This window comes from Mycobacterium sp. E3198 (assembly GCF_001667015.1).
Lineage (GTDB): Bacteria > Actinomycetota > Actinomycetes > Mycobacteriales > Mycobacteriaceae > Mycobacterium.
The window spans coordinates 1-56,862 of sequence record NZ_LZIS01000124.1 but is presented as its reverse complement, the minus strand read 5'-3'; the positions used below and the strand labels follow the sequence as shown (position 1 = coordinate 56,862).

The 56,862-nt window shown below is 64.5% G+C and carries 56 protein-coding genes; 18 read left to right on the top strand and 38 right to left on the bottom strand.

Annotation, left to right across the window (positions count from 1 at the left end; translation table 11 throughout):
• Nucleotides 1–400 precede the first annotated feature (400 nt).
• The 3 genes from A5673_RS29120 (at nt 401) to A5673_RS14390 (ending at nt 3,030) form a co-directional block, all read left to right on the top strand.
• Nucleotides 401–976: a hypothetical protein gene (locus A5673_RS29120; protein ID WP_156748222.1), complete on the top strand. Its 576-nt coding sequence runs from the start codon at nt 401–403 to the stop codon at nt 974–976.
• A gap of 504 nt (nt 977–1,480) precedes the next feature.
• A complete protein-coding gene (locus tag A5673_RS14395; RefSeq protein WP_156748220.1) occupies nt 1,481–2,413 on the top strand; it encodes a cutinase family protein in 933 nt (310 codons plus the stop codon).
• 59 nt (nt 2,414–2,472) lie between these two features.
• The gene (locus tag A5673_RS14390) at nt 2,473–3,030 is read left to right on the top strand and encodes a M15 family metallopeptidase (RefSeq protein ID WP_068233241.1); all 558 of its coding nucleotides are present in this window, start codon (nt 2,473–2,475) and stop codon (nt 3,028–3,030) included.
• 77 nt (nt 3,031–3,107) lie between these two features.
• Here A5673_RS14390 and A5673_RS14385 read toward each other — a convergent pair whose 3' ends face one another.
• The 13 genes from A5673_RS14385 to A5673_RS14325 all read right to left on the bottom strand — a co-directional run bounded on the left by A5673_RS14385 (nt 3,108) and on the right by A5673_RS14325 (nt 15,204).
• Nucleotides 3,108–3,878, bottom strand: a complete 771-nt coding sequence (locus A5673_RS14385; protein WP_068233237.1) for an SDR family oxidoreductase — start codon at nt 3,876–3,878, stop codon at nt 3,108–3,110.
• A gap of 28 nt (nt 3,879–3,906) precedes the next feature.
• On the bottom strand, nt 3,907–4,335 hold the full coding sequence (locus A5673_RS14380; protein WP_068233234.1) for a Rid family hydrolase: 429 nt from the start codon (nt 4,333–4,335) through the stop codon (nt 3,907–3,909).
• A gap of 349 nt (nt 4,336–4,684) precedes the next feature.
• Nucleotides 4,685–6,154, bottom strand: a complete 1,470-nt coding sequence (locus tag A5673_RS14375; RefSeq protein WP_231971105.1) for an MFS transporter — start codon at nt 6,152–6,154, stop codon at nt 4,685–4,687.
• A 241-nt stretch (nt 6,155–6,395) separates the two neighbouring features.
• Entirely contained in the window at nt 6,396–6,788 is a 393-nt protein-coding gene (locus A5673_RS14370) for a RidA family protein (protein ID WP_068233226.1), read from the bottom strand.
• A gap of 51 nt (nt 6,789–6,839) precedes the next feature.
• A complete protein-coding gene (locus A5673_RS14365) occupies nt 6,840–7,769 on the bottom strand; it encodes an NADP-dependent oxidoreductase (RefSeq protein ID WP_231971104.1) in 930 nt (309 codons plus the stop codon).
• 31 nt (nt 7,770–7,800) lie between these two features.
• Nucleotides 7,801–8,235: a cupin domain-containing protein gene (locus tag A5673_RS14360; RefSeq protein ID WP_068233218.1), complete on the bottom strand. Its 435-nt coding sequence runs from the start codon at nt 8,233–8,235 to the stop codon at nt 7,801–7,803.
• 19 nt (nt 8,236–8,254) lie between these two features.
• On the bottom strand, nt 8,255–9,175 hold the full coding sequence (locus A5673_RS14355) for an NADP-dependent oxidoreductase (protein ID WP_068233214.1): 921 nt from the start codon (nt 9,173–9,175) through the stop codon (nt 8,255–8,257).
• Nucleotides 9,175–9,411: a hypothetical protein gene (locus A5673_RS14350; RefSeq protein WP_068233277.1), complete on the bottom strand. Its 237-nt coding sequence runs from the start codon at nt 9,409–9,411 to the stop codon at nt 9,175–9,177. Before A5673_RS14350 ends, A5673_RS14355 begins: the two co-directional genes overlap by 1 nt.
• 195 nt (nt 9,412–9,606) lie before the next feature.
• Nucleotides 9,607–10,644: an alpha/beta hydrolase fold domain-containing protein gene (locus A5673_RS14345; protein WP_082958737.1), complete on the bottom strand. Its 1,038-nt coding sequence runs from the start codon at nt 10,642–10,644 to the stop codon at nt 9,607–9,609.
• A gap of 436 nt (nt 10,645–11,080) precedes the next feature.
• A complete protein-coding gene (locus A5673_RS14340) occupies nt 11,081–11,437 on the bottom strand; it encodes a phosphoenolpyruvate carboxylase (protein ID WP_231971102.1) in 357 nt (118 codons plus the stop codon).
• 466 nt (nt 11,438–11,903) lie between these two features.
• Complete coding sequence (gene usfY, locus A5673_RS14335) at nt 11,904–12,215, bottom strand: protein UsfY (RefSeq protein WP_068233207.1); 312 nt, start codon at nt 12,213–12,215, stop codon at nt 11,904–11,906.
• A 118-nt stretch (nt 12,216–12,333) separates the two neighbouring features.
• Complete coding sequence (locus tag A5673_RS30620; RefSeq protein ID WP_369806485.1) at nt 12,334–12,924, bottom strand: hypothetical protein; 591 nt, start codon at nt 12,922–12,924, stop codon at nt 12,334–12,336.
• Between the two features lie 513 nt (nt 12,925–13,437).
• Complete coding sequence (locus tag A5673_RS14325; protein WP_068233204.1) at nt 13,438–15,204, bottom strand: sigma-54-dependent Fis family transcriptional regulator; 1,767 nt, start codon at nt 15,202–15,204, stop codon at nt 13,438–13,440.
• Nucleotides 15,205–15,398: 194 nt separating this feature from the next.
• On the opposite strand from A5673_RS14325, the gene A5673_RS14320 reads away from it, so the two are divergent.
• The 4 genes from A5673_RS14320 to A5673_RS14305 all read left to right on the top strand — a co-directional run bounded on the left by A5673_RS14320 (nt 15,399) and on the right by A5673_RS14305 (nt 24,583).
• Nucleotides 15,399–15,659: a hypothetical protein gene (locus A5673_RS14320; protein ID WP_231971100.1), complete on the top strand. Its 261-nt coding sequence runs from the start codon at nt 15,399–15,401 to the stop codon at nt 15,657–15,659.
• Nucleotides 15,660–16,002: 343 nt separating this feature from the next.
• On the top strand, nt 16,003–18,783 hold the full coding sequence (locus tag A5673_RS14315) for a LuxR family transcriptional regulator (RefSeq protein ID WP_082958734.1): 2,781 nt from the start codon (nt 16,003–16,005) through the stop codon (nt 18,781–18,783).
• Nucleotides 18,784–18,873: 90 nt separating this feature from the next.
• The gene (locus A5673_RS14310) at nt 18,874–21,681 is read left to right on the top strand and encodes a helix-turn-helix transcriptional regulator (protein ID WP_068233198.1); all 2,808 of its coding nucleotides are present in this window, start codon (nt 18,874–18,876) and stop codon (nt 21,679–21,681) included.
• Nucleotides 21,682–21,769: 88 nt separating this feature from the next.
• Nucleotides 21,770–24,583 (top strand): LuxR family transcriptional regulator, encoded by a 2,814-nt coding sequence (locus A5673_RS14305; RefSeq protein ID WP_068233194.1) that lies wholly within the window; start codon nt 21,770–21,772, stop codon nt 24,581–24,583.
• Nucleotides 24,584–24,703: 120 nt separating this feature from the next.
• Here the strand turns inward: A5673_RS14305 and A5673_RS29115 are convergent, their stop codons facing one another.
• Complete coding sequence (locus A5673_RS29115; protein ID WP_156748214.1) at nt 24,704–25,075, bottom strand: hypothetical protein; 372 nt, start codon at nt 25,073–25,075, stop codon at nt 24,704–24,706.
• A gap of 288 nt (nt 25,076–25,363) precedes the next feature.
• Between A5673_RS29115 and A5673_RS14300 the strand changes: the two genes are divergently transcribed.
• From A5673_RS14300 to A5673_RS14270, 7 genes are all read left to right on the top strand, one after another.
• Nucleotides 25,364–26,446 (top strand): alpha/beta fold hydrolase, encoded by a 1,083-nt coding sequence (locus A5673_RS14300; RefSeq protein WP_082958733.1) that lies wholly within the window; start codon nt 25,364–25,366, stop codon nt 26,444–26,446.
• 1,005 nt (nt 26,447–27,451) lie between these two features.
• Nucleotides 27,452–29,728 (top strand): LuxR C-terminal-related transcriptional regulator, encoded by a 2,277-nt coding sequence (locus A5673_RS14295; RefSeq protein WP_068233187.1) that lies wholly within the window; start codon nt 27,452–27,454, stop codon nt 29,726–29,728.
• Nucleotides 29,729–30,119: 391 nt separating this feature from the next.
• A complete protein-coding gene (locus A5673_RS14290; RefSeq protein ID WP_068233185.1) occupies nt 30,120–30,635 on the top strand; it encodes a YkgB family protein in 516 nt (171 codons plus the stop codon).
• A gap of 80 nt (nt 30,636–30,715) precedes the next feature.
• A complete protein-coding gene (locus A5673_RS14285) occupies nt 30,716–30,913 on the top strand; it encodes a hypothetical protein (RefSeq protein WP_156748212.1) in 198 nt (65 codons plus the stop codon).
• Nucleotides 30,914–30,933: 20 nt separating this feature from the next.
• On the top strand, nt 30,934–31,308 hold the full coding sequence (locus tag A5673_RS14280) for a tryptophanase (RefSeq protein WP_231971096.1): 375 nt from the start codon (nt 30,934–30,936) through the stop codon (nt 31,306–31,308).
• Nucleotides 31,301–32,539: a thiolase family protein gene (locus A5673_RS14275; protein ID WP_068233179.1), complete on the top strand. Its 1,239-nt coding sequence runs from the start codon at nt 31,301–31,303 to the stop codon at nt 32,537–32,539. Before A5673_RS14280 ends, A5673_RS14275 begins: the two co-directional genes overlap by 8 nt.
• Before the next feature lie 97 nt (nt 32,540–32,636).
• Nucleotides 32,637–33,635, top strand: a complete 999-nt coding sequence (locus tag A5673_RS14270; RefSeq protein ID WP_068233176.1) for an NAD(P)/FAD-dependent oxidoreductase — start codon at nt 32,637–32,639, stop codon at nt 33,633–33,635.
• 75 nt (nt 33,636–33,710) lie between these two features.
• Here A5673_RS14270 and A5673_RS14265 read toward each other — a convergent pair whose 3' ends face one another.
• The 10 genes from A5673_RS14265 to A5673_RS30035 form a co-directional block, all read right to left on the bottom strand.
• Nucleotides 33,711–34,364, bottom strand: a complete 654-nt coding sequence (locus A5673_RS14265; RefSeq protein WP_068233173.1) for an RraA family protein — start codon at nt 34,362–34,364, stop codon at nt 33,711–33,713.
• On the bottom strand, nt 34,361–34,903 hold the full coding sequence (locus A5673_RS14260) for a DUF421 domain-containing protein (RefSeq protein WP_068233170.1): 543 nt from the start codon (nt 34,901–34,903) through the stop codon (nt 34,361–34,363). The genes A5673_RS14265 and A5673_RS14260 overlap by 4 nt, the downstream gene beginning before the upstream one ends.
• Before the next feature lie 138 nt (nt 34,904–35,041).
• Nucleotides 35,042–35,317, bottom strand: coding sequence for a DUF6510 family protein (locus tag A5673_RS14255; RefSeq protein WP_068233167.1), 276 nt, complete (start codon nt 35,315–35,317; stop codon nt 35,042–35,044).
• 14 nt (nt 35,318–35,331) lie between these two features.
• Nucleotides 35,332–36,060, bottom strand: a complete 729-nt coding sequence (locus tag A5673_RS14250; protein WP_231971095.1) for a ferredoxin reductase — start codon at nt 36,058–36,060, stop codon at nt 35,332–35,334.
• Nucleotides 36,061–36,076: 16 nt separating this feature from the next.
• The gene (locus A5673_RS14245) at nt 36,077–36,676 is read right to left on the bottom strand and encodes a molybdopterin-dependent oxidoreductase (RefSeq protein WP_068233161.1); all 600 of its coding nucleotides are present in this window, start codon (nt 36,674–36,676) and stop codon (nt 36,077–36,079) included.
• 87 nt (nt 36,677–36,763) lie between these two features.
• Complete coding sequence (locus tag A5673_RS14240; RefSeq protein WP_068233158.1) at nt 36,764–38,134, bottom strand: NAD(P)/FAD-dependent oxidoreductase; 1,371 nt, start codon at nt 38,132–38,134, stop codon at nt 36,764–36,766.
• Between the two features lie 157 nt (nt 38,135–38,291).
• Nucleotides 38,292–38,849, bottom strand: coding sequence for a DM13 domain-containing protein (locus A5673_RS28420; RefSeq protein ID WP_082958732.1), 558 nt, complete (start codon nt 38,847–38,849; stop codon nt 38,292–38,294).
• 49 nt (nt 38,850–38,898) lie between these two features.
• The gene (locus A5673_RS14235) at nt 38,899–40,314 is read right to left on the bottom strand and encodes an NAD(P)H-quinone dehydrogenase (RefSeq protein ID WP_068233155.1); all 1,416 of its coding nucleotides are present in this window, start codon (nt 40,312–40,314) and stop codon (nt 38,899–38,901) included.
• A 33-nt stretch (nt 40,315–40,347) separates the two neighbouring features.
• Nucleotides 40,348–40,803, bottom strand: coding sequence for a DUF5709 domain-containing protein (locus tag A5673_RS14230; protein WP_068233152.1), 456 nt, complete (start codon nt 40,801–40,803; stop codon nt 40,348–40,350).
• 27 nt (nt 40,804–40,830) lie between these two features.
• A complete protein-coding gene (locus A5673_RS30035) occupies nt 40,831–41,220 on the bottom strand; it encodes a four-helix bundle copper-binding protein (RefSeq protein WP_231971107.1) in 390 nt (129 codons plus the stop codon).
• Nucleotides 41,221–41,721: 501 nt separating this feature from the next.
• Here A5673_RS30035 and A5673_RS14220 point away from each other — a divergent pair.
• Complete coding sequence (locus A5673_RS14220) at nt 41,722–42,378, top strand: sigma-70 family RNA polymerase sigma factor (protein WP_068233149.1); 657 nt, start codon at nt 41,722–41,724, stop codon at nt 42,376–42,378.
• A 75-nt stretch (nt 42,379–42,453) separates the two neighbouring features.
• Nucleotides 42,454–42,690, top strand: a complete 237-nt coding sequence (locus A5673_RS29110; RefSeq protein WP_156748208.1) for a hypothetical protein — start codon at nt 42,454–42,456, stop codon at nt 42,688–42,690.
• 18 nt (nt 42,691–42,708) lie between these two features.
• On the opposite strand, the gene A5673_RS14215 is transcribed toward A5673_RS29110, so the two are convergent.
• The 6 genes from A5673_RS14215 to A5673_RS14190 form a co-directional block, all read right to left on the bottom strand.
• Nucleotides 42,709–43,152: a hypothetical protein gene (locus tag A5673_RS14215; RefSeq protein WP_156748206.1), complete on the bottom strand. Its 444-nt coding sequence runs from the start codon at nt 43,150–43,152 to the stop codon at nt 42,709–42,711.
• Between the two features lie 57 nt (nt 43,153–43,209).
• Nucleotides 43,210–44,916: a cytochrome c oxidase subunit I gene (gene ctaD / locus A5673_RS14210; protein ID WP_068233143.1), complete on the bottom strand. Its 1,707-nt coding sequence runs from the start codon at nt 44,914–44,916 to the stop codon at nt 43,210–43,212.
• Between the two features lie 45 nt (nt 44,917–44,961).
• Nucleotides 44,962–46,050: a transaldolase gene (gene tal, locus A5673_RS14205; RefSeq protein ID WP_068233140.1), complete on the bottom strand. Its 1,089-nt coding sequence runs from the start codon at nt 46,048–46,050 to the stop codon at nt 44,962–44,964.
• Between the two features lie 156 nt (nt 46,051–46,206).
• A complete protein-coding gene (gene msrA, locus A5673_RS14200; protein WP_068233137.1) occupies nt 46,207–46,764 on the bottom strand; it encodes a peptide-methionine (S)-S-oxide reductase MsrA in 558 nt (185 codons plus the stop codon).
• Complete coding sequence (msrB, locus tag A5673_RS14195; RefSeq protein WP_068233134.1) at nt 46,761–47,249, bottom strand: peptide-methionine (R)-S-oxide reductase MsrB; 489 nt, start codon at nt 47,247–47,249, stop codon at nt 46,761–46,763. The genes msrA and msrB overlap by 4 nt, the downstream gene beginning before the upstream one ends.
• 72 nt (nt 47,250–47,321) lie before the next feature.
• Nucleotides 47,322–48,092: an SDR family NAD(P)-dependent oxidoreductase gene (locus A5673_RS14190; protein WP_068233131.1), complete on the bottom strand. Its 771-nt coding sequence runs from the start codon at nt 48,090–48,092 to the stop codon at nt 47,322–47,324.
• Between the two features lie 559 nt (nt 48,093–48,651).
• On the opposite strand from A5673_RS14190, the gene A5673_RS28415 reads away from it, so the two are divergent.
• Nucleotides 48,652–48,963 (top strand): putative quinol monooxygenase, encoded by a 312-nt coding sequence (locus tag A5673_RS28415; protein WP_082958731.1) that lies wholly within the window; start codon nt 48,652–48,654, stop codon nt 48,961–48,963.
• 46 nt (nt 48,964–49,009) lie between these two features.
• On the opposite strand, the gene A5673_RS28410 is transcribed toward A5673_RS28415, so the two are convergent.
• The 6 genes from A5673_RS28410 to A5673_RS14155 all read right to left on the bottom strand — a co-directional run bounded on the left by A5673_RS28410 (nt 49,010) and on the right by A5673_RS14155 (nt 53,635).
• Nucleotides 49,010–49,615 carry a GNAT family N-acetyltransferase gene (locus A5673_RS28410; RefSeq protein ID WP_082958730.1) on the bottom strand — a complete coding sequence of 202 codons (606 nt, stop codon included), beginning with the start codon at nt 49,613–49,615 and terminating at the stop codon, nt 49,010–49,012.
• Nucleotides 49,616–49,882: 267 nt separating this feature from the next.
• Nucleotides 49,883–50,101: a hypothetical protein gene (locus tag A5673_RS30030; RefSeq protein ID WP_068233122.1), complete on the bottom strand. Its 219-nt coding sequence runs from the start codon at nt 50,099–50,101 to the stop codon at nt 49,883–49,885.
• A gap of 177 nt (nt 50,102–50,278) precedes the next feature.
• Entirely contained in the window at nt 50,279–51,151 is an 873-nt protein-coding gene (locus A5673_RS14170) for an NAD(P)-dependent oxidoreductase (RefSeq protein WP_082958729.1), read from the bottom strand.
• Between the two features lie 46 nt (nt 51,152–51,197).
• Nucleotides 51,198–52,373: a thiolase family protein gene (locus A5673_RS14165; protein ID WP_068233119.1), complete on the bottom strand. Its 1,176-nt coding sequence runs from the start codon at nt 52,371–52,373 to the stop codon at nt 51,198–51,200.
• Nucleotides 52,373–52,789 carry a Zn-ribbon domain-containing OB-fold protein gene (locus A5673_RS14160; protein WP_068233257.1) on the bottom strand — a complete coding sequence of 139 codons (417 nt, stop codon included), beginning with the start codon at nt 52,787–52,789 and terminating at the stop codon, nt 52,373–52,375. The genes A5673_RS14165 and A5673_RS14160 overlap by 1 nt, the downstream gene beginning before the upstream one ends.
• Nucleotides 52,790–52,819: 30 nt before the next feature.
• Complete coding sequence (locus tag A5673_RS14155) at nt 52,820–53,635, bottom strand: SDR family NAD(P)-dependent oxidoreductase (protein ID WP_068233254.1); 816 nt, start codon at nt 53,633–53,635, stop codon at nt 52,820–52,822.
• Nucleotides 53,636–53,960: 325 nt separating this feature from the next.
• Between A5673_RS14155 and A5673_RS14150 the strand changes: the two genes are divergently transcribed.
• Nucleotides 53,961–54,572 (top strand): TetR/AcrR family transcriptional regulator, encoded by a 612-nt coding sequence (locus A5673_RS14150; protein ID WP_068233116.1) that lies wholly within the window; start codon nt 53,961–53,963, stop codon nt 54,570–54,572.
• A gap of 28 nt (nt 54,573–54,600) precedes the next feature.
• On the opposite strand, the gene A5673_RS14145 is transcribed toward A5673_RS14150, so the two are convergent.
• Together A5673_RS14145 and A5673_RS14140 are read right to left on the bottom strand one after the other, a co-directional pair.
• A complete protein-coding gene (locus A5673_RS14145) occupies nt 54,601–55,881 on the bottom strand; it encodes a DUF427 domain-containing protein (protein ID WP_068233113.1) in 1,281 nt (426 codons plus the stop codon).
• Nucleotides 55,878–56,696, bottom strand: coding sequence for an SDR family oxidoreductase (locus A5673_RS14140; protein ID WP_231971093.1), 819 nt, complete (start codon nt 56,694–56,696; stop codon nt 55,878–55,880). Before A5673_RS14140 ends, A5673_RS14145 begins: the two co-directional genes overlap by 4 nt.
• Nucleotides 56,697–56,862: the final 166 nt, after the last annotated feature.

Below are 56,862 nucleotides of genomic sequence, written 5' to 3'. Positions count from 1 at the left end.
CGGGTCGGGTCACAATGGAGAGATGCACGATCGGGATGATTCGCTCCGAAGGGGAATGCAGCGTGTCACATTTCGCTACATCGATGTTGTGGAGGGTCATTACTTCGGCCGGCTCTACCCAAGCCTTCGTCCTGAACCTTCTTCCCCCGCGGCGCAAGATGTCGAAGTCTGCGATCAAGCACTGGCTGACGACTGGTGCCCCGAACCTGTCCAGCTCGCGCACGCCGCCGCCCAACTGCACATGCGCTCCGCTCAAGACCACCTATTTGGCGCGGGCGTCATTCTTGGCTCGAATGCCGAGAGTTCACTCATAACGGTAGCCCGAGGCGCAACCGAGTCTGCGGCTAGAGCGGCGTGGCTGCTCCAGGCGGAAGACTGTCGACACCGGGTAGCTCGATGCATGACCGAACGGCTGGCAGGGCTTCACCGGGAGAAAATGTCCAGCATCCGCCTGGGTCGCGAGCTTGACACAGCTGACCGTGCGCGCGCAATCGAGGAGTCTGCTTTGCGGCACGGGTTTCCCGTGAACACCCGTCATGGCAAGAAGTTCGTGGGGACCGAACCGTACCCAGGGGCCACACGAGCGATTGAGCTGCTCTTTCAGCATCTCGGCGACGGCTGGGGATTCAGGGCATACACGGACATGTCGGCTGTTGCGCACAGCACATTGGTCGCATTTGCGCAGAAACAGTCATCACTAGTTGTTGAACGAGACTGGGCCACCGGCCACATCGGTGAAAAGGTGCCCGCGCCGCCTCTTGAAAGCTTCGTTGTCGTCGCGCTAATCGCGTTCGATTGTGCTTTCCGATCGTTCCTCGTCTTATACGGCTGGAACCCTCACCCCTGGGACATATTCGTACGTCAGTCGCACGCGGCGATACGCGAGCTCTTTGGTGCTCCATTGAGTCCGGTTGACATTGCGAGGGTGCAGAACTGGTGGTCCCGTGATTGGGTGACAGAAGCGTCACTGATTTGACTACGTTTCGCCCTGCCGGAGACAGGTGCAGCTCTTGGACTTGCGTCTGACGCTCACAGATCGGAAATCTACGCCCACCCGCGACACCGACAAGCGAGCGCCGATCACCACCAACGCGGCGTGATACCTCTGCTCGGTCGCCGTTAAGTCCATCGTCCATGGAGTGCTAAGGATCAGCCGAAACACCTCATCAGGCATCACCCGAAGACAAAACGTCACCATCACCTGAGCTAAAACACCACTGAAGTGAGGGCAGGCGGCTCGAATCCGCGACCGATGTCATCTACCCCAGTTGTCGGTTGCCGACGGATCAATTAATACTTAGTTCTGTTGTGCGCGAGTGGAATACACTCGCTATACCGCGGGAAGGACACGCCTAGCCCTGCCGGGTAGTGTGGAAAGTGCCGGTCACTGCGTAAGGCACCGTGGTGATGCCCTGAACACGTTGGTTGCGATCAGCTCAACGAGTTTGAGATCCGCGGAAGGCCAAGCGCAGGGCCACTTTTGAGCGTTTTGGTTGATAGTTCGGTACAAGACAAGTGGAGGTGCATGATGCCACACATAGTGATGACCGTATCGGGGACCGGTGTCGACATGTGGAACACCGCCCCACCGCAACCCGCCGGCGTAGGCGCCGCACTGGCGGCCGCGTTTCCGGACCTGTTCTACTGGCAGCCGGTCGGCAACTATCCGGCCAGCGTGTTCCCCATGGGCCCAAGCGTGGACGCCGGTGTCGCCGAGCTGAATAGGCTTTGCACGCAAATCAATCCGCCCGGTGGCGCGCCGTCCTATCCGGACAATTCCATCATCCTGCTCGGCTACTCACAGGGTGCCATCGTCGTGTGTCAATTCCTGCATACGATAGCGTGGCTGAATCCGCAGATCGCGAACCGCATTGTCGCGGTCGGTGTTTGGGGAAATCCGCTCCGGTTGCCCGGATTCGCGTCGGGCAACCAGTTCGCCGGATGGCCGATGCCGGCCAACGTCGACGGCGTTGTCACCGGCGGCGTTGCGGGCCCGGCCTGCATGATGCCGGCGGACGTCGCACCCCACCTCCTCACGCCGGTCAGGCACTTCTGGGGCGACTTCGTCAACACCATCGGAGTCGGAAACGACATCTACGCGGACGCCCCCATCGGCCCCAACCCTTGGACAGCCGAGGCCGGCCCGGGCGTCATCGAGACGCAAATCTACAACATCGTCCAAAATGCAAACAGCCCAAATATTTTCGCGATCCTCCGTGACGCGTTGAGGCTGGTGAACCCGACCACATCGGTTGAGGAGATCATCTCCATCACCGAAGCGATCTACAACGGCGGAATGTTCTTGGCGGCCGGCCCCAACGCGTCGCACTACACCTACGACACCGCACCGATCTACAACTTCATCGCCTTGGCGGGCCAGGAAACGCGGCCGTTTTCCACCAGCCAGGTGTGACGAGACATTCCCCGCGACGTTCCGTCGGTAGAGTGTGGGAAACAGCCAGGAGAGGGAGCATGCGATCAGTTGCGTTGGCCGCCGCCATCGCCACGGCCGTCGGCTTCCTCGCGCCTTCTCCTCCACCGGCGCAGCCCACCAGGCTTGCCGATCACAGCGTCCCATTGGCCCCTCCCGCCGACCCCGGCGACGGTTCCCTGCCGAACGGGGGCCAGCTCACGCCTTTCGACACCCAATACTCGGCAATCGCGCGCCTCGACCCGGCGTTGTTGAAAGCGATTCAGGGTGCCGCGACTGCGGCCGCCGCGGACGGCGTAACCATGACCATCACCTCGGGCTGGCGGTCGCCGGAGTTTCAGCAGCGGCTGCTGGACAACGCCGTGCGGACCTACGGCAGCCTCGCCGCGGCGCGGCAATACGTGCAGACACCGGAAATGTCCAAACACGTCACCGGCGAGGCCGTCGACGTCGGCGGTGCCGGCGCCGACCAATGGCTCATCGCCAACGGGTCCCGCTTCGGGCTGTGCCGGATCTACGCCAACGAGTTGTGGCACTTCGAACTGGCGACGGACGCTGCGGGCAACTGCCCGGCGCTCCTTCCCAACGCGGCCGGGTGACCGGGGCGGGCATTGCGCGGCGCGGTAGTCCCCCTGGCGCCGGCCGGCGAAACGGCGGTCGAGTGGGATTGAGCCACTCAACCGTTAGCGCGCGTACGGTCGCCGGCGCGTGCCTCGATCCAGTCGGAGTATCGAGTGGTAAAGATGGTGGCGTTCTCGTCGGGTGCGAGGGTGCGATCGTCGATCACCGCACCGAAGTACGGCGCCCGGGCGTCGGTCACGACCCGACGGTGATCACCATTGGCGGCAAGGCCTGCGCGGACAAAGTCGTCCATGCCCATTTCTTCGGGTCCGGCGATCTCCATCACCCCGTTGATCGGGCGCCCGTTGGCCACGCCGGCCACGGCGGTCGCGACATCGTCCGCGGCGATGGGACGGAACAACGCGTGCGGCAACTTGACGATGTCTCCGTCGGTCGCGGAATCGGCCAAGCCAAGCGCGAATTCGTAGAATGGGGTTGCTCGCACGATCGAATAAGGCCGGCCCGAATCCTTGATGAGGTTTTCCTGAGCTGCCTTCGCGGTGTTGTAGCCGCTATCCGGCATGATCTGCGCGCCCACCACGGACAACGCCACATGGTGATTGACTCCCGCTTCATGTTCGGCTGCGAGAAGATTCGCGGTCGTGGTCGTGAAGAAGTGCATCACAGGTTCGTCCTCGAACAATGGTGAATCGGCGACGTCGACCAGGACATCCGCGCCGGCGACGGCGGTGGCCAGACCTTCACCGGTGAGTGAATCGACTCCTGATCGGCGTGAGGCGATGATCACGTCGTGTCCCTGCGCGCCGAGTCTGATCGCTACTTTCGAGCCGATAAGCCCGCGACCGCCAATGACCACAATCTTCATGACGAACCTCTCAGTGTTGTACCGATGCCTACTTGCTGCCGGATCCGACAATGGCGACAACCTCGATCTCGACGTGCTGCTGCGGCAGCGCAAGCGCCTTGACGCCCACCGCGGTCCACAGCGGAAGACGTTCGCCGCATCGCTTGCGGAACTGGTCGACCATCACCGACATGTGTTGATCGCCAATGGAATCGTCGGAGTTCGGGACGTGGTAGGAGTGGATGTTCACGACGTCGCGCCAGGTGGCGCCCGCCTCAGCGAGAGTCTTTTCGACGTTGTCACACGCCTTGACGATCTCGTCCTCCAAGGATTCGACTGACAACGTGAAATCTGCGTCCCAGCCGCCTTGGCCGGAGATCTCGATGCGCTCGCCGATGCGCAAAGCCTGGCTGTAATAGTAACGGCTACGGGCAATCTCGCCGTATCCGGGGGTGTCGAAGAATTCGGGCACAGACATGTGGGCGTGTCCTCTCGTCGTTGTTTGTCGAAGCCGTGGTTGCCGCGATCGATGCACTGCCGGCGGAAGGGCATTCGCCGACGGCGCCCTGCCAGCTGGCCGACAGTCCCACGCGGCCCTGTTCATACTGAGAATGCATCCGGGCGGGGTGAGCTGTCATCACCCCAACCATCTATCCACCCGGGTGAGTAAGGCGCCGCCGTGGGCGCCAATCTCCGGTTTTCGTATGTCACGCTGCGACACCGAGATCTCGCGTCTGACTGGCGAAATCGACGACCCGTGCATCACGCACGCACAGGCGACGGCACACACAGAGATGGTCATGGTGTTCCCTTCAGCCGGTGAACGATTACAGCGGAGGGCTTGGTTCTGTCGCGGCCGAGGGACTGCTGGCCAGGGCGGGTTGCACGCCGGGCCGGTCGCGGCATAGCGCCGCGATGTCGCAGGGCACGGGTTGGCTCCCGGCGGCCGGGTTGGTTATCAACAGCGCGGCGCACAACGCACCCAGGACGAATAGTGCGGCGCTCACCTCTAACACGTGGGCGAATCCGGTGGCGCTCGCGGCGCCGACGCTGATCAGGCCGATGGACCCGATCGACATCAGCGCGGCCAGCCGCGAAACGGCGTTGTTGACCGCCGACGCCAGGCCGCTGTGTTCGGTCGGCACCGAGGCGAGCGTTACCGATGTCAGCGGTGTGATCGTCGCGACCAGTCCGATGGCCAGCACGGTCATGCCGGGGACGAGGTCCGTGATTGCATGGAATCCATGGGGTTTCGGGCGGATCAGCAGCATCCCGGTCCCCGCCAAGGCGGGTCCGGCGATCAGGAACGCGCGCGGCCCCACGCGTGCAGCGATGCGGCCGACGTGACGTGCGAACAGGAACGACAGCGCCGGGATCGGCAGGGTGGCGAGTCCTGCCGCGGTGGCTGAGTAGCCGCCGATTTCTTGGGTGTAGAGGGCGGTTCCCAGCGATCCCAGCGTCAACGCGCCGTAGACGAATGCGGTGACGAGGTTGGCGGCAGCGAAGTTGCGAAAACTGAACAATGGCAACGGCAGCATCGGGCACCTGCTGCGGTGTTGCCAGCTCACGAAGCCGGCCAGTGCTGCAATGCCTATCACCGCCGGAGTGATGACAAGTGGATCAGTCAAGCCGTCGCGTTGCGATTCGATCAGCGCGTACACGGTCGCGGCCAACCCGAACGCCGACAGGCCCACCCCGGCGGTATCGACACGGGCGCCCTCGACCCGCCCTGACATCGGGCACAGCCAGAACGTCAGCGCGAACCCGACTGCCATGGGAATCGCTGACAACACGAAGATCCAACGCCAGCCCAGGAAATCGACGGACAGCCCACCCAGTAGGGGCCCCAAGGCAAAGGCGGTTCCCGTCCACCCCGTCCAGACGCCGATCGCCGCGGACTGATGTGCTTTGTCGAACACCGTGTTGATCAGCGCCAGTGACCCCGGCACCAGGAACGCCGCACCCAGGCCCTGGGTGAGGCGCGCAACGATCAGCATGGCCGGTGAGGTGGCAACCGCCGCCAGGACTGAGCCCGCCCCGAAAGCCAACAGCCCGAACCGCATAACGTGAACGCGTCCGAACAGATCCGAGATGGACCCGCCGGGGAGAATCGCGGCCGCCATCGCCAGCAGGTAGCCGTCGATGATCCATTGCTGTAGCGCCAGGCCGCCGCCGAGGTCACGCTCGATGGCCGGTAACGCCAGATTGATCACGGTGGAGTCGAGAAACGCGACCATTGACACCATCACCGCCACCACCATCGCGCGGCTGGTCGGTGTCGCGTTGCGTAACGTCACTACCCGCGCCGTTCGCCGCGTGGCGACGCCTGTATGCGAAACTCATTGGGATTTACCACCGGTCGAAGTGCAGCACGTCGTCGAGCGGAATCCGTTTGGTACGGCCGAAGCTCGTGCCGGTGTAGTAGGCGGTCGGGATGGTCGTGGCGCGATAGAGGTCTGGTCAAATCGAGGCGTTTGCGCACCGAGCGGGTCGTGGTCACCAGTGCGTCGATGGACAAGTTGACGATGGGGTAATCGCTCATGCGGACACGAAGGCGGTGACTTCGACTTCCACGCGAATGTTGGGCCACACCAGTCCGTCGATGATGCTGAACATGGCGGCGGGTTCGTGCCGGATGATCTCCTTGCTCACCGCCAGGTAGGCGGAAGCATTGTCGCGGCTGGTGACCCACTGGCGCATGTAGACAATGTCGGTGAGCGTGGCGCCGGCCTCGCCGAGCGCCCTTTCGACGTTGGCCCAGCACTGCCTGGCTTCGTCGGCGAAGTCCTCGGGCAAGGTGCCGTCTTCGCGCAGACCGGGCGTGCCGGAGACGAAAATCTGTGTGCCGCCCCCACCGGATACCGCAATGGCGTCGGCATATTTGCCGATGTGAGCGGCCACTCCGGTGTAGATCGGGGTAATCGTGGTCATCTCGAGACTCCTGGGTGGATGGGAGGTTTGACGGTGTGGATCGGGACTTCGTCAGCTGTCTCTTGTGATGACCACTCCCCTGGGCTCATGACCCGCCACAACATGAGCGAGGGAGACGGCGGCCTGATCCAGGCCGCAGGACCGCGGGGTCGGCATACTCAATCGCCGGGAGGCGAGTAGCGCGGTGAGGCGGTCGAGTTGAGCTCCGTCAGAACGGACGTAAACCGCGGTCACCTCGATCCCGCGGGTGGATGCGGGCGGGTCGGGGGTGATGGTGGCCAGCCGGCCGCCGTCGGCAAGCGCTGTCATCGCCTCAGCAGCACCGCCGGGGACCGCATTTGCGACGACGCCGACGGAGCCCTTCGCCAACGCCCTTGCGTGTTGTGGCCACAGCGGATCGTCGTAGTCGATTACTTCGCGGGCGCCGTACCCGCGGACCCGGTCGGCGCTGCGTGGGCTTGCGGTGGCGAGCACCTCGACCGCGCGCAGCGCGGCCAGCTGGACAATGAGCCCGCCGGTGATTCCACCCGCGCCATGAACAAGCAACGTTTCGCCACCGCGGAGGGCCAATGCCTCGCCGACCACCTGCTCGGCGGTCAACGCCGGCACCGGAAAGATCGCTGCGATCTCCCATGGAACCTCGAGCGGTTTGTGGGCGAGCGATCTGACGGGTGCGATCACAAGCGGCGCCCACGTGCCCTGGTCGCGTAGCGGGACAGGGTGGCACAACACCTGATCGTCCACACTGAATCCGCTCGCGTGGCTACCGACGGCTTGGATGACCCCGGCACCCTCGACCCCGAGCGCCAGCGGCGGCCTGGCGCCGACGTCCCATCCGCCGTAACGAACGATGTTGTCCCAGTTACCGATCCCGGCGGCACGAATGTCGATGAGGACCTCGTCGGCCTCCAACGGGCGCGGGTCGTCCACTTCGAGCGTCTCCACTTTGCCGCCGAAGCTGCGGACCCCCGCTACACGCATGGGCACTGGGTTACCGACCGACCTGACATGCTCATTCTTGCGCGTTGTCGTCCGTTGTGAGCGGCCCATCTCCGGTGTCCACCAGGAAAACTGCGAGTAATTCGGCGGGTTCGGTGTCGCTCGCATTTTCACTGATCGTGTGGTGTGCACCGGGAACTTCGCGCCACGTCTCACCGGTGTGATAGACGCGAGCAGGCTCACCCTCGACTTGGCTGCGGATCGCTCCGGAGATCACGTAGGCCATGATGAACGCCGATTTCGCGTGGTGGTGAGCCCCGCTTCTGGCCCCAGGCGGGTAGCTTACGGTCACTGCCGCGAGTGATTTGCCCGGCACATTGGTAGGTTGATTGAAAACCGTTTGGACAACCGGTTTTTGATCCGAACCGCCTGGCGTCGGCTCGGCGCGGGCCGCGGGTGCGAGGAGCACCGCAACCGCGAGCGTCGCGAGTGACAATTTCAGGGCCATGTTCGATCGCCTTCTGTTTTCAGTCTTCGGCTACGCGCAGAATCGTCTTGCCAGGGACACGCTTGCCGGGGGCGAATGCCGCGGCAGCTTCGGAAAGTGGGAGGACTGCACCCACCACCGGCTTGAGGCGTCCATCCCGGACTCGCGCGGCGAGGTCGGTGAGCTGGGCGCGATCGGCCTCAACGAGGAAGAAGATTGCCCGCCCATCGTGCGGCTGCGTCTTTGGCGGCTCGGCGACGGTGACAAGCGTTCCACCGGCCCGCACCAGAGCGGCCGATCGGGCCAGGATCTCTCCACCGATCACGTCGAACACTACGTCGACTTCGCCTGCGTCTTCGAGCTTTTCGGTCTCCAGGTCGAGAAAGGCGTGGACGCCGAGCTCCCCCGCCCGGTCTCGGTCCGCGGTCCGGCCCGTGCCGATGACACGCGCACCGACCTCGCTAGCGAGCTGCACCGCGATCGAACCCACTCCACCAGCGGCTCCATGGATCAGAACCGTTTGGCCGGCCTGGAGGCGGCCGTGGTCGAACAGGCCCTGCCAGGCAGCCAATCCAGAGATCGGCAGCGCGGCGGCGACAGTGTGGTCGATGTCCATCGGCAACGGTGCGAGATTGCGCGCCTCCACAGCGGTGTATTCCGCGAGCGAGCCGTTGCGGGCCCAGTCGGCGAGCCCGAACACCCGCTGACCGATGCTCAAAAGGGTGGTGCCGTAGCCCAACTCAACCACGACGCCCGACAGCTCGTGGCCGGGCACGCTCGGCGTCCGGTCATGACCCGCTCGGTCGATCCAGGTGTGCGGCCAGTCAAGCTCCCCGGGTGTGAAACCCGCGGCGTGCACCCGCACAACGACGTCGTTGTCGGCCGCCTGGGGGTAGGGCAGGTCTGCCAGCGACAGCCCAGCGACCCCGGCGTCACGATCGGAAACGGTGATGGCTTGCATTACAGGTCCTTCCTGATGCGGTTTTTAGTTGTCGGGCCAGCCGCGGGCTGCGGTTGCACGCTGACGAGCTCGAGGCCGAGATCACGAACCCGGTCGAGAAGCCCATAAAGCTGTGACTGGTCGCGAATTTCACCGGTGAACACGCTTTCGTTCGCACCGGCCTCGAGGCGCATCCCTTCTAATGCGGACCCGAGCCGCTCGGTCAGGCGGCCGCGAATGCAGATCCGGTACATCATCGACTGCACTACAGCCTCCGCTCGCCAGCTTCTGAATCAGGGTTCACCGACGGCGGGTGAGTCGTCATCACCCGGCAAGCTAGTTCACCCGGGTGAGTGCCAAGGGCGTCACTGGGCGGGTTGGCGGGCATCATGGGCTTGCCACCGCAAGTTAGAACGCCCCGACCCATCTTCGTTGACCTCAGGATCACTCGGTTAGCCTGTCGCTTCGCGGATATAGCGCCCGATTTGGCGCAGTGACCGGGTGGCTTCGGGGATCATCGGCGCGCCGAGCTGGAACACGTGGATTTGGCCCGGCCATACCTTCACCTCGACCGGCACGCCGGCGCTGGCCAGTCGTTGGGCCGCGAGCTTCGCGTCGTGAAGCAGCACCTCGCAACCTGACACGTGGATCAACGTGGGTGGCAGGCCGGGCTTTATGTGATCGAGCGGCTCGTAAAGCGCGTCGGGATGCCCGTTGGCTTTGCGGTGTGCCGCGGCGCGGGTGATCAAGCCGTGAAAGGCGTCGAACGCTCTGGGCGGAAACATCGCATCGGAGCCGATGCTGGGATCGGCCGTTTCGGATTGTCTGGCCAGCTGCAGCAGCGGCGACATGGCCACCAGCGCGGCCGGCTCCTCACCCCACTCGAGGAGCCGTTGGGCCAACGCTAACGCCAGATAGCCGCCGGCGGAATCGCCGGCCAACACGATCTGCTCAGGCTCATAGCCTTTTCGGCGCAACCACAAATAGCCGTCGTAACAGTCGTCGATCGCATCGCTGATCGAATGTTTGGGAATCTTGCGGTAGTTGGGAACCAGTACGGGGCTGTCGGCGAAATTGGACAGCATGCTCACCAGTCGACCGTGCGAGTAGGCGCCGCAGGTCAGGAACGCTCCGCCGTGGAGATACAGCACAGCCCTGCGGGTGCCGTCGGCCGGTCGAACTCCGGCGGCACGGACGAGGTGCGCGGTGCAATGCGTCAGTCCGATAACTGCGCGGACGGTGCCTGGTGCCGGTGTGACGGCCCGGGCTGCATACTCGACGGCGCCCCATGGCCACGGCGCCGAGGGCAGGTGGCTCCCCACGCTCAACGCGGGCCGGATCATCAGCCGTGCGCTCAGCCAGGCGATGCGCGCGGCGATGCTCGGACCGTCCTGGATGACGTCAACGACGGCGGCGGCGCGGACCGGGTACCGTCGAACTTTTCGTGCCCCGCGCGCTTTCGGACCGGGGCACAATGAACCACGTGACACGAAGGCCTGGCTCGCCGTCCGCCGGCCCACCCGTTCGCGTTGCTCACGCAGTGGAACTGGCGCTGAGACAGGTCGCAGGCTCATCGCGCCGGTTCCGGGTTGAGGGCCGGCGCACATGCGCCGCATAAGCGCGCGCGCTGCCGTTCAACGAATCGTGGTGAGTCACTCGCTTTTTGGCCAGCGCCTCCACATGACGGACACCGATGTTCGGTGGCGGCCGCCTGCTGATCACGGCGTTCCCAGACGGCCGCTCGTCCCCGCGCCACCGTCCTGCGGCGCCGGTGGTCGGCATGTGCGATCAACCCCGCTGCGGCCAAGGATCCCGCGCAAACGGTGACGGAGACGCCGAAATCGGCTAGCCGGCCGTAAATCAACCTGAGGGTCGCGTAATCCCCCGAAACCACAGCCAGAAACAGGGCGGCGATGCGTAGGCTGCTCACGAGGCCGGCCCCCCGTGCCCGATCGGGCGCACACCGAAGACGCTGCGCAGATATCCAGTGGGACGCCCGCACGTCGCACACACCGGGTGGGTGCCACATCGGGACGCGATCTCGCGTTTGTCGCCGACGTAGGTCGCCATCGCCCACTGGACGACATCCAGGCAGGTTTGGCACAGCGTCTCGACGAGGTCACCGTCGGGTGTTAGCCCCATCTGGTCACATCCGTCGACGGCGTGTATCTCGGCTACCGCCACCGCCGGCGCACCGCACGTAATGCCGGTCGACAACGCCTGGGCACTACAGACCGGCTGCAGCGCGTGAAGTTGATCCTCGATCGTCGGGACGGTGTCCAAAGCGACATCTCCTTTTCGATGCGCCCGACGCCTCGCAGAGGCGGCGGCGTCCCGGATTCGATGCAAAAGCTTTGGTGTTCGCGCGGCGGCCGAGCCGTATTCTGCGGACGATCGCTGAGATTGGCGAGGCTCCATCTGGTTTTCTCCCATTTGTGGCGATGGTGTTCACAGCCTGGCCGTGCACCGTTATCGCGAGCGGCCGCTGCCTAATGCGCCCCGAATGCAGATCCGATATGCGGCCGGTCCATCGGTCCGGTAGTCGTCATGTACTAAGCCAGCATTCACAGATGTGGGATGAAGGGTCATCACCCGGCGAACTGATTCACCCGGGCGATTTGGCGACTATTGCTTGTATCGCACGCAGCGAGGCAACCCGCGACAAATTTCGGCACCGACCGAAATGCGAAATATGTTGCGGTTAGGACGCGGTGAACGTCACGGCCAATGGGGTGCGCGGCTCATGTGATCAGCGAGCGCGCGGGCGCGTCCGACCGCCTGGGTGCTCAGCGTCCCATTGGGCATCGATGCGCCTCACCCGGCGCAACTCAATCGCGATCCACAGGGCTCCGGCGACGGCGCCGAGAACAGCAATGAGCATCGAGGTGGAAAGCCATTCGTAATGCCGGTACGCGGCTTCTGCCGCCGTGCTGATCAGACCAAACGTCGCTACGGTCAGCAGAATCAAGCCTGGCCAGAAAAAATTATCCTTTACCGCGATGCCCGCGTGCGGTTGCGTGGTACGAGAGTGATCCGTCGGATCGTGATGCGTGTCTCCCATTACCGCTCCCTCCGTCCTCCTGCGACATGTCAAAGACTTATTCATTGCGTGAGCCCGCGAAATGCGGAAACTCAACGTGGGCCACCGGCGTACACCCGTCAGCGCCGGCCTGTGTAGGTCAGGTCGAGTCGGCCCCGGCGCAGATGAGTAACTCAGGTGCCGTGATGGCCCCGATCGTCGTCACGAGCCACACCACAACCGTTGTGGCCACCCAGGATGGCGTGCCATCAATAGAGAGTCCGTGATTCGATATCGACGCGAGGACCAACGCGACGACCGTCAATGCCAAGCCGGTGCCCCCAAGGAGCAGCGACGCGTACTCACGAGGCAACTTCAACATCGTCAAGGACAGGATGGCCTGCATAACGGCGAACGCCAGCACGCCGACGATGAACCCCGGTACCGACAACCACACTCCGGGAACGATCCACGCCGCAACCACTAGTCCAATCCCCCACGATGCCAGGAACACGATTGCCCATCCCACGATTTGTCTCATGGCGATGTGTAGGCCGCCGACCCAGGCCCACCTCCACCCGCGTTGGGCGCCGACCGTGTTTCGGATTATGTATCGCGAGTCATTGAGGTCGATGCGCGGAGTCCAACTCGCGTGGGCAATTGAGCAATCCCCGGTCAGAGGTTGACGATGCGGCAACTGGCGGGCCGACTCCGTGCGGCGGCGACGAAAGCGTTTGTTGAAGATCGTCATTGGCGCTCCGGTCATTGCTTGATCAAAGTTCGCTAGATACATGGCGCTGCCACCGCGATCGATGAGGTGGAGCCGGCTTGGCGTCCGATGCCGGCTTGCCGCCGGCCACTGCGTAGTGCTTACCGCCGCACTCTGCGCCCATAACTCAGTCACCTTCCCGGGTCGAGCCCGTCGGCAGTCAAGCCTGACGGGCTGCCGGGTGAGCTGTCTTCACCCACCAGCGTCAATCACCCGGGTGAGGACACCAGCCCGTAGCCGGATCGCACAGTCCGGGCCCAATGCAGCCCGCGGTTGCCGTCCTCGATCTAGACGATGTTTGCACCGCGGCGCCCGAATCATGGTGTTGCCGCGGCGGGCGAGTAGAGGCCTAGATCGATGTCCGGGAGACCGGCCAAGCCGTCGTAATTGCTACCGTCAATCATTCTCGGCATCAACGCGCCGTACCTGCAATCGGGGGCAACTTCGCGATAACGATTGCAAGTCAATGCTTTTGGGCTCGAAACTGAAGGGATGCTACTCGATGCCGTAATCGTTTATCTTGCGGTAGATGGTCGCCCGCGACATACCCAAGGCGCGAGCCGCCTCTTGCTTGTTGCCACCGTGGTCTTGCAAGCTACGAACAATCGCGTCGCGTTCAAGGGCTTCCATCTGCGTCAGCTTCCGCCGCGTGACGGATCGGCACTCCGGCGGCAACTTGTCGGCGCCGACAATGCCCGATCGTTGGCGGACTACGGTTTCGGTCAGAACCCGCCGTAGTTGAGCGACGTTCCCCGGCCACGGCAGCCTGCTGAGTTGGCGCACAGCATCGGGTGCCAGCTCAACATCAGCACCCCGAGTGATCTCGCGCAGCAACACGGGCACCAATTCCTTGATGTCGTCAATCCTGTGTCGCAGCGCCGGCACTGTGACTGTGTGGGTAAACAGCTGCAACAGCGCCTTGATCGGTGCTGCAGGAGGCGCGGAACTTTTGGTCGCCGCGATCCACCCCCGGCCTGCGCGCATGGTCAGCATCGAGGTGATCGATTCAAGTGTGTCGTTGTCGATATCATCCACATCGGCGATGACCACCGCGAAGTCTTCATCGCCTGACTCAGCCGCCAGCTCCGCGACGAGACGGGTCGCGCTGGGGAAAGTATTGGGACGCAGCACCCGAACGGTTCGGCCCGGTTTCACGTGCTGCGCCACCGCCTGGGCCAGTCGCGCCCGACCGGATCCTTTCTCTCCCTCGATCATCACCCAGTGACCGTCGCTGCAGCACTGCTGCACCTCCTGGCAGCAGCGCAGCCAGGCGCCATCGCGGCCAGCCAGGCCAGGGATGCGTGTGCGCGCCGTAGCGGCGATTTGAGGGCGCCGTGAGTCTGTCTGGGACGAAATATCAACGTGGAAAACGCCATTGGTCCGACCAGAGCTAATCGTCGAGCGGTCGGCGGCAGTAATCTTGGCGACGTGCCCGCTTGGCAGAACAGCCAGCGCCGTGCCCGAGAGCGCGGAGCTGACTAGTTCCGAGGCATGTTCGAGCAGCACGGTCTGATCGTTACCGTGAAGTGTCCGACGCAGATAGGGGTTCATCAACACCACGTCGCCACCGATCGCAAGGACCCCGCCAGAAGACCGCCGCGCCTGCTGCAGATACGCCTCCAGCAGCGCGGTCTCACCCTCATGAGCCAGCACCCGCATGCGGTCCTCAATTTCGCGACCGGCGCTAGTCGCCAACGCAAGCAACAGTGGATAGGAGTCGTCGGCCCGACAACTCAGATTAACGGCACCGATTATCCTGCGCGTTATAGGATCTCGGATCGGCGTCCCCGCGCAAGAGAAACCCGTGAACATTTCGACGTAGTGCTCGCCACCACGGATGAACGCGGGCCGCCCCGTCTCCAGTGCGGTGCCAATCCCGTTGGTGCCCGCCACTTCTTCAGACAAACCAAAGCCCGGCACTAGGCTCACCGTGTCCAACGCGTTCAGGATGGACACTTCTGCGGCGGTCCGTTCAAGCACCACCCCGTCGTTTGATGTCAGGACGACGCTGACGGCTTGCGCAGCCAGGTCATCGGTGACGCGCTGCAGCACCGGCGCTGCCGCACGCGCCAGCCGCGAGCCGGTGTTTGGTTCACGCACATACGGGAGCTCGACCCGGTCGGGGTTTACCCGCAGGGCCTGCGACCGACGCCAGGAGCCGAGCACGCCTGGTGGCAAGGTCTCCCCACCCAAGGAGCCCTCGCACAAGAACTGTTCCCGCACCCGGCAAACGTTGAGTTGGACGTCGCCCCGCAAACTCATCGACGCATGGACCTCGCTCTCCGACCCAGCGGTGCGGCCGCCCCCACTACCGACGTCTCAGATTGAGACGCGCAAACCTGCTCAGATTGAGACGCTCAGTATACGCCCGCGAGGGTGTGATGGATCACGTCAGCTAATACATCGAACTCATCGAAAGGGTGACGGTGAGCAGGCAACACCGCACGATCCGCCCGATGCAGTGCGACAGCCGCGACATGATCCAGCGAAGGCAGGGTGAAATGACTACCTATCAGGTTACCGATCGCCTACACGACGGTCGTACCGTGCGCGTCCAAGCAGATGACATCGCGCCGACGGTGGCCTCATGGCTGGCCGAGTTGGGCGCCTGCAGTCCATTAGTAGAGTTGCTCGGCCGAGCGGCGCGCAATGGGGACTGGCCGGCAACACACGGCATAGCCGACTACCTGTCGGTGGAAGTCCAGGTGGCAGCATGAAGCGGCTATTCGGGGCGACACGGCCGCTGGTTCACGTCGCCTGCGCCAACTTCAATCGCAGGTTACTCACCGCCCCGTCTGAGAGCAGGCTCCGATGAGAGTCAACCCGGTTGCTTCTACCACGCACGTTCCCGGAGATCATCCCCGCACATCCGGGCCGGCGCATGCGCCGGGTCCGTCGCAACAACTGGTCGAACGCGATTCAGAGCAAACTGGGCGAACCAAAGCGCCTAGACTAACTACCAGCGCTTACGGTGGCGAGAACTGTGGACGACACAACGGGGAGGTCTTCCGCCCGCCGACGTCAGGTCGGGGGGCGGCGGTTCGCGTGAGCACCGCAAGGATGTCAGGAAACCTGCAGATACCGCCGATTCGTGGTCGGGCGGATGAGCTGAAGGCGATCGCGGGGTTGATCGCGGAGGTCGCTCAGGGACGCGGCGGCGTGCTGGTCATCGAGGGACCACCGGGCATCGGGAAGAGCCGCTTGTTGACCGAAGTCTTGACGCTCGCCGAGAAGGCCGGTGTTCGGACACTATTTGGCGAGGCTTTCGAGTACCAGCAGACGGTACCGTTTTTCTCGCTCTTCATGGCGACCCTGCGTGCGGATCCTCCCGTTGGTGACCCGGAGGCCTTGCGTCGCTTGGGCGCGTCGGCCGATGTCCGCTACTGGGTGGTGCGCGATCTGCAAGCCGCCATACATGGCGCCGCGTCGCGAAAACCGTTGGCGATCGTCCTCGAGGATATCCACTGGGCGGACAACGCCACGCTGCTCGCGCTGCGGTCGCTAGCCGCGACGCGAGCCGACGTTCCGGTGCTGTGGGTGCTCACCGCACGAACCGGCGCCGGCGGACCCGCCGTTCGCGAGACACTGACCGCGCTGGAACGCGAGGACGCCAGGTTTCTGCGCTTGGCGGCTATGACACCGAGCGCGGTCGCCGACATCGTGCAGGACGCCGTGCGAGCCAACGCCGATGCGTCTCTCCTGAATTTGGCGGGCCGGGCCCACGGCAACCCTTTCCTGCTGACGGAGCTGGTGCGAGGACTGGACGAGGAGGGCAGGCTCGCTGTCAGCGGCGGCCGAGCGGTCGCCACCGGAGAGGACTTGCCCCGACGGCTCAACGACACCATGCAGCAGCGACTTGACCAGCTCTCCGACGCCGCGAGCCGAGTGGTGCAGGTAGCCGCAGTGCTGCCTGACCGGTTCTCGGCCCAGCTGCTCGCCACGATGCTGGAACGCCGACCGTCCGCCCTGGTATCGGCGGTCGAAGAGGCTGTGCGCGCAGACATACTCATCGAGGACGGTGATCAGCTGAAGTTTCGTCACGATCTGCTGCGCGAAGCGACGCGGCAATCCTTGCCCCAGTCGTTGCGCCGGGCGATGGAGCGGCAATCGGCAACCATCATGTTGGACACGGGGGCCGCGCCTGAGGAGGTCGCCACGCAGCTCGCCCGCAGCGCCGAGGTGGGCGATCAGGCCGCGATCTCCGCGCTCCGCCAAGCCGCACAGGCGGTGGCCGCTAGCGATCCGGGCGCGGCCTCGGATTTGAGCATCCGCGCGTTGGAGCTCCTGCTACCCCAAGATCCAGGACGCGGGCCACTCGTCGCAGAAACGATCGTGCTGCTCAATCGGGCCACCCGCTACGAGGAGGCGGAAAGGTTGGCCAGCAGCACGCTGTCTGCCGCGCTGACGCCCGAGGAAGAGGCCGCGATTCGCCTCCGGCTCCCGACGGTAACCACCGATACGACATCGCGACACATGGAAGAGAACCGCCGCGCCCTCCAGCTGCCCAACGTGAGCGACATCACGCGGGCACGACATCAGGCATGGCTGGCGTACAACCTGGCGATGTACGGCCAACATGGACATGACAGCTCGGCAGCCGACGAGGCGGCGGCCGCCGCTGCATCCACCGGCGATCTTGAGGCGAACATCCTGTCCGGAGTAGCGCTTGCCTGTCTCGAGTGCGCGAGCGGGTACGCGGACCGCGCGCTACACCGGGTCGAGGAACTTGAAGCCCTGACCCCCGAGGGCGATGCAACCGCTCATCACCTCGCTGCGATCCACCTGGCAAATCTGCTTGCCGTGGTTGGACGGTTGGAAGATGCCGCGGCACTGGTCGCAGGCCACATGGAAAAATCCCGCAAGCAACGCGACGGCATGGCGCTTCACATCTGGGCTCTGACGGCAGGGGTGGTGGAGGTGGCCGCGGGCCGGCTGTCGGCTTCCCGGGCCGCCATCGAATGGCTGCCGGCGCCGGATCGAACGGGGTCGACTTACGTAGACGCGAGGCGCATGTTCCTCCTGGCGGAGGTCGCGGCGCGTACCGACGACCGAACGTTGTTGCTAGAGACGACGAGTGCGGCGCGCGATGCCTACTCCAACGGTTCGCCCGCCGTACGTCGGGAGGCGGCGGGCCTGCTGGGACTGGCGGCATGGCAGCGCGACGACGTCCATGAGGCGGTGCGCTGGCTCGGGGGCGATATCTCGATACTCATGACACCCTTCTTGCCTACGGTTTTGGATCAGCTGACCTTGACCGCCCGGGTGGCGTCAGCCGCCGGGGATGCCGGCCTGCTAGCGCGTCTGCTGGACGCCGTTGAGGTGCTCGAACGCGAGGGGCAGGTGGTCCCCTTGTTCACCGCGGTCGCTCAGCACACCCGGGGTCTCATCGAACGTGACGTCCAGGCACTGGTCGCCGCTGCGGAGTCGCTTAGCTTGTCGAAGCGACCGCTGCTTTACGCAGCCGCTGCAGAGGACGCCGGCGGCGAGCTGAGCCGCGCACAGCGCAACGCCGAGGCGCTCGACCAGCTGAACGCGGCATTCGACACCTACACCGAATGCGAAGCGATCGCCGATGCCCGCCGCGTCGGCCGCGTGCTGCGCCGACTCGGCGTCGAACGCCGCATAGTCGCCCAACCGCGGGCAAAAACGGGCTGGGACAGCCTCACCGACTCCGAACTCAAGGTCATCAACCTCATCGCCGACGGCGCGACCAACCGCTCCGTCGCGGAGCAACTGCAACTCTCCCCTCACACCGTCAAGACACACGTGCACAATGCTTTTGCCAAGCTCGGCATCACTTCCCGAGCCCAATTGACCGAGCTCATCCGCGGCGCCGATTGATCGACAGCAAATCTCGTTGATGGCGTGTACGGCCTGCGATAACGTGCACTGCAATGGGACTCCGGTAATTAGACCTAGACAGGACACTCGATGGGGCCTCCAGCCGGCCTATTCGATACCGGGGGCCAACGCCTGGTCACCCCGCCGATTCGAGGGCGGGCAGACGAGCTGAAAAAGATCGGCGCACTCGTTACCGCGGTGGCCCAGGGCCGCGGCGGCGTGCTGGTCATGGAAGGGCCGCCCGGCATCGGAAAGAGTCGGTTGCTGACCGAGGTGTTGGTGCTGGCCGAGAAGTCTGGCGTGCGCACCTTGTTCGGGGAGGCGTTCGAGTACCAGCAGACGGTGCCGTTTTTCTCGCTGTTCATGGCCACACTCAACGCTGATCCCCGGGTGGGAGACGCCGAGGCGTTGCGCCAACTAGGTGGCTCGGCCGATCTGGGCTACTGGGTGGTGCACGATTTGGCCGACGCTATTTATGCCGCCGCCGCACAGACCCCGCTGGCGATTCTGTTGGAGGACATCCACTGGGCCGACAACGGCACGCTGTTGGCGCTGCGCTCGCTCGCCACCGCGCGGCCGGATGCGCCCGTGTTGTGGGTATTGACTGCGCGCACCGGGGCTGGCGGCTTTGCGGTGCACGAGACGTTGTCGGTGTTGCAACGCGCGGATGCCACATTCCTGCAATTGGGGGCCATGACGCCGGATGCGGTCGCCGACATGGTCCAAGACGTCGTGCGGGCGACCGCGGATGAGTCTCTATTGAATCTGGCTGCCAAAGCGCACGGTAATCCGTTCCTGGTCAGCGAGCTTGTGCAGGGCCTGGCCGAGGAAGACCGGCTGAACGCCAGGGGCGGGCGAGTGATAGCCACCGGAAATACGCTGCCGCGACGGCTGGGCGTCGGTATGCAGCAGCGATTGGACCTGCTCTCCGAGGATGCTTCGGAGGTGGTGCGGGTGGCCGGAGTACTGCCGGACCGGTTCTCGGCAGGCTTACTGGCCGCGATGTTGGAACGGTCGCCGGCGTCGTTGCTGTCGGCGCTCGAAGAGGCGGTGCGCGCTGATCTGCTCGTGGAAGACGGTGAGCGGCTGAGGTTTCGGCACGACTTGCTCCGTGAGGCGACCAGGCAGTCGTTGCCCCAGTCTCTGCGGCGAGCGATGGAGCGCCAATCTGCGTCAGTCATGCTGCGGATCGGCGCCGCCCCCGCCGAGGTGGCCACCCAGCTGGCGCGAAGCGCAGAGCCCGGCGACAGGGAGGCGGTCGGCGCGCTGCGGGAGGCCGCTCAGTCGGTTGGCCGCGGCGATGCCAGCGCAGCCGCGGACTTGTGCAGGCGCGCATTGGAACTGTTGCCCGGTGACGACACTGAGCGTGGGTCGCTCGTCGCCGAAACGGTGGAACTGCTCAACCGGGCCAGCCGCTACAGCGAGGCCGAGGAGTTGGCCGTTGCGGCCCTCTCGGAGGCGACCTCGCCCGAAGAAGAGGCCGAGATTCGCCTCCGGCTTCCGACGCTCACCAAGCACAGCGCCCAGCGGCGCGTGGAGGAGAATCGGCGGGCGCTCGAGTTGGGCGGCATCACCGACGTCACCCGGGCACGCCATCTGGCCTTGCTGGCATACAACCTGCTGTTCGACCAACGCGAGGGACACCGTGGGGCGGCCGACGAGGCCGCCGCGGTCGCGGCATCGACGGGCGATCTCGAGTCGAGGATCGTAACCGATGTCACCCTCGCATGTCTCGACTGCGCGGACGGCTATGCGGACCGAGCCCTGCGCCGGCTCGAGAGGGCTTACGCGCTTGCGCACGCAAGTGATCCGACGGCAGCCGATGGCTTGGTTGCAGCGCACCACGCGAACCTCTTGGCGGTTGTCGGCCGGTTGGACGACGCTGCAGCCGAGGTCGCCGAGGGAATAGAGCAAGCCCGCCGGGAACACAATGCGATGGCCCTTGATATCTGGGCGGATATTGACGGCTGGGTCCATCTCGCCGCGGGCCGGTTGGCTGCCGCTCGCGCCGCGGTCGAACCTTCGCCGCGCCCACATGCGCCGGTTGCGACCGACCTGGAGGTCATCCGCATGGCGGTCCTCGCCGAAGTGGCGGTGCACACCGATGACCGAAACTTGCTGCAGCATATGGCAAATGATGCTCGTAACGCCTACCCCGCCGGGGGATCTACGGTACGTCGCGCGGCGGCGCAGGTGCTCGCGCTGGCGGCGTGGCAGCGCGACGACGTCCATGACGCGATGCGCTGGCTCGGCGACATCACCCTGCTGGGAACACCACTCACCCCTGAGGTCTTAGATCTGGTGATCTTGGGCGCCCGGGTGGCTTCGGCCGCCGGTGATGCCGGGTTGCGCGCACGGGTTCTGCAGGCCACCGACGTGCTGGAGTGCGAGCAGCCCGCGGTTCCGCTGTTTTCAGGGGTTGCCCGATATGCCCGGGGGATACTCGGGCGTGACGCCCCAGCATTGGTGGCTGCCGCGGAGTTGCTTCAATCGTCGTCGCGGCCGCTTCTCTACGCGGGCGCTGCAGAGGATGCTGGCGCCGAACTCGCCCACATCGATCGTGATGATGCGGCGGTTGCTCAGCTTAATGCCGCATTCGACACCTACGTCGAGTGCGAGGCGTTCGCCGATGCCCGCCGGGTCGGCCGCGCGCTGCGCCGACTAGGCGTCGAACGGCGCATCGTCGCCCAACCGCGGGCAAAAACCGGCTGGGACAGCCTCACCGACTCCGAACTCAAGGTGATCAATCTCATCGCACAGGGCGCAACCAACCGCGACGTGGCCGCCGAGTTGCACCTTTCCCCGCACACGGTGAAGACCCACGTGCACAACGCATTTGCCAAACTTGGCATTACTTCCCGCGCACAATTGGCGCAGCTCGCGCGCGACGCTGATTGACCGACAGCAAATCGGGCAGTTGACGTGTGCGGGCCTACAATGACGTGCACTGCAATGGCAGTCCGCTAAACGGTAGACGGGACACCCGATGGGGCCTTCAACCGGCATATTTGACGTCGGCGGCCAGCGGCTGCTCACCCCGCCGATTCGGGGGCGAGCAGACGAGCTGAGGGTGGTCGGCGCACTGGTTACCGCGGTGGCCCAGGGGCGCGCGGGCGTACTGGTCATCGAGGGTCCGCCCGGCATCGGGAAGAGTCGGTTGCTCACCGAGGTGTTAGCGCACGCCGACAAGTGCGGGGTGCGCAGCTTGTTCGGTGAGGCGTTCGAGTATCAGCAGACGGTGCCATTTTTCTCGCTGTTCATGGCCACACTGAACGCCGATCCCCCTGTGGGTGATGCCGAGGCGTTGCGCCGGATGGGCGGCTCGGCCAATCTGCGCTACTGGGTGGTGCACGATTTGGCAGACGCGATTCACGCCGCGGCCGCGGAAACCCCGTTGGCGATCGTGTTGGAGGACATTCACTGGGCCGATAACGGCACGCTATTGGCGCTGCGGTCGCTGGTCACCGCACGGGCCGGCGCGCCGGTGTTGTGGGTGTTGACCGCCCGCACCGGGGCCGGCGGGCCGGCTGTGCAAGAAACGTTGTCTGTGCTGCAACGCGCGAATGCCACATTTTTGCGGTTGGGAGCCATGACGCCGGACTCGGTCGCCGAAATGGTCCAAGACGCGGTGCGGGCGAGGGCGGATGAGTCGCTGCTGAGTCTGGCCGCCAAATCCCACGGGAATCCGTTTCTGGTCAGCGAGCTGGTCAGGGGGCTGGGCGAGGAGGGCCGACTCAATGTGAGCGGTGGGCGCGCCGTGGCCACCGGTGACAGGCTGCCGCGTCGCTTGGGCGCCGGTATGCAGCAGCGCCTGGACATGCTGTCCGAGGGTGCTTCAGAGGTGGTGCGGGTGGCCGCGGTGCTGCCGGACCGGTTTTCGGCCGGCTTGCTGGCCGCGATGCTGGACTGTCAGCCGGTCTCGTTGCTGTCGGCGGTCGAGGAGGCGGTCCGCGCTGATCTATTCGTCGAAGACGGTGCGCAGTTGAGGTTTCGGCACGACTTACTGCGCGAGGCCACCCGCCAGTCGTTGCCGCAATCGCTGCGGCAGGCGATGGAGCGCCAATCGGCCTCGGTCATGCTGAGGATGGGCGCGACCCCGGCCGAGGTCGCCACGCAGCTGGCACGCAGCGCCGAACCCGGAGACAGGGAGGCCATCGACGCGCTGCGCCAAGCCGCGCAATCGGTCGGCCGCACTGACGCCAGTGCGGCCGCGGACTTGAGCAAGCGTGCATTGGAGCTGCTGCCCGCGCACGACGCTGAGCATGGGTCCCTGGTCGCGGAAACGGTGGCGTGGCTCAACCGGGCGAGCCGCTACGGCGAAGCCGAAACGTCGGCGGTCGCGGGGCTGTCGGAGGCGGCGTCGCCGGAAGAGGAGGCCGAGATCCGCCTGCGCTTCGCGGCGCACACTAAGCACAGCACTCAGCGGCGCGTGGAGGAGAATCGCCGAGCACTCGAGTTGAGCGACATCAGCGAGGTCACGCGGGCACGGCACCTGGCCTGGCTGGCTTACAACCTGCTGTACGACGAACGCGGCCAACACCGCGCCGCCGCCGACCAGGCCGCCGCGGCCGCGGCATCCACCGGTGATCTCGAGTCCAGGATCCTGACCGATGTCACCCTGGCTCGTCTCGACGGCGGGGAAGGGTACGCGGTCCGCGCGCTACGCCGCCTCGAGAAGGCTTGCGCCCTCGCTCGCGCGGATGATGTGAACACAGATCATGTCCTTGCTGCTGTCATGCACTACGCGAACCAGCTGGCGGTGGTGGGCCGGTTGGACGACGCTGCAGTCCAGGTCGCCGACGGAACAGAGCACGCCCGCCGGGAAGGCAACGCGATGGCCCTTGGTATGTGGGCCCTGGTTGTCGGGCGCGTCCATCTCGCGGCGGGTCGGTTGTCAGCCGCTCGCGCCGCGGTTGAGTCCCTGCCGCCCCCACAGTCGACAGGGGCGACCGAGGCGGACATGTTGCGCATGGTGATTCTGGCTCAAGTGGCGCTACGCACTGAGGACCGAAACTTGTTGCAGCAGGTCGAGATTGACGCTCGCGACGCCTACCCGACCGGCTCATCTTTTGTACGTCGGATGGCAACGCACGTGTTGGCGCGGGCGGCGTGGCAGCGCGACGACATCCACGACGCCATGCGCTGGCTCGGCGGCGACATCGCCCTACTCGGGACACCACTCACGCCTGAGGTCTTAGATCTGGTGATCTTGGGTGCGCGGGTCGCCTCGGCCGCCGGTGATGCCGGCTTGCGCGCACGCGTCCTGCAGGCCGCCGAGGCGCTGGAGCGTGAGCGGCCACCGGTCCCGGTGTTCACCGCGGTCGCTCAACATGTCCGCGGGATGCTCGGACGTGAGGCCCAGGCACTGGTGGCTGCCGCGGAGTTGCTTCACTCGTCGCAACGGCCGCTTCTTTACGCCGGCGCTGCCGAGGACGCCGCCGCCGAGCTGACTCGCGCGCACCGCGACGCTGAGGCGATCGACCAACTCAACGCGGCATTCGACACCTACGTCGAGTGCGAAGCGACCGCCGATGCCCGCCGGGTCGGCCGCGCGCTGCGCCGACTGGGCGTCGAACGGCGCATCGTCACCCACCCGCGCGCAAAGACCGGCTGGGACAGCCTCACCGACTCCGAACTCACGGTCGTCAACCTGATCGCCGAAGGCGCCACCAACCGCGACGTCGCGCAGCAACTGCACCTTTCCCCCCACACGATTAAAACACACGTGCACAACGCATTCGCCAAGCTCGGCATCACCTCCCGCGCCCAATTGGCACAGCTCATGCCCCGCGCTGAGTGACCGACACGTCGAACACGGGGCCGCGTAGTACTGCATCCGCCCTTTCCTAAACATCAATCCCCGGGCGATGGTTTTGCGCTGCTTACACGACGACAGTCGTTGTCGACAACGAATCACGTCTCACCCGAGCGACGGGCCGGGGCGCAGCCACGCGCCCGCCGGTGAGCACACCAGGGAAAGACCGAATAATGCTGAACGCAGCCCACGGAGCGCCGGCAATGCCGCCGGTGACATTTTGCATTGCCAATTACGCGCCGGTGTCACGATGACCGCAAGCCGGCCCAGGTCGATCTCCGAATCAGCAAGCCGCACTATCGATACCGACGCGCGGGTACGACGCGCCGGCAACGGCGAACTTGCGCCCATGCTCCAACGATGGCGCGCCAAACGGGCGCAAAGACGCCGTGAGCTTTGGGAATTCAAATCATGGCTACAGATAACCGCGAACTCACCGTGGTAGAGATCGTTGTTTAGTTCAGCTTCGGCAGCCATGGTCGTCGAATATCGGCCTCCATCCCGCTGGGTTCCCTCCGCGCCGGCCTAGTGCTAGGCCCACCCGACCCTAAACATCAATCCTCGGGCGATGGTTTTGCGCGGTGCGCTCGACGACCGTAGTCATCGACAACCAATTACGTCCTCACCAAGGCGACGGCCAAGCCAGGCCACACACCGTGCGGTGAGCACACCGGGGAAAGAACGAACGATGTTGAATGCGGTGCTTGGAACGCGGGCGACGATATCAGCGGCGTTCGGTCTCGCTCGGTACACGATGGTGTACCGATGACCGCCGGTCAGACGCCGCCAACCCGATGCAGGCGACTGCTCGGCACACGCCTATCGCCTTCGGGCAACCGGATCGTCACCACGAGCGATGGCGTCTCGCTGTCCGTTCGTGACTGGGGACCTCACGACGCAGGCCATACAGTCATACTCCTGCACGGCTTTTGCTCGAACAAGCAGTCCTGGGACATCCAGATGACGCAGCTGATCCGGCGCTGGGGCAACGGCATTCGAATCATCAGTTACGACCACCGTGGCCACGGCGACTCCGGGAACGCGTCAATGCACACGTACCGGATCGACCGACTCGCCGACGATCTCGGCGAGTTGCTTGTCGCGCTTGGCGTTACGGGCCCGGTCACCTTGGTCGGGCACTCGATGGGCGGCATGGCGGCCCTGGCCTATCTCCGCCGGCCGGCCAACAAACGCCCCATCGAACCGGAGAGCCTTGTCCTCGTCGCGACCGCCGCGGGAAACCTCTGCTCGCACGGCCTCGGCCGGCTGCTGAGCACCCCCGCGACCAGCATGCTCTACCACCTCGTACACCGCATGCCTCACGCGGCTGCCGATGAGGTCGTTCAATTCCTGGCCCGGCCCGTGTGCGCGGCACTGACCAGACATGGTGGATACGGAGAAACGGCACCGAAATCGTTGGTCGCCATGTCCGCGGCCGCCATCAACGCCACCCCGTCGACGACCAAAGTCGGCTTCCTGCGCGGCCTAAAAGAGTACGACTGCACTCAGAGCCTGAGCGCGATCACAGCCAAGACCACCATCATCAGCGGAGGAGCGGACAAGCTCACGCCGGTGTGGCACGCCCGCCAGCTGGCCGACGGCATCCCCGGGGCGACGCTCATCCACCGCCCCACCGCAGGGCATACGCTCTTGCACGAAGTCCCTCAGGTGGTCACTGGAGCCATCAGCTCCGCCATCGCGGTCGGCAGCCCGGGTCTCGCGGCTGGGGGCCAGGTGAGTCTGTCGCCACGGTCCGGCGCCGTAACCCGCGGCCCCGACTTCCGCATCGACCATCGCGATTCGGCGGCTATGGCCTCACCGATCGAAGCTGAGGAGCGGGCGTCATGACCCGGCCATGCACCGCCTGCGCCTCACTCAAAGCCGTAGCAGGCGATTACACGTCGCCGGCTTGCTGACCGTTCGGCGGGCTGGGGCTGCGCGAGCGCGTCCCAGCCCGCCGAATTCCATGCAAGGACGCAAATGCGACGACCGTTTCTTTCGCCGGGGATGTTCTTCGTAGACGAGAGTCGCTGGCCGGCAACGACTCACGCATCGAGCTGACACAGCCGGACCCACGTCCACAATGCCCTTACCAAGTCTCCACACACATTCCCGCGCCGAATTGGCGCAACTCGTACGCCGCTCGGATTGACCGCTCCGTCAAATATCAAGGCCGCTAGGCATACACCGCCCCGGCGCTAAAGATCACCCGCCGGGCGATGGTGACGGCGTGCCCGCGCTGCGAATGTGTTTATTGAACTCTGGGATCGCCGCGACCGCCGTCCCTCAACCAGGAACCGGCACTGGAGAGCAAACGACACAGCGGAATTGAGAAAGCGATGATGAGCACAGTGTGGGGAATGTTGATGATGACGCCGGTGGTGTTCGGCGTCGGTGGGTACGTGTTGGTGAACCGGCGACCATGAGCACACGAAGAGACGTTGGGTCGCCCGCCGACGCCGCCAGGCGTCTCACTTTGAGACGCGCGTTCACCTCATGTTGAGACGCTAACTCGCTGCCCGCGGCGGTGTCATGAGTCCAGGAGTCAATACGTCGATGCAAACGAGGAGAAATACCGTGAACGGGCACAGCGTGAGCGCGGATCACGACAAAACCATGCGGTCGATGGCGCTGGGGCCCGCCAGCTCGAACGGGCACCGACGGCGGGCGCCTGAGATAATCACGGAGAACGAATCTGATTCAATAGGGTCACCGCGATTGCCGGGCACAACGAGTCCGGCCGACCCTGCAGAGAATTACTGGGATGCCGAGAAGCCAGCGCCCAGCCATGGCGCGTCAACGCCGAATTTTCCGGCCCGGCTGCTCGACTCAACGCATTCCTGGAGTTCGGACATGACCGGCCCAGCCGGACGCGGCGAGAACGGCGTCGGAGAAGCCCCTGCGCGAGCAGTGCTGCTCGCCACCAAGCTGCACGTCCCGGCGATCGGGGCCCAGCTTGTTCACCGCGCCACCCTCCTCGACGTACTGTCGGCGGGCCGTCACCGCAAGCTGACCGTCTTGAGTGCGCCGGCGGGCTGGGGCAAGACGACAGTACTGGCGCAGTGGGCCATGACCGCCGGCGAGGACCAGCGGTTTGGCTGGCTTTCTCTTGATCCCTCCGACAACGATCCCGTGTGGTTTTGGATGTACATGGTCGCCGCGCTGCAGAAGGTCACCCCCGGGGTGGGGACACGCGCAGTCGAACTCCTCGCGATGGGCGCCGACCCGGTGCAGGTCGTACTGCCTACCCTGCTGAATGATCTGGACGCGATCGCCAGCCCGATGGTGCTCATTTTGGATGACTACAACCTGGTCATCAACCGAGCGGTTCACGAGCAGCTGGGATTTTTCATCAGCCGGTTGCCGGCGAACCTTCACTTGGTAATAGCCACCCGATCGGATCCCTTGCTGCCGTTAGCACGCCTGCGGGCCAGCGGCGACCTCGCCGAGGTGCGAACCGACGATCTCCGTTTCGGGGCCAGTGAGGCGGAGCATCTGCTCAAGGATGTCCTCGGGCTGAACCTGTCTGATGCAGATATTCAACTGTTGCACCGACGCACCGAAGGGTGGGCCGCCGGCCTCTACCTGGCCGCCCTCTCGCTTGCCGGGCGTGCCGACACCGCCACGTTCATCAGGACGTTCGCGGGCGACAACCGTCATATCGTCGATTACTTGATGGCCGAGGTGCTCGACGGTCAGCCACCGCAGCTGCGCAGCTTTTTGCTACGTACCTCCGTCTTGGGACGACTCAGCGGTGCACTGTGTGACGCGGTGCTGGAAACGTCGGACTCGGCCTCGGTCTTGGAGACGATCGAGCGCGAAAACCTCTTTCTGGTGCCGCTGGACACGTCGCGTCATTGGTATCGATATCACCAACTGTTCGGGGAGTTGCTGCGAACCGAGTTGCGCCGCAGCGAGCCCGGCATCGTGGCCGACCTGCACCGGCGAGCCGCGGCCTGGTTCGAGAGCGAGGGCCTCATCGATGAAGCAGTCCGCCACCTCGTCGCCGGCGGCGACATCGCACGCAGTGCCGATCTGATCGCCGCAGACTGGGTCGACGAATTCAACGGCGGCGCAGTATCGACCGTCTCCGGACTGCTTGACCTGCTTCCCGAGGAGACCGTTCTGCAGGATCCGCGGTTGAGCGTGGCCCGCGCCTGGATCGCCCTCAGCGTTGGTCAACTCGATGACGCCGCCGAGTGGATCGAAGCAGTCGAGACCCGGTCGGCGGCAGGCACCGCAGACGGTGACGCGATCGGCGCCCAAGCGGTCGTGTTGCGCGCGGTTCACTCGTTCAAGACGGCTGAAGTCGCCGCGGCGCTGGAGACGGCTCGCCAAGCGATCGCGCTCGATCTGGCCGAAGCGCCGCTAGGCCGAGCAAGCGCCTACTGCGTCTACGGATCCGCGCTGTACTTCTCGGGTTGCACCGACGAGGCGCAAGCCGCATTCCGGCAGGCTGTAAAGCTGGCCGAGAAGGTGGGTGATCGTCGCGCCCGCATCTACGCGATGGGCCATCTCGCGCTGATTTCGACCGAGCATGGTCGGCTCGCGGACGCCGAGCGTCAGATCCGCCGGGCTTCCCGCAGCTCCCGCGACCTGGCTGATCCGGAACACCTCGTGGACGTGATGGTGTCACTTGCCGCGGCCGAACTGCTCCGCATGCGCGGCGAGTTGGCCGCTGCGGCGGCCGCCGCCGACATGGCCGTCATGTCCGCGCGCCAAGGTGGAGCAATCCTCGAGGTGGCCAAGGCGCTGTCTGTCCGAGCGGAGATCGTCGAGCAGCTCGGCGACCATGAGGCCGCCACGGCCGCCCTCGATGAGGTCGGCACCCTGCTGCGCGACTGCGCCGACGCCGGCCTCGCCTCGACGCTGCTCACTGCGGCGAAGCGGAGCGCGGGCGTCGCGGTGACTCCCCGCCATCGGGAAAGCGCGATCGGTGAGGAGCTGACCCCCAAGGAGCTCGAGGTACTTCGCCTGCTCGCCACCCGGTTATCGCGACGGGAGATCGGTGAACGGCTATACGTCTCGCTCAATACCGTGAAGACCCACCAGCGCGCCGTGTACCGCAAGCTCGGCGTTGAGCACCGCGGCGCGGCGGTCAGCCGGGCGCGAGAACTCGGCTTGTTGTAACACGCCTTCCCCACGCCCCGCCAGTTGTCTCCGGTCACGAACCGTCTTCTCTGAGAACGCTTCCCAGCATCGCGTGAGCGAGCAGACGTTTGGGGTGACGACCCCACCTTGGCGCCCGGGAGGGAAACCCAAGCGCCGATGCCGCGATGACGCCCGACCACGCCGTCCCGAGAAGCTATGCCGCAGATCCGTTCCTCGTCGGCATCTCACCCGGGTGAATTGCGTACGCGGATGAGGACAGCTCACCCACTGCGCGGAGATAGTGGTGGCTGATCTGAGCCGTGGCCGCGAATCGCCTGGATCAAAATCTCTACCTGCGCCGCCACCGAAGGCGGTGCGAGCTGGGCAGCGGCCATGCAGTGAAACGACACATCCAGAACGGGAGACTTTCATGTCGCAGAATGAGGCCACCACCATGGTGACTGCTGGCCCGGAACAGCTTCGAACGACCGGCATCGCGCCCGTGATCGCGCGGTACGGTCTGGTCATAGTCCTGGCCTGGTTCGGCGCCATGAAGTTCACTTACTATGAATCCCACGGTATTTCACATTGGGTGGCCAATAGCCCCTTCTTGGGTTGGATCTACAACGTCATATCCATCGACGCCTTTGGTCGATTGAACGGATCAATCGAGTTGATTACTGCGGCACTGCTGGCCGTCAAGCCGTGGTTCCCGAAGGCTTCCGTGGTGGGCGGCATATTCGCCACGCTGTTCTTCACCACCACGCTGACTTTTATGATCACGACTCCCGGGGTCGGCGAGGCGTCCGCTGGTGGCTTCCCGATTTTATCGGCCGACGGGGAATTCTTGATGAAGGACATTGCGCTCATCGGCTTGGCGCTGTGGCTGCTGGCGGACGCGATCGACGCGACCCGCAGACAGGCGGCGCTGAGCAAACCAAGTTGACATTGGCGGCCGCGCCTGCCCTCGTGACGAGCGAACCCCCGCGGACGAGCCGCCAGCGACACCGGGAAAGGAACCAGAACATGCTTACCGGCTTGATGGCCACCACGGTCATTGCGATCGCCGGCGATGCCGCCATAAGGCCGCAGGCGTCGGTCAACATCGTCGATGGGGACCGCAGCGCGGTCATCACCGGGCGCGCCGACCCGATCGGTCTCGCGGGCGGTGCCGCCCGTTGCAGCACCGCAAAAGCCCGCCAACCGGAGCGGTGGTCGCTGTAATGAGCCGCGCCATAAGTCGATTGGCGCCGTCGACGAAACGGACCTTCGCAAGTTGCGTTTCGCTGGCGAAATCGCGCCCCACGATTGGCCCGTCGATCATCTCCGACGAGGACATGGCTTGGTCACTCGTCGACGCGGTGGGGTCGTATCTGACCGGCTACGAGCGCACGGCCGCCTTCGTCGAGTTGGGCTGCGGCGAAAGCTATCTCGCGATCAGGCGCATCATCGCCGCCCTCCTGTCAACCCGGACGTCGTTGCCGGTAGCGATACTCGCTCAGCTGACCGGCTGGCTGAATGGCTACGCCGGCAACCCGGAGGAGCCGCAACTGCGCATGATGCTCGACGTCATCCGCCTGCAGCGGTCCGAAGCGGTTCGGGTGGCGAGCGATGCCTGAGGCTTATGTTTTGGGAGGCGTGCGAACCCCATTCACCCGCTATGGCGGCACACTGTCCGGTATTCGGGCCGATGACTTGCTCGGTATGACGATGACGGGCGCCTGCGACCGGCTCGGGGTGCCGCTCGAGGCCGTGGAGGACATCGTCGCAGGTTGCGTGAACCCCGCTCACGAGGGCATGGGCGACGTCGCCCGCTGGGCAGCGTTGGCCGCCGGATTTCCTGACACCGCGGCCGGGGTCACCGTGAACAGATTTTGCGGATCATCGCTGAGCGCGGCGGTAACCATCAGCCACGCGATCAAGGCCGGCGACCTGGGTCTCGGTATCGCCTGTGGAGTCGAGTCAATGTCCCGATCGGGATGGGCGTTGATGAAGGGCGACGCCGCGTTCAGCCCCAGGGGCCCGGTTCTCATGCTCGACACCATGTGGAGCGGTGCGGGAGGACCGCCCAACCCGGTATTGCTGGCCCGCAACGCTTACATCAGCATGATCGAAACCGCGCAAAATGTCGCCGACCGATATTCTTTGACGCGCGAGGAGATCGATGCCTTCGCACTGCGATCTCAGCGCCACGCCAAGGCTGCCCGCGACCGGGGTCGGCTGGCCAAAGAGATTATGCCCGTGACCATCCCAGCGACGAAAAAAGCCGCCGCTCGGCTGGCGGAACACGATGAGTTCATCCGCGACGACACCACCGCGGAGGTGTTGGCGACCTTACCGGCCCAGCCCGGTACGACCCAGATGACGGCCGCCAACTCCTCGCCTTTGAGTGATGGTGCCAGTGCCGTGGTCATCGCGTCCGGGGAACGGGCCAGCGAACTCGGCATCGAACCATTAGCCCGTGTGGTATCGAGCGCGGTCTATGGCATCGACCCCCTCATCATGGGCGTGGCGCCTGCATGGGCGATGCCGGCCGCGATCCGCCGGGCAGGGCTTGCCCCCGAGCAGATCGACGTGTGGGAGGTGCACGAAGCGTTCAGCGCCCAGGCGCTCGGCGTGCTGCGGGAGTTGCCGAACCAACTGGACGGTTTCGTAGTGCCCGATGACAAGCTGACACCCAACGGCGGTGCGGTCGCGATCGGACATCCCTTCGGGGCCACGGGAACTCGCTACCTGTTGACGCTGGCGACCGAATTGGCTGAAAAGGGCGCCCGGTACGGGGTGATTGGCATCTGTATCGGGTCGGGGCAGGCAGTAGCAGTCGTTCTGGAAAACGTTGGCGCAGGGTAGAAGAGCCGGTGTCACGAATGGACGGCGAGCCGGGCGCGCGCCATGCGCCAACCCGCAACGCCGCACGGCGGCCCGGCCGACGCGGCACCACCGACTGATGCGGTCGGCGGACAGGATTCGTGATGTCATCATCGTCGGGTCAGGCCCCGCCGGCTACACGGCGGCGATCTACACGGCTCGGGCCGGGCTGGACACCCTCGTCATTGAAGGCCACCAGCCCGGCGGTGCCCTCGCGGCCACCGGGCCGGTAGACAACTACCCCGGCGCCGGCCCGTTCGCCTCGGGTCCCACGCTGGCTGACGCGATGCGGCGACAAGCACAGCACTTCAGCGCCGAGTTACGCCCCGGCTACGTCGACAGATTCGACCTCGGCAACGAGCCTAAGGCGGTCGGCATCGGCGATGCTCAGCACCGGGGCCGCGCCCTGATTCTTGCCATGGGCTCGGTCCCCCGGTCCCTCAACGTGCCCGGCGAACGGGGGCGCGAGGGCGTAAGCGCCAGCGCGAAACGTGACGGTGCCCTGTTCGTTCGGCGCGACGTCGCGGTCATCGGCGGTGGCGACGGCGCCGTTGAAGAGGCACTCTTTCTTGCGCCGCTGGTCCGCCAGGTCACCCTCATCCACCATCGCCCCCAACTCCGGGCCTCAGCCACTGCCGTTGCTCGTCTGCAGGGTCATCCCAACGTCGCGATCCTGACATCGACCGAAGTGCTGGCCATACACGGTGGCCAACACGTCAGCGGGGTGCGCATACGCGACAAGTGCCGCGGCGGCGAATCCACCATCGCGGTCGCGGCCGTCGTCGTCGCTGTCGGCCAGACGCCATGCTCGGATCTCTTGGTCGGACGCGTCGACCTCGATGCGAGTGGCCACATCCTGACCCAGGGTGGTACGACCCGGACTTCCGCGGAGGGCGTGTTCGCTGCCGGCGACCTGATCGACCGCCGCTACCGCCAAGCAGTCACCGCCGCGGCCAGCGGCTGTGCGGCCGCACTCGATGCCCAGCGCTGGCTGAGCCGAACGCACAGTCCCCTGTTGGATTCCATTGGCGGGCAAGAAAAAATCCCCTCGCGACGCCAACGCGGCCCATCGCAGTGAGCGATACCTCGTTCACCACCGATGCCCTCGAGAGGCGGTAATGGTTGGCTTCTGCGCCCCGTGGTGCGGTCCGTGTCAGCGTTCAGTTTTCCCCGACGACGTGGACGGCGTCTCGTTCCGGATGGCTGCGATCGACTGTGCGTCCTCAACGACGACCTCGCACGCCCCCTGAAGAACGGTTCGCACCTCGTTGGCAGGGATGGCGACCGCACCGGAAGAGTCCGCAAAGATGTAGTCGCCGGGATGAATTCCCACCCCCGCCAGCACTACCGAACGGTTGGCCTCGTAGGGGACGACGACATCACCACCCCAGCGGGTTGCCTCACCTCGGCAATAGATGGCTAGGTCAGAATGTTGGAGTTCAGCGAAGTCACGCAGTCGACCGTCTGTGAGAATGCCTGCCAGCCGATGGCTTTGGACACGCGACAACTTCGTTCCACCGCCAAGTGAGGTGTCGGTATATCCGTTACTGGCCAGGACGAGGACACGCCCTTCAGCCCCATCAGCGATGGCTTCATAGAAGAGCCGCTTGAAGGTGTAGTGTTCGGGAGGCAGCGCGGTTCGACATGCGGGGAAGTAAGATATGGTCACGGCCGGACCAAATAGCACGCGGCCCGGCGTGGGACTCACCAGATCGAGCAGATCGCAGCGGTGTTGATGTAGCCGGCCCATCGCGTCCACCACGTCAGCGGTACGGACACGACGCGCGAGCTCACTAAGCGAACTCATCGTCGACACTGCCCACTCCGCCGCATATCAAGTCGAGAAGCGGGCCGATCACCCCTTCCATCCTTCAACAGAATCGAGATCGCGCCTTTGGCTTCGAAGATCGCCAGGTGAATACGATCGGCGCTTTCGTGTCCGTGCTGTCGTAGCACAGCCTCGAGATCAGCGCTGGTTAGTCCGCATCGCCTCAGGTTGCGTCGGTCGACTTGTCCGTTGCGGATCAGCACTTTCAACGGCGGATCGATGAAACTTCGAATCCACGGAATGAAGCGCAATCTCGCCAGGACCGCGTGGGTGCCTAGAAGGAAGATGAGCGCAGCGGTTGCGTTGAGCCACGAGGTATCGCTGGCGGTGGCGGCCCGGCCGACGATGGCTCCGGCGGCGACCGCAGCGATCCAGTCGAACGGCGCGAATTCGGCGAGAGTGCGGCGCTCCATGAAACGGAACAGGATCGCGGCCGTGAGGAACAGCGCCGAGGTCTTGATGGCAGCACCGGCGGCCCCGGAGGGGTCACCAATCAGGACATGAAATATTCGGTCCACGTGCGCCTGCCTTTCAACCGGTGGCCTCGTCGCGGGAGTCCATTCGGCCTACTCCCAGCCGTGAAGCGGCGAAACATGTTTTGTGCTCCGCGTTTTCGGGCGAGGAGCGCATCGACCGGGTCTCCCTCAGCAACGACATCACTGGACCGGCGTCGGGAGGCGCCAGGAGTGCGCGCCGCGGAAGTCGAGCCATACGTCGGTGGGTGTTTGGACCAGCCGGGCCAGGACGTTCCCGCAGCTCGCGCACCGCACCACGATGCCGGGCGCGCGGTTATAGACGTGACTCTCGGCGAAGGCGGCGACACGATCGCATCCGGCGCAGGTCAGCATCGCTGTCGTGACATCGAATCCGAGCACTTCTGCGAATGCACCACCGGCGGCGTTGCCGTCGACATGCGTTGGTTCGGTCATCATGCCCCGCTTCTCTGTTACTGGCTCGGCCCGAACCGCTCGGTCCGGATGGCTGATGGCTGATAGCCCTGCTCGATCAGCGTGGTGGTCACCGATTCCACAAATACCGTTGGGCCGCAAACATAGACGCGCGCGCCGCCGGCGGGCATCCACTCCGTCGGCGCGAGGTCAGCGGCGCGCACCCGGCCGGGCGGCCGGGTGGTCTGCGGCGCGGCCACGCGGGTGTAGACCAGCTCGACCCGCAGCCAGTCACAGGCACGCTCGAGCCGACCCAACTCGTGGGCGTAGTAAACGTCGGCGGGACTGCGCACGGAGTAAACAAGCCGAAACTGGGCGGCACCGGCCTCGACCCGCTGACGCAACATTGCCATCAATGGCACGATTCCCGAACCGCCGCCGACGAGCAGGACCCGAGCCGTTTCGGCGGGCTGCCACACAAACCAGCCGCCGATGGGGCCGCGAACTTCGATCTGGTCTCCGACAACAAGTCCGGCGAGGTAGGGCGAGACTTCCCCGTCGGGGATCTCCTGCACGGTGAGCTCGATGCGCTCACCATCGGCTGGTCGGCTCAGTGAATAGCTGCGTTGTGCGCTGTACCCGTCCTCGGCGGTCAGCTTGACATCGACGTGCTGGCCGGCCCGGTGACCGCCCCATCCCGGCACGTTCAGGCTGATCGTTTGAGCAGACTCGGTCTCGCGCGCAGAGTGCAGCACACGCGCGACCCGCCAGCCCAGCACCGGTATCACGTGGACTCCATGGCGGTTAATCGCCGGCGTAGCGTTGTTCTCGCCACGGATCCCCGTAGTTGTGGTAGCCGAATCGTTCCCAGAAACCGGGTGAGTCGCTGTCTCGCAACACGATGGACCTCACCCACTTCGCCGACTTCCAAAAGTACAAGTGCGGCACCAACAGCCGCGCCGGGCCGCCGTGTGCCGCGCACAGCGGTGCGCCCTGGTAGCCGTAAACGATCCACGCCTTTCCGCCGCGAAGATCGCGCAGCGGGAGGTTGGTGGTGTAGCCCCCGTAGGAGCCGACGAGTGCGAATTCGGCTGCGGTATGCGTCGATTCGAGAAGCGTGTCCAGAGAAACGCCTTCCCACTCGGTGTCCAGCTTGGACCACGTGGTGACGCAGTGGATGTCCACCGTGAGCGGCTCGCTGGGCAGGAGCTTGAACTGGGGCCAGGTCCAGGAGTGTTCGCCGCCGAGCTCGTCGCGAATGGTGAACCGCCAGTGATCAAGATCGATCCGCGGAGTCGGTCCTGCTTGCAGGACGGGGAAATCCGCGGTCAGATGTTGACCGGGCGGCAGCTCACGCGCCGACTCAACGTTTCGTCTGCGAAAACCTTTGTTGACGATGCTCATTGGTGCTCCGTTTCGGCGATAATCCAGTTGGGCCGCCGGTCAGTGGTGCCGCGTCGGGGCTGGCGCGTCGCGGCTAGGTTTCGTTGACTAGGAATGTGCCCCTGCGGCCTTCGGCAGCTGGATGACTTGCCTGGCCGTGAATTGGGCGTCGGCGCCGCAAACGAATCCCATTGACAAGACCGTGCGAGTGAAGAACACGTCGGTCAGATAGGCGAGTGCGACCGCCCAGCGGTTGACGAGCCGTGGGATCGCATAGAGGTGGTAGGCGCGGGTGACAAACTTCGCGGGATAGCCCGAGAGGTGTACGCCCAGCGGGTTGGCGACGGCGTAGCGCGGACCCAAGTCGACAACCATACCCTTGTCGCTGTGGCGGTAGTCCTTCCGCTCGCCGTAGCCGAGACTCGCCGCGACGTTGCGGGCCAACGTCTTACCTTGCCGGGTCGCGTGCTGGGCGGTCGGTGGGGCGATCTTGCCCGGCTGGGTTAGGTCCGGAACGGCGGCAGCGTCGCCCGCGGCAAAAACGTCGGGATGACCCGGTACCTGCAGATCCGTCCGCACCTTGAGTCGGCCCCGCTCCGTTTCCAACCCCAGCGTGGCGATCAGCGGTGACGGGGTCACGCCAGCCACCCACGCTACCGTGTAAGTGTCGACGCGCGAATCGTCGCTGAGCACAACATGATCGGCGTGGACCACCTTCACGGTCGTGCGCAACCGCACATCGATTCCGCGTGAGCGCAGCACGCGCATGGCCGCGTCGCCGAGCTTCTGCCCCAGCTCGGGCATCACTTGGTCGGCCAAGTCCAGCAGCACAAACCGCACCGAGGCCCGATCGAAACCTATCTGCTTCGCCGCCGCGTCGGCGAGCGCGCGCAGCTGCGCCGTCAATTCGGAACCGGAATACGACGCACCGACAACGACAATCGTGCGCCGCGCGGCGGCCCGGGCCTCGTTTTCGTCGACGTGAGCCAGTTCCAACTGCTCGATCACATGATCACGTAGATACAGCGCTTCGGCCGTCGACTTCAGGCCGTGTGCGTAGGTGGCCAAACCGGGCGTATCGAACAGCCGAGTCACCGAACCTGGTGTGAGGACGAGCCGATCCCACGACAGCGTCCGTACCTGGCTCTCAGGATCGGTGAACGAAAGCGTATGGCGGTCGAAGTCAACACTGTCGACCCAGCCGCGCACAGCACGCACGCCCTTAAGTGTTCCGGCCAGCGGAATACAGACAAACCGCGGGTCGACCAGCCCACCGGCCACATCGGCCAGCAATGGCGTGTACTGCAAGTAGTCGACCGGCGAAACAATGGTCACCCTCACGTCCGAGGCGCGCACCCTGTCTAACCGTCGGGCCAGTCCGCGCGCGCACTCGAAAGCGGCGAACCCGCTGCCCACGATGACAACCGAGGTGGCCGGTTCCGCCTTCCCCGCTTGACGGTGAAGTGGGACCGTGTTCATATCTCTTCTCCTACTTGATATTCGGGTATCCACATGGGGTTGGGATCGATCGCTCGAGGTTGTGGTATTCCTTGGCGACCACGGTGCCCTGAACCGTGGGGTGGTCGACCTCCGCAGAGGTCTCTCGCAAGAGCATCGCCCGACCCTGATCCATCTGTCACCACCCCCGTGCACGATTCACCCGGGTGATAATGCGGATGCTGTGACCGCAGCGACGCACGCTTCGCCCCAGGGGCTCATCGGAAAGGGGGCGCAATTGCGCCGCGCCGAAGGACACATTGAAGCGCTCGCACCACAGGATCACGCTGCTGAGTGCGCTGGTGTCGGTGCCGCTGGGCACGCCGTAGTCGGCGTTGCCCCGGTTGGCGCGTAGGCGGCCCAGGTCTAGGTGGTTGCTGTGTGCAAACTTTCGCCACGGGAACCTGGCGTGATCGACAGGTGTGGCGCTCAGCCATACGCGCAGTTGTGGTCCCAGGGTGGTATGCAGATTCTCCAGTCGCAGAATCTGCGCCCCGCCAGCCAGGGTTAGGAGCCGCGCGACACCGCTGGTTCGGTGGATGTGGCCGATGAATTCTCCACAGCGGGTGGTCTGGGCTCCAGGCGGCGGCCTTTCATCAGCGGTGGCCCTGAGCAATAACTTCCACGGCTGCAACCACCACAAGGCCACAGGCAGCCCGACGAAGGCAATCGCTCGTCGAGTGACGCGATGCGGCATCGGCCGCCACCGGAACCACAGAGTCACTCATCGGCCTCGAGTTCGTGCATCAGTTCAGATCATCGCGGGCTACGAGCCGGCGGGCCGCCTCGGTGATCGAGCCGGACAGCGACGGATAAATCGCAAGCGTCTGCGCCAAACCGTCAACGGTGATCCGGTTTTGAACAGCCATCGCGATCGGCAGTATCAACTCCGATGCGATCGGCGCGACCACCACGCCACCGATGATCACGCCGCTGTCCTGCCGGCAAAAGAGTTTGACGAAGCCGTGGTGGAGCTCCGACATTTTTGCCCGCGCATTGGTCCTCAATGGCAGCATTACGGTGCGGGCCTGAATCGAGCCGTCGTCGATCTTGGTCTGTGCGACGCCGACCGCCGCGACCTCGGGGTGGGTGAAGACGGTCGTCGCGACGGTGCTCAACTGGAGCGGATTTACGGGTTCTCCGAGCGCGTGATACATCGCGATCCGGCCTTGCATCGCGGCTACTGAGGCTAACGGCAGCAGACCAGTGCAGTCGCCCGCAGCGTAAATGCCCGGGACCGGTGTCCGCGATACCCGGTCGACGGCAATGTGGTTGCCGGGCCCGGGTTCGATGCCCACGCGCTCTAGCCCGAGCCGACCGGTGTTGGGCACCGATCCAAGTGTCATCAATGCGTGGCTGCCTTCAACGGTGCGGCCGTCGGTCATTGTCACCAGCACCCCGTCGTCGGTGCGCGTCACGGATTGTGCCCGTGCTCTTTTGATCAGCTTGACACCGCGTTGGGCGAACGACTCCTCGAGCACCTGCGCGGCGTCGGCATCCTCGTGCGGCAGCACCCGGTCGCGACTGGCGACCACCGTTACGGTCACACCCAGTTCGGTGTAGGCGTTGGCGAATTCGATGCCGGTGACCCCGCAACCCACCACGATGAGGTCGTCGGGCAGCGAGGTCAGGTCGTAGAGCTGGCGCCAGGTCAGGATGCGCTCGCCGTCGGGCTGCGCCGACGGCAAGATCCGGGGGCTGGCGCCAGTGGCGATCAACACCACATCGGCATCGCGGACCGTGGTCCCGCCGTCGCGCGCGGTCACCTTGACGCGATGACGCGCCAGACCGGGAGCCGCATCAACCAGCTCGCCGCGTCCCGCGATCAACTCGACGCCCATGGTCAGCAGCTCAGCGGTGATATCCCGCGACTGCTCGGCAGCGAGTGTCCTGATCCGTTGGTGGATTTCCGCCAAACAGATCTTGGCGTCGTCGATGTGAATGTCGAAACCCAGGCGGGCTGCCCGTCGCAGTTCGGTGCGCAACCCCGTGGACGCGATAAAGGTCTTTGATGGCACGCAGTCGCACAGCACCGCGGCGCCGCCGACCCCGTCGGAATCTACGACGGTGACTTGGGCTGCGGTGGGACCTCGCGCGGCGGCGACCAGCGCCGCCTCGTACCCGGCCGGGCCGCCACCGAGGATCACAATGCGGGTCACCATAGCCGGAATTTCACCGGCTGGCCGGACGGCAGGTCATCTGAGCGGCCATCCCTCATCGTCGCTGGTGTCTTCGTCGACGACGATATGCATGGCGGCTTCCTCGGCCGAGGCAGCGCCACCGTCGATGCCGACGTCGTGGGCACGGTAATCCGAACCTGGATCCGTCGCGTCGAGATCGAAGGCGACGAGCCGACCGGCGCGCATGTCGCCGACCTGATCGTCGATTAGCTCGCCATCGCTGTCGGCGCTGTCGCCGATCCCGTCGCCATCCCACTGATCGGTCACGTCGGGCACCTCACGGGCCAGCCGGCGCGCCAGACTTTCATGGGTCCGGGCTTCCCTCGCGGTGATACCCCACGCCCGCAGTTCACGCGGACGTTCCGGGGGCGAGTAGCCTTCGTCGAGGTCGATGCCGGTCTGTTCCGAGTCCAGGCTTTCTTCCGGTTCGAGCAGATGGGCCTGGACGTCGTCGAATTCAGAAATTTCCATCAGCGCGGCCCCACTCGGTAGGTTGCCTCAACCGAGCGCCCCAATAAGGTCCTGGCAGGCTCGTTCGCAGCGACGACATACCTCGGCGCACACGCGGCAATGCTCGTGCTTCGGGGCGTGCTTGTCGCACTCGTCCGCGCTTGTCTTACAGGCGGTGACGCACGTTTCGAGCACCGTCCTGGTCAAGTTGGCGTCGTAGTCCGTGTGCCGGGACAAGACGCGGCCGGTTGTCGCGCAGACATCCGCGCAGTCAAGGCACGTACGGACGCATTTGGTCAGGTGATAGACGTCCTCTTCGCTGAGGCAGGCGTCCGCACACGCCGTGCAAGCCTGGTCGCATTCGAAACAGGCGTCGATACACGCGATCAGCTTGGCTCTGTCGATCCGGCCTAGATCTCGCGGGTAGGTCTCCAGCATCCTCTGGGCGGCGCTCACTATGTCCTCCTTGCTCACTGCGATGGTTGTCTTTGCTGTAACGCCCGTGCGATGAGTCTCCCGCTGTGCTTCTTACACAACAGAACACGGCGGCGCGGGTGTGGACGTTAGAGAGCATGGCGTCCAGGAGGGTGAACTGTCTTCGCCCACCCGAGTCAATCACCCGGGTGATAGTTCGACATGTGGAGGGCGGTCGATCGCGGGCGTCCAGGCTCATTGGTGGCGCGGCGCTCATCCGGATGAATTGCCTCGGCGGGTGATGACCACTCACCCCGCGGCGGTGGATGCTGGCACCAGATTGGCAAGCGGAGGTGCTGTGGACGCGAGACAAATTCGTACCTGTGGTCAAACCCGGATCAGCGTCGGGTCGGCGCTGGAAGGAACGCGGTTGAACCGGGCACAACCAAAACGACATCGGCCGCTGAAACCCGCGCCACACGCTCCCCCTCGGCGCGTGGCAAGACTTTTCGTGAAGGCGGGGACATAGCCGTGGGTCGCGTGGGTGCGGAATGTTCACGATTGCCGGTCGGCCCGTCGAGCGCTCAATTTGAAAGCGCCGTCATCCCGCTCCTCGAGCCTCTCTATCGGCAAGCTCTCCGGATGACCGCCAATCGAGCGGATGCGGAGGATCTGTTGCAAGAAACAGTGCTCAACGCTTACGCAGGCCTCCGGGGCTTCGAGCAAGGAACCAACCTCAACGCATGGCTACGGCGCATCATGACCAACACCTATATCAGCACCTACCGGAGGCAAAAGCGCCGTCCCGCACAACACCCGACTTGTGAGATCACCGATCGACAGCTAGTGGCCAGTGCCACACGCGCGCCCGGTGGCCTCCGGTCGGCCGAAGACCAGGCACTCGAAGTGCTGCCCGACCCCTACCTCAAGGCAGCGATGATGGCCTTGCCTGAGCAATTTCGCATCGCGGTGTATTTCGCCGACATCGCGGGCTACTCCTACAAGGAGATCGCCGCGATGACGGACACCCGGCAAGGAACCGTGAGTTCGAGGCTCAACCGCGGCCGAAAACAATTGCGCGATTTGCTATTCGACTCACCGGCCGGACACGCGGCCCGGACAACCAATAAGGCGTCGAGACTCGCCGGCGGCGACCCGGCCGCCGATGCTTGCCGACGCTAGGCACAGACCCGCGCTAGGAAGATCCCGGCACGGGTACCGAATTCGCGGACTCGGCCGAAAAGATCAGGAGGCGTGATGAAGATAGCGAGCGTTCAGCGCACGTGTACCGTTTCCCCATCGTCGGACAGAAGTATCGGCGTGACGCTACCGCCACCGGAACATCTTGCTTTCTACGCCGGAGTCGGCGCAATGGCGGTACTGGGAATCATGGAATGGCCGGTTGTTGCCGCTTTGATAGCCGGCCACCTGCTTGTCAACGCGCAGCACAACAAGGTTCTTCAATCACTTGGCGAGGCACTCGAAGAGGCTTAGCCGATGTTGAGGAAATTCTCACGATCGCAAAATTGCGACCGCGACCACGCTGGTGATCAACCCGAATAGCAGATGAAGCCCGAGCCCGATTGGGACGGGGTTCAGCTTCGCGACCTCACGGGCGCCCCGATGGATCGCGCCGACGCCAACATAATTAATGAGCCAGAGCGCCGCGCCGGCCACCAGACCGGTTGCCAGGTACGCGTGCGTTACATCCTGCGCGAGTAGCACGATGACGATGCCGAATGCGGCCGATAACGCGATGTGCAGCGCCACGCCAACCAGGGTGGCCACTCCGAACGACCGTGCGTGCGCGCGTGCTGGGCCAAGAATGAGCTCGCCGATGCTGTTGGGTAGTCGCCACAAACCGCGCCCGGTCGCCGCGCCGTAGGCCATGCCGAGCGCGGCTATGGCAAGTCCACCGACAATGCCGCCAATAACGCCAGCGACGTAGCCACTCATAGCTCCTCCTCGTTGTGCAAAGTCTCCGCCACGGTCATAAACATTCCCGCGGCAGAGTTATCGCGCGTTCGATCGTGCGCGCATTATGTGGGCCTCGGTGCGCATCCGCTCGATCATGTGCGGATAGTGCAGCTCGAAGGCGGGTCGCTCAGAGCGGATGCGGGGCAGCTCGGTGAAGTTATGCCGCGGGGGTGGACTGCTGGTGGCCCACTCCAGGGAGTTGCCGTGGCCCCATGGATCGTCGACGGTGACCGGTTCGCCGTAGCGCCAGCTACGGAAGATATTCCACACGAAAGGCAGCATCGAGACCCCGAGGATGAACGCCCCGATCGTTGAGACGACATTGAGCCCGGTGAATCCATCGGTGGGGAGGTAGTCGGCGTACCGGCGCGGCATGCCCTTGTTGCCGAGCCAGTGTTGCACCAAAAATGTTGTGTGAAAGCCGATCAGCGTCAGCCAGAAGTGCAACTTGCCCAGCCGTTCGTCGAGTAGCCGCCCGGTCATCTTGGGAAACCAGAAATACACCCCGCCGTAAGTGGCGAACACGATGGTGCCGAACAGCACGTAGTGGAAGTGAGCAACCACGAAGTAGGTGTCGGTGACATGGAAGTCGATGGGCGGGCTGGCGAGCAGCACGCCCGACAGGCCGCCGAGCAGAAAAGTCACCAAGAAACCCATTGAGAAAAGCATCGGGGTCTCGAAGGTCAACTGGCCCTTCCACATGGTGCCGATCCAGTTGACGAATTTGATTCCGGTAGGGACGGCGATCAGGTAGGTCGCGAACGAAAAAAACGGCAGCAGCACTGCACCGGTGGCATAGAGATGGTGGGCCCAGACCGCGATCGACAGCGCCCCGAGGCCGATGGTGGCGTAGATCATGGTGTAGTAGCCGAACAGCGGCTTGCGGGCAAACACGGGGATGATTTCGGTGATGATGCCGAAGAACGGCAGCGCAATGATGTAGACCTCGGGATGGCCGAAGAACCAAAACATGTGCTGCCACAGCAGGACTCCCCCGCTAGCGGGGTCAAACGCGTGCGCGCCGAGGTGGCGGTCTGCGGCCAGCCCGAACAGCGCGGAAGTCAACAGCGGAAACGCGACCAGCACCATGATGCTGGTCACCAGGATGTTCCAGGTGAAGATCGGCATTCGAAACATCGTCATGCCCGGGGCACGCAGGCACACCACGGTGGTGATCATGTTGACCGCGCCCAGGATGGTGCCCAGCCCGCCGACGATGAGCCCGAGGATCCATAAGTCACCTCCCGGGCCCGGGGAATGGACGGCGTCCGACAGCGGGGTGTACGCGGTCCATCCGAAGCCCGCAGGCCCGCCGGGGGCGAAGAATCCCGCCAGGGCGATCAGCGCACCAAAGACGAAGAGCCAGAATGACAATGCATTGAGCCGAGGGAAGGCGACATCGGGTGCGCCAATCTGCAGGGGCAGCACCAGGTTTGCGAAGCCAAACACGATCGGGGTCGCATAAAGGAGCAGCATGACCGTGCCGTGCATGGTGAACAGTTGGTTGTACTGCTCGTTGGAGAGAAACTGCAGCCCGGGCGCGGCAAGTTCGGCACGCATCAGCAGCGCCATGAGTCCGCCGACGAAGAAGAACGTAAAGCATGCGACGACGTACATCATCCCGATCACTTTGTGATCGGTCGTGGTGATCAGCCGGTAGATCAGGCTACCCCTGGGGCCGGTGCGCGCGGGGAATGCCCGGCTTGCCCGAAGCCCTTCGAACGGGGGTGCCGAAGTGGACATGGATCGGTCTCCTGGATCGATGAAACCTGCGCCGTCGCGGAGCGTTCAGCGTTGAAGTGCGCGCGACCAGGACGCCGCGAACTTGGACACCCCGTCGTATTCGAGTACAGCGAACACGTTGGGCAGATCGATACCGACCGCGGTCAGCCGGTCGAACACTTCCTGTGCCTGCGCCGCCTTGCCGATTGCGGTCGCACCGGCGATGACGCCGTGATCGGCCACCGCCTCCAGTGTCGGCTCAGGAATGGTGCTCACGGTGTTCGGTGCCACGAGTTCGGCGACATACATCGTGTCGGGGTACGCGCTGTTTTTGACTCCGGTGGAGGCCCATAGCGGGCGTTGCACGCGAGCACCCGCGGCGCGCAGCGCCGTGTAGCGTGGTCCCGCTTCAAAGACCTGCTGATAGGCCCCGTAGGCCAACCGCGCGTTGGCGATGCCCGCTTGCCCGCGCACGGAGAGTGCCTTGTCGGTGCCGATCGTCTCGAGGCGCTTGTCGACTTCGGTGTCGAGGCGGGACACGAACAGCGATGCGACCGAATGGATTTGAGATAGATCAGCACCCGCTTGGTGGGCGGCTTCGATGCCGGCCAGGTAGGCGTCCATCACCTCTCGGTGCCGTTGCACGGAAAAGATCAGCGTCACATTGACCGAGACACCCCGGGCGAGCGCAGCGGTGATCGCGGGCAGCCCCGCGGCGGTCGCCGGTATTTTGATGAACACGTTGGGCCGGTCGACGATCTTGGCCAACTCGACGGCCTGCGTGACTGTCGCGTCAGTGTCGTGCGCCAGCGACGGATCGACTTCAATGGACACCCGTCCGTCCACGCCGTCCGAGGCCTCCCATTGCGGGCGCAGCACATCGCAGGCCGTCCGGACGTCGTCGGTGATCGCCGTGCGGATTGCCGTGTCGATGTCCGTACCGCGAGCGGTCAGCTCGGCGATCTGGCCATCGTAGGCGCGTCCGTCTGAAAGTGCGCGCTCAAAGGTGGCCGGGTTAGTGGTCACGCCGACAACGCTTCTCGTGTCGATCAGTTGCTGCAGCTTGCCGGAGTGCAGCAGCGTGCGCGACAAATCATCCAGCCAGACCGACACCCCCGCCGCCGACAGCGCAGCCAGATTCGGGTTCTGAGTCATCGGATCGCCGCCGCTCGCCGGCCGGCGATCCGCCGTAAGACCCCTCCCGCAGCACATGCCGCGCCAGAGAGCACCAATGGCGCGTACGCGCTCAGCAGCACCTGCCGATCAGACGGAGTTGTCGCGTCCCTGTCTTGTGTTGCCGAGCCCATGTCGTTACTGAACGGGCCGGGCACGTTCTGCCGTCGCTGCCGTCGCGCCGGCACCGTCACCGCGGTGGGGTACCGTCCACTCGGGGCGGACGTAGTGGCAGGTGTAGCCGGATGGGTAGCGCTGCAAGTAATTCTGGTGCTCGGGTTCGGCTTCCCAAAATTCACCGGCCTGATTGACCTCGGTGACGACAGGACCGGGCCATCGCCCTGAGTCGTCGATGTCGGCGATGGTTTGGATGGCGATTTGCTTTTGCTCGTCGTCCAGATAAAAGATTGCCGAGCGGTAGCTGGTTCCGACATCGTTGCCCTGACGGTTCTTGGTAGTCGGGTCGTGAACCTGAAAGAAGAATTCCAGCAGTGCCCGGTAGTTGGTCCTGTCGGGGTCGTAGGTGATTTCGAGTGCCTCGGCGTGGCCGGGGTGATTGCGGTAGGTGGGATGGGCGTTGCTGCCGCCGGTGTAGCCGACCCGGGTGGACACCACACCCGGCTGCCGGCGGAATAGGTCCTCCATACCCCAGAAGCACCCTCCGGCGAGCACGGCGATCTTGTTGTGGTCGGTCATGATTTCTGCTCGCTAACGCTCTGGTCTTGCTCGGATCCATCCTTTGTGAACAAGCGCAGGTATTGGCCGTAACCCTGGGCTTCCAGGTCGTCGCGGTGGATGAATCGCAGCGACGCCGAGTTGATGCAGTAGCGCAACCCACCGGCTTCTCTCGGACCGTCCGAAAATACATGCCCGAGGTGGCTATCGGCATGGGTCGACCGCACCTCGACCCGCTCCATGAAGTGGCTGCGGTCGCGCCTCTCGACAAGGCTGTCCGCGTCGATGGGCTGGGTGAAACTGGGCCAGCCGCTTCCGCTGTCGAATTTGTCCACGGAGGCGAAAAGCGGCTCGCCGGAGACAATGTCGACGTAAATGCCGGGTTCGTGGTTGTCGCAATACTCGCCGGTGAACGGCGGCTCCGTGCCGCTTTCCTGGGTAACGTGGTATTGCTGGGGAGTCAGCGCGTCGACCGCGGCAGGCTCCTTGCTGTATTGGTGTGACACCTGGTCTCCTTCGTATGCGCAGCAGCTATGTTGATGCGCTTAGGGTTTGGTAGTAGTCGCGTCGTCGTTCGGCTAGTTGCGGCCGGCCATGATGCCGCCGTCGACGTTGAGAATCGCGCCGGTGACCCAACTGGCCTCATCCGACAGCAGATACGTCACGGCGTTGGCGACATCGGCGGGGGTGCCGACTCGTCCCAAGGGATGAAGCGGCGCGAAAGTTTCGAGGGTGGCATCGATCTCGTCCTTGGAGATGAAGGCCTCGTACAGCGGAGTCTTGACGACGGCCGGCGCCACCGCATTGACGCGGATCTTGTGGCCGGCAAGCTCGATGGCCAGGTTATGGGTCAGCGCGTGCAACCCGGCCTTCTGCATCGAGTACACCGACGATGGGGTCAGACCGATCGCCTGATGTGCCCACATGCTGCCGATGTTGACGATGGACCCACCCTCGCCGCGACTGATCATCCCGTCAACGACGGTCTGCGTCAGGAAGAACAGGGCATAGTTGAGCTCCATGTAGGAGTCGTAGGTCAGCGCGTCGTACTCGAGAAACGGCTTGGGGACGAAGAATCCGGCCGCGTTGACGAGCAGTGTCGCATCGCTGTGATCCTCGGCGAGCGCGCGCTGCACATCGGCGACCGCGGCGCGATCGGTCAGCTCCGCGGTGATTCCCCAGGCCTGGCCACCGTTGCCGGTCAATTCGGTCACGGTGTCATCGACGCGGTCTTTCGACCGGCCGACGATCACGGCACTACCGCCGTGGCGCACGATATCGGCGGCGACCTGCCGGCCCATCCCGGCGCTGCCTCCGACGACGATGACCTTCTTGGAATCGAAGTGCATGGTCAGACCCTTCTGCTAATCATTCTCGACGGCTCCTGCCGGGCCATTGCTGCCTTTGCCCTGCTAGAAGAGTTGTAGCGTTGGCGACGACACCCGTCGTGTCGACGTTGAACTGGCCTCGAGTCTGCTGCCCTGAGGGGTGAGCCGTCATCACCCCAACGTCGTATCACCCGGGTGAGTTTTGGATCCCGAGGCAACTGCTGACACAAAATGGCTCATCAGTGTCGGTTGTCGATTACGCCATGAGCTGCGCGGTTCCGCGACATCAATCCCAGGGCACTCAAGGGATAGGCGGTCCCGCCTCTCGCTGAGTTGTGAACGCGCAGCGGGAAATCCGCCGGGGTGGTAATCGTCGAGCGGGTGGGCGTGTCGAGAGATGGGTTATAACGCCTAAGCAAGCCGGAGCAAAGTGGTGGCGAATGTCGTTCACCATGCCGATGGCTATCTCTCAATCCAGCAGTCAATTCCATTGTGGTGCACGCATGAAGGTGCCGGCGAGGCAGACACTCGATGCCGTGATGGCGCAAAGGCCCTAGAGAAGACGGAAGGAGCGTCAACCATGTACGGCCCAGATGAAGAAGTAGTGCTGATCACCGAGGCCACGGCTTTGCCAGGCAGAGGGGACGACCTGCGACGCGCGTTTGTTAAGTTAATCCCTCAGTCGCTGGCCGAAGGAGCAGTCAGCACCTTTCGATTGCACGAAGATCGCAATCGGCCTGGACATTTCACGCTCTACCAGCGGTTCCGCAACCAGCACGGCGTCGACCGTCACGTCCAAACCGATCACTTCGCCGTCAGCGTAGAAGCACTGGCCCAGTTCGCTGAGGGCGGAAAGGCCCAGACCACCTTCTACCGCGTACTGAGTCGCTAGGCCCGCCGAACTCACACAGAAGATTCCGGGCCTGTGGCATTCGGCGCTAGGGCCATTCCGGCGCCGGTGCACAGGCCGGTTCAGGCAGATCCAGATCTGCTTTGTTGAGACGGTAGATCTCAAGGGTGAGGTTGTAGTACTTGTCGGTCTCCCCAACCCATTCCATGCCCACTCGGCGAGCCGTAGCCACCCCGCGATGATTGCCTGGCCGCACGACAGCGAAGACCTCACTGACACCGACATTTGTGAATGCTTGGTGGGCCACCGCATGGCCGGCTTCCGCGCCGTAGCCGCGACCCCACAGTGTCGGTGCAACCTGCCATCCGATCTCGAGATCGGTGCGGCCGGGCGGAAGTGGAAGCAGTGCCACTCCCCCGATCAGGTCGCCGGAGTCTTTATCGGTTATCGCCCATCGGCCCTGGGGCAGTCCGGCTGCATCGCTCTGCGCGATCCAGTCGCCCAGGAGTCGGCGCATATGCGCCTGGTCGATGATCATCGGCAATGCCGGACACAGCCAACGCGCAACTTCCGGCGCTCCGTATATCCGGTAGGCGCCGAGGTCGTCGTCGAGTTGCCAGGGGCGCAACAGGAGCCGGGCCGTGAGGATGCGTCGCGTGTCTGGGTCCCATTCGACGTGGCGATGCTCAACCATGTCGCCTCCCGCGGTTCGTGATACAAGTACTGGGGCAAGTCACCCAATCGTAGACCAGCTGGCGGATCGCCAACGCCCGTACGGCTGGCCGGCACCACGTGGGGTGGGGCCAAGCGCCGGTGTTCGTTTTGCACCAGTCGAACGAAGGCGCTCGATTCCGGCCGCGTCATAGCCCGCCAGGGCGCCGAGCAACTCTTCCGTATGCCGCCCAACGCGCGGCGCGGCCGGCGGTGCAAATCCTTCGTCGGGTTTCGTCTTGATGCACGTTCACATCAATCGCTGCGACGCCCCGTTCGGCTGAGCCTGCTCGTAAACGAGTCGGCGAGCCTTCGCGTGGTCGTCGTCGAACAGATCCGCGCCCAAAAACGCTGGCGCTCCTGCGATATCGGTCGCAATGAAGAAGGCGGTCCACCGCTTGCCCTCGCGCCCGGCCGCGTGCAGCGCGGCGAGCACGCCCATCGCCGTGTACAGCGGTCCCGCCAGCACCCCCGTCGTCCCCGTCGCCGCCCCCGAAAGGCGAGGCGTTCCATCCGCTTCGATGATCGGCGGAGCGTGGCCGAGCAGCGGTATCAGGCCGTGATGTCAGTAATTGCCGATGGTTTGTTGATCTCGCAGGGTGCCGAAAAGGGCGGGTGTGTCGCGTCAAACGCTGCGATGCTTCGGTCAATCAGATTCGGTCGCACTGGCGTGGGGTACGCCCAATCCTTCGGCCAGATTCCGCAATGCGATTTCAGCAAGCGGAAGTTCTGCGCCCACTTCTCCGCCGAGACCCAGCGCCAGGGTGAGATCTTTTTCTCCCAATTCACGGGTGTGCAGGAACGGCTGGTAGAGGAAGTGGTCTGGGGCCAGCGGCTTGCTCATGTCGTCGCGGAACATCATTGCGCCGGTGCCACCGCTGTGTGCATCAGTGTGGCGCACGACCCGGCTGAACGCTTGCACGTCAAGACCCGCCAACTCGGCGAGCTTCATTGCTTCGCACGCGGCCGCAAAAGACGTGAAAGTCAGCATGTTGCGCGCCAGCTTCATCCGGGTCCCCGCGCCGGGTTCCCCTGCGTGAACCACCATGGACGCCCACTGCTTGAACGCCGGCTTGACGAGCTCGTAGACCTGGCGTTCGGCGCCCACCATGACCGCCAGATCACCCGTCTTCACCGCTTCCACGCCGCCGCTGACCGGTGCATCGATGACGTGAATGCCGTTCTTCTCCAGCTCCGCAGCGAGTTCGACTGCGGTTCTGGGGTCGATCGTCGAGTGGATCGCGATGACGGTACCGCGCTTGGCCCGCGGGGCAAGCCGCGCCACGACGTCGCGCACTTGCTCGTCGTTGAGCACCATGACACTGATGATGTCGGCAGCTGCCACCTCATCCACACTGTCGGCGACCTGCGCTCCAGCGTCGGCGAACGACGTTGTCGCATCTGGCCTTACATCGAAGACGATCAACCCGCCCGGCCAGCCGACCAACCGCTTGGCCATCGGTGCACCCAGATTGCCCAGCCCAATGAAGCCCAACATCGGCGCTTGATCTTCCACCATGGATGCCCTCCTCAGGGTCGCATGATCATTCTGCACGACGGCATCGTCACGACCGCCGTAGCAGCATTGCGGTGGTGCCGCTGTTGGCCGCTCCCACGCCAACAGCAGCCAGCTTCGCCCCGTCGACCTGTCGCGCACCGGCCTCGCCACGGATCTGCAGGCATGCTTCGTGGAGATGCCCGAAGCCGTGGAGACGTCCACCGGATAGCTGCCCGCCGCCAGTATTGATAGGCAATTGTCCGCCCAGCGAGATGCGCGCAGGATCAGCGATCCACGCGCCGGATTCTCCGACCGGACAGAAACCGAAGTCCTCCAGCCAGCAGAGCACGAAGACACTGAATCCGTCATACAGCGAGGCCACGTCGACATCGGCAACGTCGAAATCCGTCCGCTCCCAGATCGTGGACCAGCGCGAACTGATGCGGCTGATGTCGTCTCCCCCCTCCCACGTGAACCGATCGTGGTGGGCACAGTCCAGGGCCTCGACGGCCACCCCTGGGTGGTCCAGCGCGGCGGCGTGCTCGGCACGGGAAATGACGAAAGCGGTCGCCCCATCGCAGGCAATGTCACAGTCGAACATGCACAACGGGTCGGAGACCATTCGCGCGCTCAGATACGCGTCCAGGTCGAGTGGGTCGCGATAGATAGCCACGGGGTTAAGGGCGGCGTGGGCCCCCTGCGCGAGCGCTATCGACGCGAGTTGCTCGCGGGTGAGGTCGTAGCGCAGCATCCGCGCGCGGATTTGCAGCGCCGCCAGGTTGGCTGCCGTCGCGCCAAAAGGCATCTGCCACCCCAGCATTCCGGCGGGACGCCCGCCGCCGGACCCGTACCCCTTGCGTCGGCCGACGCCCTGAGCGGTGCCCTCCCAGATGCTGCGCCAACACAGGACGTGATTGGCAAGCCCTCCGGCGACAGCGAGGATTGCGTCCACCACAGCGCCGAGCTGTCCCGGGGATTCCACTCCCCCGGCGACCCAGTTCGGCTTGATTCCCAGTGCGTCGTGGATGTCCCGCAGCGACGCCCCAGAGAACCCGACGCCGGGCTGCGAAGCCCCGGGATAGGTTGTAAGGCCGTCGATGGCGGCCAGCGACAAACCTGCGTCGGCAACTGCGGCCAGACACGCTTCGGCGGTGAGCTCCAGCGGGTCCCGCCCCAGCCGGCGGCCTATTGCCGACTGACCGATGCCGCTGATAATGGTCCGGTCGGTCACCGCCTTTTCCATCAGCGCTCCGGTTCGAACAATGGAATGAACACCTCGTCTTCGCCATCGAAGCATCGATCGAAGACGACTCGCACAGGCATGTTTTGGGTGATCTCGTCAGGGCGGATGTTGACCAGGTTGGTCAGCAGGCGTACCCGTTTGTCCTCGACCGGGTTGACGAACGCGATGAGGTAGGGCGGCGCAAACCCGGGGAACCATTGATGACGGTTCACCGTCCATGATTCGACGGACCCGCGGCCGCTGAGGTCAACGTATTCCACGGCCGCGTGGTCTTCAGGGCACAACAGGGCCGGCGGGTGGCACAACCGCCGACAGGAGGTGCAGCGCTGCATGCGCAACACTCCGTCGGCCCCAGAGGTCCAAAAGGGCCGATTCAGAGCGGTCAGCGCCGGGGCTGGCCGGGGGATTTCTGGCATCTGCGTCACGCGTGTGGTTGGAATCGACTGCTAGCCAAACACTCCCGGTGACTGCGAGTAGTCCACCGTCGACAGCTCGGTCATGCCACCGTCGACGTGCAACACCGTGCCGGTCACGAAGGCCGCGTCGTCTCCTGCCAAAAAAGCCACCGCGGGCGCGATCTCCACAGGACTGGCGCCGCGCTTCATGGGCGACGCGGCCGCGGTCCGCGTGTAGTTGTCCCAGTCGGTGCCGATCAGTTTTTGCTGGGCCTCGGTGAGGGCGAACGGACACACCGCATTCACTCGGATGCGGTGGCGAGCCCACTCGTTGGCGGCGACCTTGGTCAGCGCCGCCACCGCGCCCTTGGCCGCCGAGTAGGGAGCGGTATAGGCGATGCCGGCAAGGGCGGACCCCGACACGAAGTTGATCACCGACGCCCGACCCGACTCGCGGAGGAACGGAAAGCAAAGCTGCATGAACCGAAATGTCGCCTTGGGCCCGGTCGCTTCCGAGAGCTCCCAATCCTTATCGGTGACCAGTTCGAGCGCCTTCGGCATTGCGAAGAACTGGGCCGCGTTCACCAAGACGTCGATGCGGCCGCCTCCGGTTTCCGCCGCCTCGCGCACGGCTGCTTCAATCGCGTCGCGGTGGGCCACATTGGCCCTGATGAAGGAGGCCCGCCCGGAATTGCCACTAATGCGCTCGACGCGCTCAAGGCCCTTCTCCCCGTTCAGATCGACGATGGTGACGTGGGCGCCGAGGCTGGCCAACTCCTCGGCAATCGCTCCGCCCAACCCCTGAGCTCCGCCGGTGACCAGCGCGTATCTGTCTTCCAAACGAGACAAGACCACTCCTTGCTGCATGTAACAATTGAACATCAGACGTTCTATTATTCAATAATTGCAGATCGTCGCTCCACTGCCTAGTGGGCGTCGGCCCACGGGCTGGTCCGTCGGCTCATCGTTTACGGGTGCGCCGGCTGCCGGTCACAGCGATGCCCTGCCCAAGTGAGCGTTACTCGGGCTCGCAAGCTATGGAATATCTCGATACCAAGACCACATTCCTCGGCTGACCCGGCGGCCCTGGAACCTTGGACTGTGCTCGTTCGGGGCGCGCTTCGCCAACGAGACACCGCGTGTCACGTAGCATAACGAGCTGGGGGATAGCCATCACCCGCGGAGGAGTGACATGTCGACTGACCGAGCAACTGGCGATTCAACGGTCGCCGACGACTTCGATCGGCGCGACCAGATACTCGACGCCGCCAATGAGTGTTTTACACAATTGGGCATCCATCGCACGAGCGTGCAGGACGTGGCGCGCATGGCCAAGGTCTCCCGGGGCACGATTTACCGCTACTTCGAGGATCGCGATGTGCTCATCGAGGCGGCGATCGAACATGGAGCCCAACGCTTTTACCGTGAGGTCGCCGCGGCGATGGAAAACAAGACCACGCTCGCCGAAAAACTCGGCGCGATGGCCGAAACCCACGCGAAAATACTGCTAGAACACCGCACCCGCAACCGACTGATGGCCGACGACTCTGAGCTCATGCGCCACATGGTCTCCGATGGCGACAGCGCCGTTCGGCGCACGACGAAGTTTCTCGAACCCTACGTGCGCGACGCGCAAAAGCGCGGTGAGGTCGGCGCTGGAGTCAACGTCACAGCGGCCAGCGAGTGGCTGGCCCGCATCATCTATTCCTTCTCGACGGTCAATCAAGGGCTGAGCTTCGATATGACGAAGCCAAAGACCGTCCGCGACTACGTAGAGAAATTTGCCATCAACGGCCTGCGCTAAGGCAAGGGGTGGTCGCCTGCGACGCCGATCACATAGCAGTTCGGCTGTTGTGACCCATGGCTGCAGGTTCGGCCGCGAATTCACGGACCATCGCCTGGATCGTGTACGACGCCGCCAGCCGACCATCGCGGCTGAAGATGCGGCCATCGCCTTGCACGAGACCGCGCCCGGACCAGAAGGCGTGGTTCGTGTACAGCAGCCAGTCGGCGATATCGACGTCGTCGTGGAATGCAATGGTAGCCTTCATGATTCCCGTCGACAGGGTGACGTGGGCGCGAGCCTCGCCCAGGCCGCGATGCGGTAGCATACCGGCCGCAATGGTCCAGTGAGTCGTCGATTGAGCGAGCAACGCGGCCTGCAGGTAGGGTTCACCCGGCGCCTCACGAAATCGGACCCACGCGTTGATCACTGGCGGGCCAATCCGGTCGGGGTCCGGATCGTAGGCTCCGTCGACCACGCGGATTTCACGACCTGTCATCCCAAAGCCCGGAAAGGCCACCGCAGCATCGGGTCCCGGCACGTCCGGCATCCGCTCGGTGTCCCGCATGACCTCGTTGGCACCGGAATCTGCGAGAACAATTCCCGCGGCGCGTAGCACGCCGTGCTGATTCACGCGGACTTCGGCCGACGAGAACGTCTTGCCGCGGCGGAGAACGTCGACGGTCAGGTCCACCGGAGCATCGAATGATGCCGCTTTGGTGAAGATCATCGATGCCGATGTAACTCTTTGCTCTGGAAGCACTTTCGATGTCGCAACGATGGCCTCCGCGAGCAGTTGCCCACCCTCGACGACGTTGCGGCGGGTGGGTCCATGAGCCGGCCCGGTGAAACAGCCGCTGTTCGCCGGCTCGACGTCGATCAGCCTGCACAGCTCGTCGGCGTCGCCCCAAAGCGGGAAGGTGAAAGAAACCCTCGAGCCGTCTGGCCACTGCTCCACGACGACGACACGCAAGACGTCGTCGTAGAACGAGACGTGCCCCGCGATCGCCGCGACTTCGGGCAACGGGGAGCGGTATGCCCACACCGCGTTTTCGATCGGGGGATCCGCACTGTTCAGCGTCCAGTAATTTGCTCGGCCCTTGAAGGGGCACACGGTGCTGTGGTCCGACGGCACGAAGAGGTCCCACCGCACATCGGATTCGGGGAAGTACAGCCGGTCATCGTGGTCGGTCTCGGTGACCACGAGGCAGTTGTCACTTTCGGCGACGAGTACATCGCCGAACCACACCTGACCGGTATGAGGGCACGGAGTCGCATCGATCCGGTATTCGGGGTGATCGGGCCACGCCGATTGGACTTGCGCTGTCATGCCGTCAGTGCCCTGCGCATCGATGACGGTGGCCGGACGACGAGCTGCTCGAGGCCGACGACGGGAAAGTTCAGCGCGCTCGCGAAAACGCCCGCGAGCACGTCGGCAACGTCCTCGGGGGCCATCAGCTGCTCCTGAAGCAGACCGCGCGCGATCCAATCTTGGACGACAACACCCAGTAGGTCGGGGTCAAACGCCGCGGTGAACTCCGTCGGCACGGTGCCGCCCACCGTGACGCAGCAGAACCGAAAAGCCGGATGCTCGTTGCGCCACGCGTTGAGGCTCTCCGACAGCGCGGCCTTGCTGGAGGAATAGGCGCCGAGGGCAGTCCGTGGCTGACCCACGGTTTCGGAGGACAGCGCGCTGACGATCGCTGCGGGCGCAAGCACCGGGACACAAGACTTGATCAGTTGGTGGACGCTGATGACGTTGGTACGCATGACGTCAAGCCAGTCGTCGACGGAAGTGTCGGCGAACATCCGCAACGGGGCGTAACCCACCGATATGAACAGCAAGTCGATGCCGCCCAGCGAGTCTCGGGCGACAGCGGCGAGGCGCGCGCAATCCTCCACACTTCGCACATCTGCGGTCACGGCGTTGCCGCAGCCGGCCTCGGCGGCAACCTCTTCCAGCCGATCCCGTCGGCGCGCAGCAATGAGCAGCTCCGCGCCCTCCTTACCCGCACGCACGGCGAAAGCCCGCCCAATCCCGGCCGATGCGCCCACGACTACGACGCGCTTGCCGGCTAACGTCCGTTCACTCATGCCGCCCTCTTCTCGCGCTCGCAGCTCTTCTGCATTCGCTTTGGAGAACACTAGTACATATTTTGTTCAGTTGCGCCTACGCCCGGGTTTCTCCGAAAGAAGATCAGCGGAGACCGTTGATCGCGAAAGTTTCGACGTAGCGCCGCACCGTCTCCGGCTTGGACATGTCGAATGTCTGGGCCTCGTTGACGGTGGAGAACGAGTAGATGATGCGGGC

Bases quoted from the DNA above. Each gene is read 5' to 3' on its own strand.
- A5673_RS29120 (WP_156748222.1), top strand. From the start codon at position 401: ATGACCGAACGGCTGGCAGGGCTTCACCGGGAGAAAATGTCCAGCATC.
- A5673_RS14390 (WP_068233241.1), top strand. From the start codon at position 2,473: ATGCGATCAGTTGCGTTGGCCGCCGCCATCGCCACGGCCGTCGGCTTC.
- A5673_RS14385 (WP_068233237.1), bottom strand. From the start codon at position 3,878: ATGAAGATTGTGGTCATTGGCGGTCGCGGGCTTATCGGCTCGAAAGTA.
- A5673_RS14380 (WP_068233234.1), bottom strand. From the start codon at position 4,335: ATGTCTGTGCCCGAATTCTTCGACACCCCCGGATACGGCGAGATTGCC.
- A5673_RS14370 (WP_068233226.1), bottom strand. From the start codon at position 6,788: ATGACCACGATTACCCCGATCTACACCGGAGTGGCCGCTCACATCGGC.
- A5673_RS14365 (WP_231971104.1), bottom strand. From the start codon at position 7,769: ATGCGTGTAGCGGGGGTCCGCAGCTTCGGCGGCAAAGTGGAGACGCTC.
- A5673_RS14360 (WP_068233218.1), bottom strand. From the start codon at position 8,235: ATGGCCCTGAAATTGTCACTCGCGACGCTCGCGGTTGCGGTGCTCCTC.
- A5673_RS14355 (WP_068233214.1), bottom strand. From the start codon at position 9,175: ATGCAAGCCATCACCGTTTCCGATCGTGACGCCGGGGTCGCTGGGCTG.
- A5673_RS14350 (WP_068233277.1), bottom strand. From the start codon at position 9,411: ATGATGTACCGGATCTGCATTCGCGGCCGCCTGACCGAGCGGCTCGGG.
- usfY (WP_068233207.1), bottom strand. From the start codon at position 12,215: ATGGGAGACACGCATCACGATCCGACGGATCACTCTCGTACCACGCAA.
- A5673_RS30620 (WP_369806485.1), bottom strand. From the start codon at position 12,924: ATGACGATCTTCAACAAACGCTTTCGTCGCCGCCGCACGGAGTCGGCC.
- A5673_RS14325 (WP_068233204.1), bottom strand. From the start codon at position 15,204: ATGAGTTTGCGGGGCGACGTCCAACTCAACGTTTGCCGGGTGCGGGAA.
- A5673_RS14320 (WP_231971100.1), top strand. From the start codon at position 15,399: ATGCAGTGCGACAGCCGCGACATGATCCAGCGAAGGCAGGGTGAAATG.
- A5673_RS14315 (WP_082958734.1), top strand. From the start codon at position 16,003: ATGTCAGGAAACCTGCAGATACCGCCGATTCGTGGTCGGGCGGATGAG.
- A5673_RS14310 (WP_068233198.1), top strand. From the start codon at position 18,874: ATGGGGCCTCCAGCCGGCCTATTCGATACCGGGGGCCAACGCCTGGTC.
- A5673_RS14305 (WP_068233194.1), top strand. From the start codon at position 21,770: ATGGGGCCTTCAACCGGCATATTTGACGTCGGCGGCCAGCGGCTGCTC.
- A5673_RS29115 (WP_156748214.1), bottom strand. From the start codon at position 25,075: ATGGCTGCCGAAGCTGAACTAAACAACGATCTCTACCACGGTGAGTTC.
- A5673_RS14300 (WP_082958733.1), top strand. From the start codon at position 25,364: ATGACCGCCGGTCAGACGCCGCCAACCCGATGCAGGCGACTGCTCGGC.
- A5673_RS14295 (WP_068233187.1), top strand. From the start codon at position 27,452: ATGACCGGCCCAGCCGGACGCGGCGAGAACGGCGTCGGAGAAGCCCCT.
- A5673_RS14290 (WP_068233185.1), top strand. From the start codon at position 30,120: ATGTCGCAGAATGAGGCCACCACCATGGTGACTGCTGGCCCGGAACAG.
- A5673_RS14285 (WP_156748212.1), top strand. From the start codon at position 30,716: ATGCTTACCGGCTTGATGGCCACCACGGTCATTGCGATCGCCGGCGAT.
- A5673_RS14275 (WP_068233179.1), top strand. From the start codon at position 31,301: ATGCCTGAGGCTTATGTTTTGGGAGGCGTGCGAACCCCATTCACCCGC.
- A5673_RS14270 (WP_068233176.1), top strand. From the start codon at position 32,637: ATGCGGTCGGCGGACAGGATTCGTGATGTCATCATCGTCGGGTCAGGC.
- A5673_RS14265 (WP_068233173.1), bottom strand. From the start codon at position 34,364: ATGAGTTCGCTTAGTGAGCTCGCGCGTCGTGTCCGTACCGCTGACGTG.
- A5673_RS14255 (WP_068233167.1), bottom strand. From the start codon at position 35,317: ATGATGACCGAACCAACGCATGTCGACGGCAACGCCGCCGGTGGTGCA.
- A5673_RS14245 (WP_068233161.1), bottom strand. From the start codon at position 36,676: ATGAGCATCGTCAACAAAGGTTTTCGCAGACGAAACGTTGAGTCGGCG.
- A5673_RS14240 (WP_068233158.1), bottom strand. From the start codon at position 38,134: ATGAACACGGTCCCACTTCACCGTCAAGCGGGGAAGGCGGAACCGGCC.
- A5673_RS28420 (WP_082958732.1), bottom strand. From the start codon at position 38,849: ATGCCGCATCGCGTCACTCGACGAGCGATTGCCTTCGTCGGGCTGCCT.
- A5673_RS14235 (WP_068233155.1), bottom strand. From the start codon at position 40,314: ATGGTGACCCGCATTGTGATCCTCGGTGGCGGCCCGGCCGGGTACGAG.
- A5673_RS14230 (WP_068233152.1), bottom strand. From the start codon at position 40,803: ATGGAAATTTCTGAATTCGACGACGTCCAGGCCCATCTGCTCGAACCG.
- A5673_RS30035 (WP_231971107.1), bottom strand. From the start codon at position 41,220: ATGCTGGAGACCTACCCGCGAGATCTAGGCCGGATCGACAGAGCCAAG.
- A5673_RS29110 (WP_156748208.1), top strand. From the start codon at position 42,454: ATGAAGATAGCGAGCGTTCAGCGCACGTGTACCGTTTCCCCATCGTCG.
- A5673_RS14215 (WP_156748206.1), bottom strand. From the start codon at position 43,152: ATGAGTGGCTACGTCGCTGGCGTTATTGGCGGCATTGTCGGTGGACTT.
- ctaD (WP_068233143.1), bottom strand. From the start codon at position 44,916: ATGTCCACTTCGGCACCCCCGTTCGAAGGGCTTCGGGCAAGCCGGGCA.
- tal (WP_068233140.1), bottom strand. From the start codon at position 46,050: ATGACTCAGAACCCGAATCTGGCTGCGCTGTCGGCGGCGGGGGTGTCG.
- msrA (WP_068233137.1), bottom strand. From the start codon at position 46,764: ATGACCGACCACAACAAGATCGCCGTGCTCGCCGGAGGGTGCTTCTGG.
- A5673_RS14190 (WP_068233131.1), bottom strand. From the start codon at position 48,092: ATGCACTTCGATTCCAAGAAGGTCATCGTCGTCGGAGGCAGCGCCGGG.
- A5673_RS28415 (WP_082958731.1), top strand. From the start codon at position 48,652: ATGTACGGCCCAGATGAAGAAGTAGTGCTGATCACCGAGGCCACGGCT.
- A5673_RS28410 (WP_082958730.1), bottom strand. From the start codon at position 49,615: ATGGTTGAGCATCGCCACGTCGAATGGGACCCAGACACGCGACGCATC.
- A5673_RS14170 (WP_082958729.1), bottom strand. From the start codon at position 51,151: ATGGTGGAAGATCAAGCGCCGATGTTGGGCTTCATTGGGCTGGGCAAT.
- A5673_RS14165 (WP_068233119.1), bottom strand. From the start codon at position 52,373: ATGGAAAAGGCGGTGACCGACCGGACCATTATCAGCGGCATCGGTCAG.
- A5673_RS14160 (WP_068233257.1), bottom strand. From the start codon at position 52,789: ATGCCAGAAATCCCCCGGCCAGCCCCGGCGCTGACCGCTCTGAATCGG.
- A5673_RS14155 (WP_068233254.1), bottom strand. From the start codon at position 53,635: ATGCAGCAAGGAGTGGTCTTGTCTCGTTTGGAAGACAGATACGCGCTG.
- A5673_RS14150 (WP_068233116.1), top strand. From the start codon at position 53,961: ATGTCGACTGACCGAGCAACTGGCGATTCAACGGTCGCCGACGACTTC.
- A5673_RS14145 (WP_068233113.1), bottom strand. From the start codon at position 55,881: ATGACAGCGCAAGTCCAATCGGCGTGGCCCGATCACCCCGAATACCGG.